This window comes from Shewanella sp. ZOR0012 (assembly GCF_000798835.1).
Lineage (GTDB): Bacteria > Pseudomonadota > Gammaproteobacteria > Enterobacterales > Shewanellaceae > Shewanella > Shewanella xiamenensis.
In genome coordinates this window covers 815194-865754 of record NZ_JTLE01000094.1, presented here as the reverse complement: position 1 = coordinate 865754, position 50561 = coordinate 815194, and the positions used below count along the sequence as shown (strand labels likewise).

Annotated in this window: 36 protein-coding genes, 1 tRNA gene, 4 pseudogenes and 1 riboswitch; of the genes and pseudogenes, 24 read left to right on the top strand and 17 right to left on the bottom strand. The window is 43.9% G+C overall.

Annotated elements, in window-relative coordinates:
* Nucleotides 1-821, bottom strand: an 821-nt coding sequence (locus tag L976_RS05640) for an alanine/glycine:cation symporter family protein (protein ID WP_047540171.1), incomplete at its 3' end; no start/stop codon positions are given.
* 153 nt (nucleotides 822-974) lie between these two features.
* Nucleotides 975-1097: riboswitch (glycine riboswitch) on the bottom strand.
* Between the two features lie 378 nt (nucleotides 1098-1475).
* Between L976_RS05640 and L976_RS05635 the strand changes: the two are divergent.
* The 8 genes and pseudogenes from L976_RS05635 to napB form a co-directional block, all read left to right on the top strand.
* Nucleotides 1476-1997: pseudogene (locus L976_RS05635) on the top strand (ABC transporter ATP-binding protein); the annotation flags it as partial.
* Nucleotides 1998-2151: 154 nt separating this feature from the next.
* On the top strand, nucleotides 2152-4842 hold the full coding sequence (locus L976_RS05630) for an ABC transporter permease (RefSeq protein ID WP_047535022.1): 2691 nt from the start codon (nucleotides 2152-2154) through the stop codon (nucleotides 4840-4842).
* Between the two features lie 50 nt (nucleotides 4843-4892).
* Complete coding sequence (locus L976_RS05625; protein WP_052184057.1) at nucleotides 4893-6116, top strand: lipocalin-like domain-containing protein; 1224 nt, start codon at nucleotides 4893-4895, stop codon at nucleotides 6114-6116.
* A gap of 268 nt (nucleotides 6117-6384) precedes the next feature.
* Nucleotides 6385-6669, top strand: a complete 285-nt coding sequence (locus L976_RS05620; protein ID WP_037414522.1) for a chaperone NapD — start codon at nucleotides 6385-6387, stop codon at nucleotides 6667-6669.
* Complete coding sequence (gene napA / locus L976_RS05615; RefSeq protein WP_037414520.1) at nucleotides 6666-9146, top strand: nitrate reductase catalytic subunit NapA; 2481 nt, start codon at nucleotides 6666-6668, stop codon at nucleotides 9144-9146. The genes L976_RS05620 and napA overlap by 4 nt, the downstream gene beginning before the upstream one ends.
* A gap of 51 nt (nucleotides 9147-9197) precedes the next feature.
* Nucleotides 9198-9932, top strand: coding sequence for a ferredoxin-type protein NapG (gene napG, locus L976_RS05610; RefSeq protein ID WP_047535020.1), 735 nt, complete (start codon nucleotides 9198-9200; stop codon nucleotides 9930-9932).
* A gap of 41 nt (nucleotides 9933-9973) precedes the next feature.
* Nucleotides 9974-10927 (top strand): quinol dehydrogenase ferredoxin subunit NapH, encoded by a 954-nt coding sequence (napH, locus tag L976_RS05605; protein WP_231570472.1) that lies wholly within the window; start codon nucleotides 9974-9976, stop codon nucleotides 10925-10927.
* Nucleotides 10924-11355, top strand: a complete 432-nt coding sequence (gene napB / locus L976_RS05600) for a nitrate reductase cytochrome c-type subunit NapB (protein WP_037429719.1) — start codon at nucleotides 10924-10926, stop codon at nucleotides 11353-11355. Before napH ends, napB begins: the two co-directional genes overlap by 4 nt.
* A 166-nt stretch (nucleotides 11356-11521) precedes the next feature.
* On the opposite strand, the gene L976_RS23150 is transcribed toward napB, so the two are convergent.
* Nucleotides 11522-11674: a hypothetical protein gene (locus L976_RS23150; RefSeq protein WP_037414512.1), complete on the bottom strand. Its 153-nt coding sequence runs from the start codon at nucleotides 11672-11674 to the stop codon at nucleotides 11522-11524.
* Nucleotides 11675-11768: 94 nt separating this feature from the next.
* On the opposite strand from L976_RS23150, the gene L976_RS05595 reads away from it, so the two are divergent.
* Nucleotides 11769-12650 carry a LysR family transcriptional regulator gene (locus L976_RS05595; protein ID WP_047535017.1) on the top strand — a complete coding sequence of 294 codons (882 nt, stop codon included), beginning with the start codon at nucleotides 11769-11771 and terminating at the stop codon, nucleotides 12648-12650.
* Nucleotides 12651-12781: 131 nt separating this feature from the next.
* On the opposite strand, the gene fusA is transcribed toward L976_RS05595, so the two are convergent.
* The 3 genes from fusA to L976_RS05580 all read right to left on the bottom strand — a co-directional run bounded on the left by fusA (nucleotide 12782) and on the right by L976_RS05580 (nucleotide 21509).
* Nucleotides 12782-14875 carry an elongation factor G gene (gene fusA / locus L976_RS05590; protein ID WP_047535016.1) on the bottom strand — a complete coding sequence of 698 codons (2094 nt, stop codon included), beginning with the start codon at nucleotides 14873-14875 and terminating at the stop codon, nucleotides 12782-12784.
* A 438-nt stretch (nucleotides 14876-15313) separates the two neighbouring features.
* Nucleotides 15314-16765: a diguanylate cyclase gene (locus tag L976_RS05585; protein ID WP_047535015.1), complete on the bottom strand. Its 1452-nt coding sequence runs from the start codon at nucleotides 16763-16765 to the stop codon at nucleotides 15314-15316.
* A 190-nt stretch (nucleotides 16766-16955) separates the two neighbouring features.
* Nucleotides 16956-21509, bottom strand: a complete 4554-nt coding sequence (locus L976_RS05580) for an ATP-binding protein (protein WP_047535014.1) — start codon at nucleotides 21507-21509, stop codon at nucleotides 16956-16958.
* 122 nt (nucleotides 21510-21631) lie between these two features.
* On the opposite strand from L976_RS05580, the gene L976_RS05575 reads away from it, so the two are divergent.
* Nucleotides 21632-22543, top strand: coding sequence for a LysR family transcriptional regulator (locus L976_RS05575; RefSeq protein ID WP_015586033.1), 912 nt, complete (start codon nucleotides 21632-21634; stop codon nucleotides 22541-22543).
* 301 nt (nucleotides 22544-22844) lie between these two features.
* On the opposite strand, the gene L976_RS05570 is transcribed toward L976_RS05575, so the two are convergent.
* Complete coding sequence (locus L976_RS05570; protein WP_037428895.1) at nucleotides 22845-23642, bottom strand: OXA-48 family carbapenem-hydrolyzing class D beta-lactamase OXA-252; 798 nt, start codon at nucleotides 23640-23642, stop codon at nucleotides 22845-22847.
* A gap of 369 nt (nucleotides 23643-24011) precedes the next feature.
* Here L976_RS05570 and L976_RS05565 point away from each other — a divergent pair, with 369 nt between their 5' ends.
* The 7 genes from L976_RS05565 to L976_RS05535 all read left to right on the top strand — a co-directional run bounded on the left by L976_RS05565 (nucleotide 24012) and on the right by L976_RS05535 (nucleotide 31308).
* Nucleotides 24012-25169: a hypothetical protein gene (locus L976_RS05565; protein ID WP_037428898.1), complete on the top strand. Its 1158-nt coding sequence runs from the start codon at nucleotides 24012-24014 to the stop codon at nucleotides 25167-25169.
* 145 nt (nucleotides 25170-25314) lie between these two features.
* A complete protein-coding gene (locus L976_RS05560) occupies nucleotides 25315-25929 on the top strand; it encodes a SprT family zinc-dependent metalloprotease (RefSeq protein ID WP_037428901.1) in 615 nt (204 codons plus the stop codon).
* Nucleotides 25930-26055: 126 nt separating this feature from the next.
* Nucleotides 26056-26832, top strand: coding sequence for an endonuclease EndA (gene endA / locus L976_RS05555; protein ID WP_156143157.1), 777 nt, complete (start codon nucleotides 26056-26058; stop codon nucleotides 26830-26832).
* Between the two features lie 8 nt (nucleotides 26833-26840).
* The gene (rsmE, locus tag L976_RS05550; protein ID WP_037414496.1) at nucleotides 26841-27572 is read left to right on the top strand and encodes a 16S rRNA (uracil(1498)-N(3))-methyltransferase; all 732 of its coding nucleotides are present in this window, start codon (nucleotides 26841-26843) and stop codon (nucleotides 27570-27572) included.
* Between the two features lie 85 nt (nucleotides 27573-27657).
* A complete protein-coding gene (gshB, locus tag L976_RS05545) occupies nucleotides 27658-28605 on the top strand; it encodes a glutathione synthase (RefSeq protein ID WP_047535007.1) in 948 nt (315 codons plus the stop codon).
* A 73-nt stretch (nucleotides 28606-28678) separates the two neighbouring features.
* Nucleotides 28679-30061, top strand: a complete 1383-nt coding sequence (locus L976_RS05540) for an alkaline phosphatase (protein ID WP_047535004.1) — start codon at nucleotides 28679-28681, stop codon at nucleotides 30059-30061.
* Nucleotides 30062-30279: 218 nt separating this feature from the next.
* The gene (locus L976_RS05535) at nucleotides 30280-31308 is read left to right on the top strand and encodes a methyltransferase (RefSeq protein ID WP_047540165.1); all 1029 of its coding nucleotides are present in this window, start codon (nucleotides 30280-30282) and stop codon (nucleotides 31306-31308) included.
* A 733-nt stretch (nucleotides 31309-32041) separates the two neighbouring features.
* Here the strand turns inward: L976_RS05535 and L976_RS05530 are convergent.
* The 5 genes and pseudogenes from L976_RS05530 to L976_RS05510 all read right to left on the bottom strand — a co-directional run bounded on the left by L976_RS05530 (nucleotide 32042) and on the right by L976_RS05510 (nucleotide 35590).
* Nucleotides 32042-33225 (bottom strand): IS3 family transposase gene (locus L976_RS05530; protein WP_156143122.1). Its coding sequence is split into 2 segments (ribosomal slippage): nucleotides 32042-32967 and nucleotides 32967-33225, totalling 1185 coding nucleotides; the frame shifts between segments, so codons are not numbered across the junction.
* 82 nt (nucleotides 33226-33307) lie between these two features.
* A pseudogene (locus L976_RS22695) lies at nucleotides 33308-33653 on the bottom strand (IS4 family transposase); the annotation flags it as partial.
* 167 nt (nucleotides 33654-33820) lie between these two features.
* Nucleotides 33821-34549: an energy transducer TonB gene (locus L976_RS05520; protein WP_047535002.1), complete on the bottom strand. Its 729-nt coding sequence runs from the start codon at nucleotides 34547-34549 to the stop codon at nucleotides 33821-33823.
* An 8-nt stretch (nucleotides 34550-34557) separates the two neighbouring features.
* Nucleotides 34558-34980, bottom strand: coding sequence for an ExbD/TolR family protein (locus L976_RS05515; RefSeq protein ID WP_047534999.1), 423 nt, complete (start codon nucleotides 34978-34980; stop codon nucleotides 34558-34560).
* Nucleotides 34973-35590 carry a MotA/TolQ/ExbB proton channel family protein gene (locus L976_RS05510; protein ID WP_047534996.1) on the bottom strand — a complete coding sequence of 206 codons (618 nt, stop codon included), beginning with the start codon at nucleotides 35588-35590 and terminating at the stop codon, nucleotides 34973-34975. The genes L976_RS05515 and L976_RS05510 overlap by 8 nt, the downstream gene beginning before the upstream one ends.
* Before the next feature lie 269 nt (nucleotides 35591-35859).
* Between L976_RS05510 and L976_RS05505 the strand changes: the two genes are divergently transcribed.
* The 5 genes and pseudogenes from L976_RS05505 (at nucleotide 35860) to L976_RS05485 (ending at nucleotide 43524) form a co-directional block, all read left to right on the top strand.
* Nucleotides 35860-38748 (top strand): M16 family metallopeptidase, encoded by a 2889-nt coding sequence (locus L976_RS05505; RefSeq protein ID WP_081990898.1) that lies wholly within the window; start codon nucleotides 35860-35862, stop codon nucleotides 38746-38748.
* Between the two features lie 73 nt (nucleotides 38749-38821).
* Nucleotides 38822-41320 carry a TonB-dependent receptor plug domain-containing protein gene (locus L976_RS05500; RefSeq protein WP_047534993.1) on the top strand — a complete coding sequence of 833 codons (2499 nt, stop codon included), beginning with the start codon at nucleotides 38822-38824 and terminating at the stop codon, nucleotides 41318-41320.
* A gap of 54 nt (nucleotides 41321-41374) precedes the next feature.
* Entirely contained in the window at nucleotides 41375-41842 is a 468-nt protein-coding gene (locus L976_RS05495) for a DUF4920 domain-containing protein (RefSeq protein WP_047534992.1), read from the top strand.
* Nucleotides 41835-42404, top strand: a complete 570-nt coding sequence (locus L976_RS05490; protein ID WP_047534990.1) for a PepSY-associated TM helix domain-containing protein — start codon at nucleotides 41835-41837, stop codon at nucleotides 42402-42404. The genes L976_RS05495 and L976_RS05490 overlap by 8 nt, the downstream gene beginning before the upstream one ends.
* Before the next feature lie 245 nt (nucleotides 42405-42649).
* Nucleotides 42650-43524 (top strand): annotated as a pseudogene (locus tag L976_RS05485) (IS5 family transposase).
* Nucleotides 43525-43857: 333 nt separating this feature from the next.
* Here L976_RS05485 and L976_RS05475 read toward each other — a convergent pair.
* The 6 genes from L976_RS05475 to L976_RS22250 all read right to left on the bottom strand — a co-directional run bounded on the left by L976_RS05475 (nucleotide 43858) and on the right by L976_RS22250 (nucleotide 48173).
* Nucleotides 43858-43934 (bottom strand) — tRNA-Val (locus tag L976_RS05475).
* A gap of 356 nt (nucleotides 43935-44290) precedes the next feature.
* The gene (locus tag L976_RS05470; protein WP_047534985.1) at nucleotides 44291-44521 is read right to left on the bottom strand and encodes a hypothetical protein; all 231 of its coding nucleotides are present in this window, start codon (nucleotides 44519-44521) and stop codon (nucleotides 44291-44293) included.
* 239 nt (nucleotides 44522-44760) lie between these two features.
* Nucleotides 44761-45372, bottom strand: coding sequence for an OprD family outer membrane porin (locus L976_RS23730; RefSeq protein ID WP_269430381.1), 612 nt, complete (start codon nucleotides 45370-45372; stop codon nucleotides 44761-44763).
* Nucleotides 45359-46027 (bottom strand): OprD family outer membrane porin, encoded by a 669-nt coding sequence (locus L976_RS23725; RefSeq protein WP_252977728.1) that lies wholly within the window; start codon nucleotides 46025-46027, stop codon nucleotides 45359-45361. The genes L976_RS23730 and L976_RS23725 overlap by 14 nt, the downstream gene beginning before the upstream one ends.
* A 33-nt stretch (nucleotides 46028-46060) precedes the next feature.
* Nucleotides 46061-47701, bottom strand: coding sequence for an FAD-dependent oxidoreductase (locus L976_RS05460; protein ID WP_047534983.1), 1641 nt, complete (start codon nucleotides 47699-47701; stop codon nucleotides 46061-46063).
* A 19-nt stretch (nucleotides 47702-47720) separates the two neighbouring features.
* Entirely contained in the window at nucleotides 47721-48173 is a 453-nt protein-coding gene (locus L976_RS22250; protein ID WP_052183966.1) for a cytochrome c3 family protein, read from the bottom strand.
* A gap of 485 nt (nucleotides 48174-48658) precedes the next feature.
* Here L976_RS22250 and L976_RS05450 point away from each other — a divergent pair, with 485 nt between their 5' ends.
* Both L976_RS05450 and L976_RS05445 read left to right on the top strand, forming a co-directional pair.
* Entirely contained in the window at nucleotides 48659-49507 is an 849-nt protein-coding gene (locus L976_RS05450; protein ID WP_047534980.1) for a helix-turn-helix domain-containing protein, read from the top strand.
* A 647-nt stretch (nucleotides 49508-50154) separates the two neighbouring features.
* Nucleotides 50155-50561 (top strand): annotated as a pseudogene (locus L976_RS05445) (transposase); the annotation flags it as partial.

Genomic DNA, 50561 nt, shown 5'->3' with positions numbered 1-50561 from the left:
TCATTAGAAAATACCCCGCGGGCAATCCCCATTTGAATCGCTTGCGCTACGGTCGCCCCTAAAAATCCCCCCGCAGCCGATACTGGGGTAAAGGCCGACTCCACCACTAATTGCAACGCGGGTAGAATGGCATCGGCAAAAACCACTAAAATCCACACACAGGCCAACACATAACCAATTGACATCGCCGGTACTAACTTTTGCGCCACATTGGAGATACGTTTGACACCACCTAAGGTGACAGCCGCCACCAGCAGGGTGAGCACCAGCGCAGTCGCCCATGTTGGTACATCAAAGGCGATAGTTAAGGCATCACTTATCGCATTCACTTGAGCAAAAGTCCCAATGCCGAAAAACGCTACCCCCACGCCAAACAGCGCAAATAACTTCGCCATCCAACGCAAACCGAGGCCACGCTCTATGTAATACATCGGGCCACCGGCAATCTGTCCACGCGCATCGGTGGTGCGGTATTTTACCGCCAACATACACTCGGCATACTTAGTCGCCATGCCAAAAAAGGCGGCAAGCCACATCCAAAATAACGCACCAGGACCGCCCATCTTAATCGCCGTTGCGACCCCAACAATATTGCCCGTACCTATGGTTGCAGACAATGCAGTACAAAGCGCGGCGAAGGACGATAGATCACCATGCCCCTTAGCGGGTTTGAACAATAGGCTCAGCGCCATTGGCAGACGAAATACTTGGATAAGCTTTAGTCGCGCAGTGAGATAAATCCCTGTGCCAACTAACAAACAAAGTGTGATAGGACCCCAGACAATACCGTTTAGGCTGCTGAGTAAGGCTTCAAAACTCATGATATTCCTCAATTATTAAACAACTAAATTAATAAAGGAGGAGGAAAAGAAATGGCTGTGACACATCGCTGCCAGCCTAAAGAAATACCATCTTCCCAGCCAATAACGGCAGGAAAATAGTCCACAAAGACAAACGACAGGGACTGTGCAGTCATCCTCTCCTCTGTCCTTTTGCCTGAGCGTTTCGCGTCGCTTAAAACACTGCGACACTTTCGCCTTCGGCGCCACCTATTATTGCAAGTTAATGCAATCGGTAGTCTCTCCAGAGGCTCGTCCAGTAACAGTCCACGCCTTGCGGCACCTGAAAGAGTGCTTTGTTTATGGAATGCTTCCAACAACAAAGTTGCCTCGTCGGTGTGGGGTTAATTCCCCACTCTCCTGCTACCTTCATCCGAACGGATTGTTAAAACGATAGCCAGCTATCGTTTTAACAGGGCGCACAGAATGCAACAAACACCACAATAGCTCAAGCCCATTTGCTCACAGAAATGAGAGCCAAGCCGTTAATCGCAGAAAATTCAAACAGACTCAATCCTAAGTCTTAATCAATGTGAATTGATCTAACTTGCCCAAATATCGGTATCTATAGGATTGTAAAATGCTTTATCTTTAGCCTAACGCCTAGGTTGGCTAAATCCCAATTGGAAGAGATAGATGAAAGAAGTCGCCAAGCTTATCCAAGTAAGTAAAAGTTTTCGCGACGGCGAGCAGCGCCACACTGTGCTGCAAGCGGTCGATTTAACTTTGCATCAAGGGGAGACTATCGCACTCACCGGCCCAAGTGGCAGCGGCAAAAGCACTTTACTGAATCTGATTGCGGGCTTTGAAACGGCAGACAGTGGCCAGATAGTGCTGAATCATCAATCCACCACCAAGTGGCAAGATAAGCAATGGAGTGAGTTTAGGCGTACCCATTTAGGCGTGGTATTCCAACAATTTAATTTACTCACTCCGCTGAATGTCAAAAATAATATCGGCTTTTCCCTGCACCTTAACGGTGATAGCTGGAATCCTTGGTGCGATTATTTGGTGGAAAAGCTCGGGTTAGCGGCATTGTTAAACCGGCAGGTTGAAGCGCTTTCCGGCGGACAACAACAACGGGTCGCGATAGCCAGGGCATTAGCCCACAATCCGAGTTTACTGCTGGCCGACGAACCCACGGGTAACTTAGATGACGAATCTGGTAAACAGGTGATGTCACTGCTATGCGAACTCGCCAAAGAGAGCCAAACCAGCATTTTGATGGTCACCCACAGCGAAGAGTGCGCCGCCTTTATGAACAAACGCTGGCATCTGTCCCACGCCGCAGTGTCGATCTCCGGCTAGCATGATGAATAACACACAACCAGAAAATAAAGCCAACCCATACAATAACTTAAATAAGAGTGGGCAATGGCTGCGTATCACTTGGGTACTCAAGGTATTTTTAGCCCATTATCGCCACGCGCCATTGCAGGCTGGGGCGATTTTACTCGGAATCGCCCTCGCCGTGACGCTGCTCATCGGGGTAAAAGCCACCAACGATAATGCGATTCGTAGCTATAGCGAAGCCACTGAGCTCTTAAGTCAGCGAGCCGATGTACTGCTGACCTCACCCGTTGGCCAAGATAATCTCTATGAATCGGTGTATTTCAGTTTAAGGCAAGCTGGGATTAGCCAAAGTCTTGCGGTAGTCAGTGGCAGAGTCGCAGGCCAAAACGGCCAGTATTGGCAAATTGAAGGCAGCGATATTGTCGCGGCATTGACTGCCACATTAACCTCAAAAAACGCTTCACCGTCCTCAAATAACAAGGCAACGGCTAATTCTACTGTCTCAATGGGAGATCTGCCCCTTGCCGACCTAATGAGCGGGGAGCCTATGGTGGTGATGAGTGATAGTCTAGCCAGTAAAATCGCGCCCAATGGCCAGCTCAGCCTAGCCCAATCCATAACACCATCGACCCTAAAAGTGATCCGTGTCGATGATAGTTGGGGACTTGGCAGCGCCATCTTGACCGATATTTCCCTCGCCCAAAACTTACTTGGCATGCCGGGCAAACTCAGTTATATCGCCCTATTTAACGATAGGGATAAACTAGCCGCGTTAAAACAACGGCTCGACACCTTAGGTATCACCCCAGATCTCGCCAGCTACAGTCAGCAGGATCAAGGGCAAGCCTTAATGGCGCTTACCCGCAGTTTTCATTTAAATCTCAATGCGATGAGTATGTTAGCCTTTGTGGTTGGGCTGTTTATTGCCTATAACGGCGTGCGTTACAGCCTAATGAAACGCCAACGTTTGCTGATCCAACTGCTGCAACAGGGGCTAGAACGACTCGACGTGATGCTTGCCCTGCTCGCCGAATTACTATTTTTGGTTATCTTAGGCTCGGTAATCGGGTTTATCTTAGGTTTACAACTCAGCCATTGGCTACAACCTATGGTTGCCATGACGTTAGAACAGCTCTATGGTGCCCACTTGCTGCCGGGCATTTGGCAATGGCATTGGTTAGCACAGGCGATCGCGCTCACCTTAGTGGCAGCGCTTGCTGCTTGCATGCCCTTGTATTTTGATCTTACGCGCCAATCCCTTGCCCAAGGCGCTAACCGTTATCAGCAAACCAAGGCCCACAACCAAACCCACCAGCGGCAATTTATCTTAGCCTGTGGGTTACTCGTACTCGCGGCGATACTGTTTCCCTTCAGCCAAAGTTACAACACCAGTTTGATATTACTAGGCATAGTGACGGTCGCGATTCCTCTGCTGTTGCCCCAAGTATTGCATTGGGGAGTAAGCTTACTGCTCCCCTTCACTCGCCCAGGGCTTAAACACTATTTGCTCGCCGAAACCCGCGAGCTTATCGCGCCACTTTCCCTTGCGATGATGGCCATTTTGCTGGCATTAAGCGCAAATGTGGCGATGAATACCCTAGTGGGCAGCTTTGAGCAGACCCTAAGAAGTTGGTTAGAAACCCGCTTACATGCCGATTTATACCTGCGCCCCAGTGCTAACCGTATGGCTGATGTACGGGATAAATTAAGCCAAGATCCTCGTGTCAGCGGCTTATATCAACAATGGCAAGTCGATGCAGAGATATCGATCCAAGGCCCAACGCCTCAAACGATCCCCGTGAATCTTATCAGCCGTGATGATGAGTCAATCAAGTACACAAGTACACTCAAAGACAGTTTACCTGACCTATGGCAACGCTATTTTGGCGGACAATTTGTCTTGGTGAGTGAGCCAATGGCGATTAAGTATCAGTTGATGCTAGGCGATAAAGTCACTTTAAACGTGCTCGATAAAATCACCAGTAACCAAGTAGTTATCGCAGGTATTTATTACGACCATGGTAATACCCGCAATGAGCTCATTATTAGCCATCAACTGTGGCAACAGGCACAACTGCCACAGTTACCCATCAGCCTTGCGGCCAGTTTTCATCCTCTGGAACAAGCTGATAAATCATCCTCATCAGTGCTAACGCAACCAATACCCACGAACGGCAAGCGCAGTGAGGCCGAACTGGATGAACTGCAAATGCAGCTCGCCACAGCGCTAGAGTTGGCTCAGGCACAAATTTATAGCCAAGCCAACATAAAGGCCCAAGCCATTGCCATGTTTAAACGCACTTTTTCAATCACGTTAGTGCTCAATAGTTTAACCTTGCTGGTGGCCGCCATTGGGCTATTTAGCGCCTGCTTAATGTTAACCCAAGCACGGCAAGCACCACTGGCACGGCTTTATTCCCTTGGGGTGAGTCGCAGCAAACTGCGTACTATGGTATTTAGCCAAATGCTGCTGGTTGTGGTAATCACTTGCCTGATTGCGATGCCTACGGGCGCTCTGCTGGGGTATTTATTAATCAATAAAATCACCCTGCAAGCCTTTGGTTGGACCATCCAAATGATCTGGGACTGGTTTGCTTATGCCAAAGCCATCCTCATCGCACTGGTGACTTGTACCTTAGCCGTGCTCTTACCGCTTTACTGGCAAACCCGCAGGCCGCTAATCGCCAGTTTGCAGCAGGAAACCCTATGAACAGTCGTCCATATACCATTACCCAATTGAAAGTGAATGGTTTACTCACAATGAACTGGCTTAAGTGCCGTACAAACGCACGCTTAATCAGTCAACTCATCATCGGTGGATTACTCTTTTTCACGATAAGCGGCTGCGATGATGCGCCCGCGAGCGTTTCAGAATCCAAATCCATGGGAGCTTTGCTAGGGCAAACAAAAGAAGGCGAAATAACCTCAACGCAACAAGCCTTTGCCAAGGTGACACCTGAGCATCAGTTTCACTTTCCCCAAGATCATCTTGCCCACAACGGCTTTCGGCAAGAATGGTGGTATCTCACCGCTAACTTAACCACCGAAAAAGGTGAGCAACTTGGCGCGCAATGGACCCAATTTAGGGTGGCACTAAAACCTCAATATACAGAATCGCAAAATGCGCAACCGACTACCCTTAACTCCGCTTGGGCAACTGAACAACTCTATTTTGCCCATAGCGCACTGACCTCTAGCGCGGCACATCTGGCCCATGAGAAATGGTCTCGCGGTCATCCAAAGCTTGCCGGCGTCAATGCCAATCCCTATCAAATTCATCTCGATAACTGGCAATGGCAGAGTGAATCGAGCGCGTTATTTCCGGCAATCTTAAGGGTTGAGACCGCAGACTTTAGTTACGCGCTAACGCTGACTAGCCAAGCACCGCTGCAATATCAAGGTGATAATGGCTATAGCATTAAAAACCGCGAGGGTAACGTCGCCTCCTACTATTACAGTCAACCTTTTATCACTATTAGCGGTGAGATCACCCGATATATCAACATCAATGGCCAAGCCGAGAGTCGGGTAGAGAAAGTCACAGGCCAAGGCTGGCTAGACAGAGAATGGAGCTCACAATTTTTAACTAAAAGCCAGCAGGGTTGGGATTGGTTTGCCCTGCGCCTCAATGATGGTTCGGCGCTAATGCTCTTTCAGTTAAGGGAACAATCCACCGATAAATCTCAAACTCCATTAGCCTTTTACAGCGCCAGACGAATGTTTGCCGATGGTACAGGCCGCAATATCAACTCCCGAGACACGCCAGATGGAATAAAAATGACGCCGCTTGAATGGCAAACAACCCGCACCGGCAAATACCCCGTAAGCTGGCAAGTCCAAATCCCGAGTGAGCAAATCGATATCCGTATCTCACCGTTAAATCCCAATAGCGCCATGGCGTTATCCACCTCCTATTGGGAAGGTCCGATTAAACTTAGCGGTAGTCACACCGGCATGGGTTATATGGAGCTGACGGGATATTAATCCACTCATAGTGATGTTTGACTGCCGGATCTTTCGCTAATCTAACCAATCTCGCCATTCCCTCTCCAAAGAGATAGCGATTGTTTAAATTTCAAACTGAGAGTTAGATCACGCGCAAAACTTTGATCCCGATCGACTATCCCCTGCAATACCTCTTGTGAGGTATACCCACATTTTTTATCAGGTCTAGACTCGCAGTTATCCACATTCAGTTGTACAGATGTTTATGCAAAGCAGCTGAGTGCATCTCAAGATAAAGGTCACCGCTATGAGTCAGGAATACCATGTCACCAGCCTCGTGGTACATGCAGCCCCTAATGCCTTGCAACAGGTTGAAGCCGATATTGCCGCGTTAAAAGGCTGCGATATCCACGCCATTTCACCCGAAGGCAAGTTGGTTATTACCCTCGAAGGGAATACCCAAAAAGCCATTCTCGACAATGTTGAAGCCATCAATGGCCTGTCCGGTGTGTTATCCGCCAGTTTGATTTACCACCAAGTAGAACCCCTAGAACAAGAACTGTTAGAAAAAGAGAGTGAGGAAACACTATGAGCATTAGCCGCCGCGAGTTTCTCAAGGCTAACGCAGCGGTTGCCGCTGCGACGGCCGTTGGCGTCACGCTTCCCGTGAAAATGGTTGAAGCCGCCGAGTCAGATAACATCAAGTGGGACAAAGCCCCCTGCCGTTTTTGCGGTGTGGGTTGTAGCGTATTAGTCGGTACTAAAGCGGGTAAAGTGGTTGCCACCAAAGGCGATCCTGAAAGCCCAGTTAACCGCGGGCTAAACTGTATTAAAGGTTACTTCCTGTCGAAAATCATGTACGGCAAGGACAGATTAACCACGCCATTACTACGCATGAAAGACGGCAAATATCATAAAGAAGGCGAGTTTACCCCAGTCAGTTGGGATGTCGCCTTCGATACTATGGCCGCTAAGTGGAAACACAGCATCGCCACTAAAGGCCCAACCTCTGTCGGTATGTTCGGTTCTGGTCAGTGGACGATTTGGGAAGGTTACGCAGCATCTAAACTGCATAAAGCTGGATTCTTAACCAACAACATCGACCCTAACGCCCGCCACTGTATGGCCTCAGCGGTCGTTGGGTTTATGCGTACCTTCGGTATTGATGAACCGATGGGCTGTTACGACGACTTAGAAGCCGCCGATCACTTTGTGCTCTGGGGCGCCAACATGGCCGAGATGCATCCGATCCTGTGGGCACGTTTATCTGATCGCCGTTTAAGCAGTAAAGACTGTCGCGTGCATGTGCTATCCACCTTCGAGAACCGTAGCTTCGATCTTGCGGATAACCCGATGGTTTTCCATCCACAATCTGATCTGGTGATCCTCAACTATATCGCCAACTACATCATTCAAAACAAAGCGGTAAATACCGACTTTGTGACTAAACACACTAAGTTTGCCCTCGGTGTAGATGATATCGGTTATGGACTGCGTCCAGATCATCCGTTAGAGAAGAAAGCCAAAAACCCTGGCAACGGTAAATCTAGCCCAATTAGCTTCGAAGAATACGCTAAGTTCGTCAGCACTTATACGCTGGAATACGCAGCAAAAATGAGTGGTGTAGAACCTGAAAAATTAGAAACCTTAGCCAAGGCCTATGCCGATCCTAAGGTGAAGGTTATGAGCCTGTGGACCATGGGGATTAACCAACACGTTCGTGGAGTGTGGGCAAACAACATGCTCTATAACATTCACTTACTGACGGGCAAAATCGCCACACCTGGCAACAGCCCATTCTCACTGACAGGCCAACCTTCAGCCTGTGGTACCGCCCGTGAAGTCGGCACCTTTGCCCATCGCCTCCCCGCAGATATGGTGGTGGATAACGATAAGCATCGCGCGATCACCGAAAAAATGTGGCAAGTGCCTGAAGGCACGATTCCACCTAAACCTGGCTACCATGCCGTGCTGCAAAGCCGGATGCTCAAAGACGGTAAGCTAAACTGTTATTGGACTATGTGTACCAATAACATGCAAGCCGGCCCGAATATCAACGATGAAATTTACCCGGGATTCCGTAATCCAGAGAACTTTATCGTGGTATCCGATCCTTACCCAACCGTCACCGCCATGGCAGCAGACCTTATTTTACCGACCGCCATGTGGGTTGAGAAAGAAGGCGCCTACGGTAACGCCGAGCGCCGCACCCATATGTGGCATCAACAGGTTAAAGCGCCTGAGGGAGCTAAATCGGATCTGTGGCAATTAGTCGAGTTTTCAAAACGCTTTAAAGTGTCTGAAGTCTGGCCAGCAGAGCTTATCGCTAAAAAGCCTGAATACGCTGACAAGACCCTTTATGAAGTATTGTTTGCCAATGGTGTCATCAACAAGTTCCCGACTACCGATTGTAAGGGCGACCTAAACGACGAAAGTGAACACTTTGGCTTCTATCTACAAAAAGGCATCTTCGAAGAATACGCCGCCTTCGGTCGCGGCCATGGCCATGACTTAGCCGACTTTGACCGTTACCACGAAACCCGCGGTCTACGCTGGCCAGTGGTTGAGGGGAAAGAAACCCTGCGCCGCTTCGTTGAAGGTAGCGATCCTTATGTTAAGGCAGGTGAAGGCTTTAAGTTCTACGGTAAACCCGATGGTAAAGCGGTAATTTTCGCCCTGCCTTACGAACCAGCAGCGGAAGAACCTAACTCAGAATACGATCTGTGGATGTCTACCGGCCGTGTGCTCGAACACTGGCATACAGGTTCGATGACCGCCCGTGTACCTGAGCTCTATCGCGCCTATCCTGATGCACAAATCTTTATGCATCCTGAAGACGCTAAGGCTCGCGGTCTACAACGTGGTGATGAAGTGATCGTGGCATCTCCCCGTGGTGAGGTCAAAACCCGTGTTGAAACCAAAGGCCGAAACAAACCGCCACGCGGCGTGGTGTTTATGCCCTTCTTCGATGCGCGTCAGTTAGTCAACAAGTTGATTCTGGATGCAACCGATCCACTGTCAAAAGAAACTGACTTTAAGAAGTGCCCAGTAAAAGTGATGAAGGCCTAAGCCCTCATTTGATAGCGATAAGCGTATTTGAAAGCGATTAAGGAGTCTAAGGTGAGTCAGCAAGTGAAGAGTCCATTCACAGTCAAACAAGTCAACCGTCGCCAGTTTTTGGCCACGACGGCTAAGGCTGGCTGTGTGATGGGGCTCGTGGGATTAGGCTTGACGGCCACGGCAAAAAGCCAAGGCCAGCTCGCCTCCCAAGCTTGCAGACCGCCGGGCGCCCTTGAAGAAAGCGATTTTCTCTCGGCCTGCGTGCGCTGCGGTTTGTGTGTTGAGGCTTGCCCTTACGACACGCTAACACTGGCACGTTGGTTCGATGGCGCCGCCACTGGCACGCCATTCTTTACCGCAAGACGCATTCCCTGCGAAATGTGTGAGGATATTCCCTGCATCAAAGCCTGCCCATCGGGTGCGCTTGATCCTCAACTTGAGCACATTAGCGATGCCAAAATGGGTATTGCGGTACTGATCGATGAGAAAAATTGCCTGAACTTTAAGGGATTACGCTGCGATGTTTGTTATCGGGTTTGTCCGTTAATCGACAACGCCATCACCTTAGAACGCCAACGCAATCAACATAGCGATCACCACGCCATGTTCTTACCCACAGTCAACAGTGATACCTGCACGGGTTGTGGCAAATGCGAGCACGCCTGCGTACTCGATACCGCCGCCATAAAAGTCTTACCGACGGCATTAGCACTCGGTAAGGCAGCGGAGCATGACACTTATCTCAACACCGAGGAAACCACCTTAGAGATGTTGAATAAGGGGCTGACGTTATGAGCAATGAGTCTATGAGTAACAAGTCTATAAGTCATAAGACAATGAACTCAAAAGCCCGCATGCAAGGCGAGCATGCCGCCGCCATTGCAGAACTCGGTTGGTTTGGCGCACACAAATATTTGCTACTACGCCGCGCAGTGCAATGCGGCTTGTTAGGGCTATTTGCACTGGGGCCGCTACTAGGGATTTGGTTATTTAAGGGTAATTTATCGGCCAGTTTACTGCTCGATACCATTCCCTTTGCCGATCCGCTAGTGAGCTTACAAATGCTCATTAGCGGGCATATTCCCGAGCTTAGCCTATTGATAGGTGCAACCTTGGTCATACTGTTTTATGCCCTCGCCGGTGGCCGGGTGTTTTGCAGTTGGGTGTGTCCCGTCAATCTGGTCACCGATACCGCAAGCTGGCTCAGACGTAAACTAAACCTCCCTCGCACCAGCGAGTTACCGCGTAATTTACGTTATTACCTGCTGGCACTCGTGCTGTTATTGCCACTGCTCACGGGCAACTTGATTTGGGAATGGATTAATCCCGTCCCCTTAGTCTATCGCGCCGTGCTATTTGGCAGTCTCAGTGGTTTATGGATCTTAGCGGCGATATTTCTGCTGGATCTGTTTATCGCCGAGCGCGCTTGGTGTGGCCACCTGTGTCCAACAGGCGCCCTATTTGGCTTAATCGGCAAATGGAGCCCCATCAAAATTGTTGCCAGCAAAGCCAGTGCCTGTGATAACTGCATGGACTGCTTTGCTGTTTGCCCTGAACGCCAGGTATTAAAGCCAGCGTTAAAAGGGCAAAACCCGGTGATCACTAGCCCAGACTGCACCCAATGCGGCCGCTGTATCGATGTCTGCGCACAACGCGTATTTCGCTATCAAACACGTTTTACGGCCACTCAGGCTCAACTTTGTTCAGGCGATTCGACCGATTGTCACTCGCCATCAACCACTTCACCAATTCGTCAACACATTGCCCCCAAGGCGGAGAATGACCAATGAAAAAAATACTCACCTTAGCCGCGATTGTATTAGCCATCGGCGGCTGCTCAGGCCAACAAGCAGACTCTCAAGCAACACCAGTCAATATCAAATCCCTCGCCGGCGATAGCGCGGTGACCGATATTCGCCCCGCTGATGCTATGCCCGTTTACCCAGCTCGCGGTAAGGCGTTGGAACGCAGTTTTACTGACCAACCGCCACTCATCCCCCATAAGGATGATTACAAAATAACCTTAGATAAAAATGGCTGTTTAACTTGCCATAGCTGGGATAAAGCCCCACGGATGAAAGCCACACCAGTGGCGAAATCCCACGTTATCGACGATAAGGGCACGCTCAATGGCCATAATTATTTCTGCACCCAGTGCCATGTTGCACAAGCAGAAAACAAAGCGCCTTTAGTTGATAATAAGTTCTCAACTCAGTAAAACAATCCTCCCCTGCCCGCACCAAAGCCACTGATCATCCAGTGGCTTTTTATTATCCATAACAAAATTAGAGATAAACTTAAAAACTCAGTGGGGGAGATGTTGGACGAACTGAAAAATAAGCAGACGGGACAATAGATAAAATACGGAAAAGTAAAAACCCAGCCTAGGCTGGGTTAACTTGTTGTTTTGCTTTATGCAAATCACCCGCCGGAGCCGTTACTCTTGTTTGCGCTGCCTTTGCTGTTTGCACATTCTTTGTTTCAGGCATCGCCGCCTGCCACAAAGCACCTACCCATAAACTTGACGTTGACTTCATGACCAAATCTCCTGTTCTGTTAACAAGTTCAAAGTAATACTTAGACCATCATCAGTAAAATGAATTAACGCCATACAATGGATTCCATTTGAGCATGAACATTCCAATCAAGACCTTACAATGTTTTCTGATCTTAGTTGAAACGGAAAACTTCACCCGTGCAGCACAAAAATGCTTTATCACTCAACCAACGCTCAGCAAAATCATCCAAAGGCTTGAAGAAAGCGTAGGAGAAACCCTGCTGATCCGTAACAATCAAAAGGTGGAGCTAACCCAAGCAGGGCAGCTGTTTGAACGCAGTGCGCGGGAGATCCTCGGGCAATGGCATAGATTGCAGGAGGATATGAGTAACTTAAGCGGCCTAAAATCGGGGCGGCTTAGACTCGGTGTCTGCCCCATGATGAGTAGCTTAATTATTGGATTACTGACGAGCTATCGTAAGCGTTATCCTGGGGTTGAACTACAAATGTATGAATACGGGGGATTTGGCTGCGAGCAGGCACTGCTAAATAACAGTTTAGATATTGCCTTTACTGCGTTACCCACAACCCATGAGACTGAGCTAGTCAACCAGCCGCTGACAAAATATCCTCTGTTAGCTTGCCTGCCTGATGGACACCCGCTTGCGGCTAAGTCATATCTCAACTGGCAAGATTTTGAAGCTTATCCGTTTATTCTCTATAATGAGGACTTCTCACTTGCCAAATTGATAACTCGCCTCAGCCGTAAGGCTGGCGTGCAATTAAATATCGCCTTTCGCAGTGGTCAATGGGACTTTCTTGCAACCATGGTTGAAGCCGACATGGGACTGGCCATATTACCCGAACCTATTTGCCAAAAACTCAGTCACAGCAAACTAGTCTTTAGACCAATGCAACCAGCATTAACTTGGGATTTAGCCCTGATTTGGCGGCAGAACTTACCGTTAACTCCCGCGGCAAATGCTCTACTGGAATTAAGTAAACAAAAAGCGTGAATGCTGAATGCTGAATGCTGAATGCTGAATGCTGACTCGTCAACCGTCTATCGTCAACTAGTGCATCGCCCATAAAAAAACCGCTGCTAGCCTAGGCTTAGCAGCGGTTTCTATTTAGAGGAAGTTAAGAATTACTTCTTAGCTTCAGCAGCTTTACGCTCTTTAACTTGCTCAACAACTTTGTCCGCAACACTGTTTGGACATGGGCTGTAGTGTGAGAACTCCATAGAGAACTGACCACGGCCTGAAGTCATTGTACGCAGAGTACCGATGTAACCGAACATTTCTGATAACGGTACGTCAGCCTTAACGCGAACACCAGTTACACCAGCAACTTGGTCTTTGATCATACCGCGGCGACGGTTTAAGTCACCGATCACGTCACCCACGTTGTCTTCTGGGCTGAACACGTCAACTTTCATGATTGGCTCAAGTAGTTGTGGTTTAGCTTTAGCCATAGATTGACGGAATGCCGCTTTAGCAGCGATTTCGAACGCGATAGCTGAAGAGTCAACTGCGTGGTAAGCACCGTCAGTCAGTTCAAACTCAACGTCTAACACTGGGAAGCCAGCGATAGTACCGGTGTTCATCATGCTCGCGAAGCCTTTTTCAACTGCTGGCCAGTATTCCTTAGGAACGTTACCACCAACAACTGAAGACTTGAACACGAAGCCAGAGTTTGGCTCACCTGGGCGAATGATGTATTCGATCTTACCGAATTGACCAGAACCACCAGATTGTTTCTTGTGGGTGTATTGGTCTTCAACCATTTGAGTAATGGTTTCACGGTAGGCCACTTGTGGCTCACCTACGATCAGCTCAACACCATAAGTACGCTTCAGGATGTCTACTTTAATATCTAAGTGCAGTTCACCCATACCTTTAAGGATGGTTTCGCCTGAATCTTCGTCAGTTTCTACGCGGAATGATGGATCTTCTGCGATCATCTTACCGATAGCGATAGCCATCTTCTCGCTGCCGCCTTTATCTTTTGGCGCTACTGCGATAGAGATAACTGGCTCTGGGAACACCATGGCTTCCAGAGTACATGGGTGCTTAACATCACACAGTGTGTGACCAGTTTGTACGTTCTTCATACCCACGATTGCGATAATGTCACCAGCTTCAGCTGATTCAATTTCGATACGATCGTTAGCATACATTTCGCACATACGGCCGATACGCTCAGTCTTACCAGTTGCACTGTTAAGAATGGTATCGCCTTTCTTCAGACGGCCAGCATAAATACGTACGAAAGTCAGGGCACCGAAACGGTCATCCATGATCTTGAACGCTAATGCTTTTAATGACTCATCAGCAGAAACGATAGCGTATTCGCCAGTTTCGTTACCTTCTTCGTCAGTTAAAGGTTGTGGATCAACTTCATCTGGCGCTGGCAGATAATCAACAACAGCATCCAGAACCAGTTGCATACCTTTGTTTTTGAAGGCTGAACCACAGAATGTTGGGAAGAATGCCATAGTACGAGTACCCTTACGGATACAACGTTTCAGGTCTTCAACAGATGGCTCTTCGCCTTCCATGTAAGCTTCTAGCAGATCGTCATCTTGCTCAACAGCAGTTTCGATCAGCATTTCACGGTATTCTTCAACTAAGTCAACCATGTCCGCTGGAACATCTTTAACTTCGAAGTTTTCTGGAATACCAGAATCGTCCCATACGTAGGCTTTACGAGTTAGCAGGTCAACAACACCACAGAACTCATCTTCAATACCGATTGGCAGAACCATAACCAGTGGGTTAGCAGCTAAAACGTCTTTAGTTTGCTTAACAACACGTAAGAAGTCAGCACCCATACGGTCTAACTTGTTTACGAAGATGATACGAGCAACTTCAGATTCGTTCGCATAGCGCCAGTTCGTTTCTGATTGAGGCTCAACACCACCAGAACCACAGAATACAGCGATACCGCCGTCAAGAACCTTCAGAGAACGGTAAACTTCAACAGTGAAGTCAACGTGCCCAGGGGTGTCAATAACGTTGAAACGGTGATCTTTCCAGAAGCAGCTTACTGCCGCTGACTGAATGGTAATACCGCGCTCAGCTTCCTGAACCATGAAGTCAGTTGTTGATTCACCATCGTGAACTTCACCGATTTTATGGATTTTACCGGTTAGCTTAAGAATACGCTCGGTGGTCGTGGTTTTACCCGCGTCAACGTGAGCGAAGATACCAATGTTTCTGTATTTGGATAATTCGGTCATGATTCAACTTTAATGATTAGTTTAAGAAGTAGACGGAGTATGCGACAAACCACCGACACACCGCACATCAGATTATTTTAGGCGCATATTGTAAATTGGAACCCCGCTATGCGCAAATGGCTCTTGCAATTTTTCACGATAAAGTCGCGGAAAAAATTAAAAAAAAATAAGAAAAATGCATTAAAACAATTAAATAAAAAAATTTAGCTCAGTTTTCAAACAATTAGTAAAAAGCCTAAAAATAAGCGTTTTTTTACCGATATTGCAGATTTCTCATACTTTAAGGACTCACAAATGGCAAAAGACCAGCCCAATGCAACCTCAATACAAACTTCAACTCAGGTTAAAACTCGGTTTAACCTAAAAGTTGATTAGCATAAATGTGAAATTGATCGAGTAAAGTGGCAATGGGCTTAGCAATGCATCTAATTTCGCAAACTAAGCATTGGATTCATCAATACAAATCTGATTTCTGCCCAAGGCTTTCGCTTGATACAGTGCTTTATCTGCTCGTTCAAAGCAGGACTGCATTGGTTCATTAATCGCTAATTTGGCAATCCCAAAACTACAGGTGAGCCGCACATCACCACTAAAGCGATAATCCTTAATCGCCGCAGCAATCCGCTGGCACAATGAGTTAACTAAAGTAATTGAAGTCTGATGGCAAAGGATCACGAACTCTTCACCTCCCCAACGGGCTACAACATCTGATTCACGCACACAATGCTGCAGCACTGTAGACAGCTCCATCAAAATATTATCTCCGACGGCATGACCTAAGGTGTCATTAATCTCTTTAAAGAAATCGATATCTAACATGACAAGACAGATGGTACTTTCTGTTGCGGTCTCAGAACGATGCTCATGCACAAACTGGCGGTTAAAGTAATGGCGATTATAGAGTTTGGTGAGCGGATCATGGGTAGATAAAAACTCGAGTTCAGTATTGGTTTGTTCTAATTGCCGACGAAGGGCTTCAAGCTGTGTATTTTTATCGGTTAAGCGTCGATTATAGCGACTGATAAAATAAGTCCGAGTCGCAAGTAAAAATATCACCAGCAGAGTACCTGCAATCACTTGATAGATAAGCCAATAGTTAGTCTCATCGATAACAGTAATATTGTTCCATTTCTGGTAAATCCTAATTCGCTCAAGCTCATCAACATCATCAAGTACTTGATTAAGTATCGGCAGCAGTGCTTCATGGCCTAAACTCACTCCCATGCGTAGTTCATCTTCTGGCCCGCCCCACCCCGCAATTTTAAGATGGTTAAAACCTGTCTGCTGAATATAAGCATTCACCGAAAACATTGACCCAACAAATAAATCAGCGCGCTTATCGAGCACAGCCTCGAGTCCCGCTGGTTCACTGGCCACTTCGATGATTTTGACTCTAGGGTAATATTGCTGAATATACTCAGCGAGACGATAGCCTTTAGGCACGGCTAATGTTCGTGAGCCTATGTTTTCAAATCCTTGTAAAAATGGCTGTTCTTTTAGCGAAACCAACACATTTGGCGAGTGAAAATACACATGGCTAAAATGTAAAAATTGCTCTCGGGTAGCGGTTTTGTTCAACATTGGAGTTAAATCACAGCGCCCAGTTTGTAAAAAATTAAGGGTTTCAGACCAAGATGTTGTGGGAACAAGAATGAATTTAAGGGGAGAATGGGACTCAATGTAACGAATATAGTCCGATGAGACCCCTACATGTTTTCCCTCTCGTATCGCTTCATAGGGCAACCAGTCGGGATCAACACAGTAACGGACTAACTGCCTACTGCTAGCACCGTCATCAGCGGTTTTGAGATAGCGCGAAGCCAAACGCTCTGCACTCACAGTTAAGGGTGAGCATAAACAGAAGAGTAAAAACCAAAATCGACAACCCATGTAGCTTCTCAAATACATTCAGTAATTCGCTGACGTAGATAAAAAGTGTATACATGATATTAAGATAATACCAATTCGCTCATCCTAAGCAGGAAAATGCACCGAACCTGAAAAACTTAATCTTGTTACCAATAAAAAAATACCCGCCAAATTGACGGGTATTTCGTTTACTTAATCTATTTTTTCAAGATTAATCTTCAACTGGTGACACAACAAAGAGTAGGTCACCTTGCGATACTTGCTGACCATTGCTGTTCAGAATACGCTCGATGCGGTACTTCTTATCCTCAGGATAGAGCACGGCGCCTTGGCGGTTAAAGCCAGCCAAGTTAACCTGCGAGAACATCTTCATTGCTTCAGTCAAGGCAAGGGTTTGCTCAACGGTTACAATATCACCTTCTTTAACGAAATCAGGTTCGCCTGGCGCTGGAGAGGTATAGAAGATACCTGCGCCTTGGGCTAATACTTTAAGCTCGTTACTTTCACCCACACGCAGCGACTCAGTATCCACACCTACGGTTTCAGCAGCGGCTTCCATTTCAGCAATCAGTGCTGGAATGTCTAGCTCAGCCATAAAGCGTGGCAGATAGTTAGTGTCGTATACGCCTTCTTTGAAGGTGCCATCGCTTAGGATTAACTTCAGCAATGGAATGTTAGTCGCGATACCTTTGAGCACTACGCTGTCGAGGTAAGCATGTAGCTTCGCAATAACGTCTTCACGGTTTTCACCGCGCATAATCACCTGGGCGATTAAGCTATCGTAATAAGGCGAAACTTCTTTGCCCGGTGCAGCAATCGAGATGATTTCTACATCTGGATGATCAGGGAATACACATTCGGTGATCTTGCCAGGGTTTGGAACCAGTTGCAGGATGCCGTGGCTGTCGAGTGCGGCTTTCTCAGCCGTTACACGCACTTCCATCGCATAACCGATTTCTTTCGGCTCTAAATGCTCGATTGAACGACCCGCAGCAATATCAAACTGCGCGCTTACGATATCGATACCAGAAGTCGCTTCGGTTACTGGATGCTCTACTTGCAGACGAGTGTTCATCTCCATGAAGTACACTTCGTTTGCGTCTAGGTTGTAGATGAACTCTACAGTACCTGCACCCATATAATCGGTCGCATCACCTAAGGCACGGGTGTAATCCAGCACTTGTTTCTTCAGTTCATCTGGCAACATGGTTGAGCCAGACTCTTCGACCACTTTCTGGTTGTTACGTTGTACTGAACAGTCACGTAAACCCAATACTTTAGCGTGACCAAATTGGTCGCGCAGTAATTGCACTTCGATATGACGTAGTGACGTAACATATTTCTCTAAGTACAGGTCGCCGTTACCGAAGGCGGCTGCCGCTTCGGTAGCGGTTTTTTGGAATAAACCAATCATATCCTCAGGACGTTTAACGACCTGAATACCTTTACCACCACCGCCTTGTACCGCTTTGAGCAGCACTGGGTAACCAATTTCATTGGCCACGTTTACCGCTTGCTCAGCGTTCGTCAGAATACCGTGTGAACCTGGTACCACAGGTACGTTTTGGCTTTGTGAAGTCTTAATCGCGTTCGACTTGTTACCCATAGTCGTCATTGAATGCACGCTAGGACCCACAAAGTTAACCCCATTATTCACACACAATGCCGCAAATTGTGGACTTTCAGACAGGAAGCCGATACCTGGGTGCAGTGCATCAACTTGCTCGTATTCGGCAACTTTCAACACTGAGTAAGCATTCAGGTAACTTTCGTCAGAGGTGTTACCCCCTAAACAGACTAACTTGTCAGAATCTTTCAGCATATCCGCAGGTACGGCAGTCATGTCAGGATCTGACGCCACTAATACCACGTTGATATCGTTATCGTGGGCCTTACGGATCAACTTAACAGCGGTACAACCACGGGCATGAACCAATACTTTGTTAATTGGTTTCATTAACTTACGAGGATCGTTTTGAACAATCACTTCTTCTTCAACAGGCGCTTCAACAACCAGAGTCGACAGAGCATTGATGATTACGTCATTAATCTTCGCCGTTGGCATTGGCATCAGAGGATCGATGCTCGCCAATTGGTTATCTAAGGTTTCGCTGAATGGGTTGTGGACTAAGCCCGCCATTGCACCTGGTACTTTCGACAAGTAGTTAGACAGTGTAGAAGTCGAAGGCAAGTAAGCTGGAACCACCATTTGACCAGCGAATGGCATGTTAGTACCAGACAGGTAGTAGGTTTGCACTAATGGGTGAGTCACGAAACTCGCTTGCGCACCACCGGTACAGTCACCAAAACCAAACATCAATACTGGCAATTCGTTATCACGGATAAAGCGTGTGATACGGTCGTTCACAACAGCCATTGAGAACAGTGCCGCAGCACCTTCTTTAGTCTGCATACCGCCTGAGCTGATAAAACAAACTACTGGCAATTTACGCTTAGCACATTCGATCAGCAGCGCAGAGAATTTCTCGGCACTCGCCATATCGAAGGCACCCGCTTGGAATGCAGTGTTAGATACCGCCAGACCCACACGGACTTTTTGTCCCTTTTCTTTAAAGTCAGCAATACCGGTGATCAGGCCGCAAGGACGAATACCTTTATCTAACGCATCTTCAATGGATAAACGGAAACCAGGGAAGTTGAGCAAGTTAGCCGACATTTTGTCGCCATTGATTTCGTCGAAATTAGTGAAAAATTGCTTAATCACATTTTCCCACGTCATCTTGCCAGTACGTTTTTCGTCACGTAATACTTTTTGGATCAGTAAGTCCTGATAACCCATGGTCAAGCGGTTCCAGAAGTCCTTACGACGACCGATACGCACAGGGTTAATCGCACCAGTGTATTTGCTGTGGTCGCTTTCACTGTCGAAGTATTCAGGCAATAAACGTTCGAAGAAGTAAGTCAGGATAACGAATAAACTGTCGTTAAGTTGTGGGAAGCCCACACTCTTCCACTGCTCTACACGCACCAAGAGATCGGCACGGTTAGATTGGCTCATAAAGTACTTAAGCCACTTGTAGAATTTAGCCTTGTCGTTTGCGGTATCCTGAGTAGACAGCGCATGGTCAATCGACTTGTGCAGTAGATTGTTCACAGAGTTGCGTGACAGACTCTTAGACATCATGGCTTCTTTCGCGATAGACGCTAAGCTACCCACAACGTTGTCGTAAAGTGAGTTAAAAATCAGGATGTTATGGCATTGCCAAATAAAGTCTTCACGCAGCTCATCGTTTACAACGACATCGAGCACAGTCAATTGATTAAGCTCAGGCCATTTTGCTTGAGTTACAGACTTAGGCAGATTTTCAAGATGCTGAATTAAGCCCTTAAAGTTGTTTGCCGCGTTGCTCTTCCAACGGTGATATAAAGACCAACCGATGTTAAATAACAGTGCCTTACGAGCTTTTTTATAGTTTTCTTTTGGTTCACCCAAAATAAAACGTGTCAGCATATTACGTTCGGTTGAAATTTCATCGCGCTTAGCAATAAAGTTCGCCCACAATTTGTTCAGATCTTCATCGTAAACCAGCTTATCAGGGCTAGATAGCCAAGCTTGGAATACACGATCTTGCTCTTGCTGGATACGCGCTAACAGATCGCCCTCGGGCACACTGACACGTGACAAACGTCCGTATTGCTCCTGAGAGATCGAATGAATACGGCTACGCAGCGTTAAATAACGCAGGTAACGGTAAGCGCTACCAAACAAGTTGTGGTGGTTGGTTGGGCTCGTTGCCACAGCCAATTCAGCGTTTAACTCTAATGCCATCAAGTTTTTAGATGGATTAAGGAAACGCGCTAAACTGCGATCATAATGCTCACGTAAATCCTTAGATTCACGTACAAAGTTCACTGCTGCGCGCTCAACCGCTTCGATACTACTGATAATCGCGCGGCGTAAATTGTGCTGACGCTCGTCACGGTCACCTGGAGAAAAATCGATAATGCCATCGATACAACCGGCGGTGTAAAGCTCTTCTGGAGATACACCCACAGATTTAGCACATTCCTGCCATGACAGGTTGTACTTACGCGCGATACTTTGTAGACCTTGTGGTTGAATGGTGTTGAAAATACCATCGCGCAGCGATAACAGAATGTTGGCTGCAGCTAAAGGAATCGCGCCACCCGAGTAACCCGCACCGATAACGATACCGACTGTCGGTACGTCAACGTTGGCACTCTCGGCAATCGCCTTAGAAATAGAATGTGCTTGGTTTTGGCTGTTGGCCACTTCGCCTGCATCGGCCCCTGGGGTATCGATTAAATAGACGATAGGCATAGACAATTCGGCAAAATGACGAATCGCTTTACAGGCGGCATAGTGATGCTCAGGCATCCATGCACCGTTAGCCGTTGTGCGCTCTTGAGCAATAAAGCCGATACGACGAGTGCGTGAACCGAAATTCAACTCGACCTCAGCACTGTAGAAAGAGCCCAAGTGAGTTTCGGTAATCAAGCGCCCCTTTAGGTCCGCAATGATACGTTTAGCACCAGGACGACCTTTGTCTTGGGTCGGTTGGATCACTTTTGCGACATAACCGTCAACATCTAACGATGCCAAGTCTTTTAAATTTGCCTGAATGGCATCTTCATTTAAAAGACCTTTAATTTCTTCTGATAAGCTCTGTTTACTGTGTTTTGGAAACAGAGAAAAATCCTTTGCCAAATGCTCGGCCTGTAAAAAAAGCGGATCGGGCGTTTGGGCTTGAGTCATGTGTTTGGGCTGATTATTGCTGGTCATCAAAAGATCCTCTGCTTTAGCCTCTGAAAATTTTTAGCCAATAAATATAACTTTGTTATCCCGCCAAATGCCATTAAACTGCATAAGACGCTATGTTCCAAATATGAGACAGTGGGAAAAACATGCCAGATTTAAACGGTATGATGCTATTTGCAGCCGTAGTGAGAGCAAAGGGATTCTCCCAAGCTGCACGTGAAACCGGCCACCCAAAATCCACCATAAGTCGCAAAATCGCGCAGCTTGAAGAACAACTAGGCGTGCGATTGTTACAACGCGACACCCGTAACCTGAGTCTTACCCAAGTCGGGGCACTCTTTTATCAACACTGTGATTCCATTCGCAATGAGGTGGAAGCGGCCAAGGCTGTTATCGAGAGTACCCATGATGATGTATCAGGATCATTACGGATAGCCATTCCGGTCTCTTTTAGCCAAGAATTAATTGCTAACCTCTGTAGCGGATTCATGCGTTTATATCCCAATGTGGAATTAGATGTCCAGTTTACCGACAACGATATCGGTTTGGTGGGTGAAGGATATGACATAGCTATCAAATATGGACCACTGCAATCCTCTGATCTTGTTGCAAGATTACTGTTCGAGCGTCAACCAATTCTGGTAGCAAGCCCTGGCTATTTAAAAGCACGCGGCACCCCCGCAACACCTAAGGAGCTGAGCGACCATAGTGGTATTCTGCTAGGGACATCCCGCTCAGCACCCATATGGCCCTTAGGCAAAGGTGCTCGCAAAACCATGGTAAACTTTCAGCGTAAAGTCAGGGTCAATAGCCCGATAATGGTTAAGCAGTTAGCCCTCGATGACTTTGGGATTGCAATGCTATCAAACTCCGCCTGCAAAACCGAACTCGCCAACGGCCAGCTAGTGCCAATCTTACAGGAATGGCCGATTGAACCCTTTAAGGTCTACGGGGTGTATTCGAGCCGCAGACAATTAGCCACCAATATCAGCGCCTTCTTGGACTTTTTCGTCAAACGCTTTAGCAGCCAAGAAAGCCTACAATCCTTGATGGGCTAGGCACTTTATCGCAGCGGCATTCACCTTTACTGACATCGCCATTCCTTTATACACATCCCAATGTTGAGTGACCATGACCATTTAGATAACAAAAAAGCCTAGCAAATTGGCTAGGCTTTTTACGTTTAGGAATGTGATGCTAATGCTCAGGCTAAAAGTTAACGCGCGGAGCTTAAGTCGATTTGGCCTAACCGATTAAGTATGAGCCATTAACTACAAGTGCATCGAGCATCAGCATTTTGTCCATATATCTTTACAGCTTATATGACGGCTATTTCACACAAATACGCGCTAACCACTTCTAGGGAATAATTTTTTCCTGTTTGAGCACTTCTTTTGTGATGGCTTGGCGCAGCCCTAAACCATCCGATGTGGGCATATCCATATTCATCGCAAAAAACCACACATTATCATCAAGTTCAACCCAACCGACCCACCAGCCAATCTTAGGTTCGATTCTAGTCGAGTATCCCGTTTTAGCCCGAATAATATAGTCGCCATTGGCTTCGGTCAGCATGGCTTGTTTAACGATACGCTGGCTGCGCTCCGATACGTGTAACTTATTGTGATACAGCTTTCTTAAAAAGCTGATTTGCTCAGTGGCCGAAATTCGAATACCACCGTCGAGCCAGAAACTGTCTACATTGCCCGAAATGTCCTCATTACCATAATCGAAAGCATGTAGCATCTTGCTCATACGTGCCTCGCCAATTTGGCGGGCAAATTCTTGATAAACAGGCACAACTGAATATTTCATCGCGGTGATTAGATTATGATCGCGATTCCAAGTGGCGATATCGCGCGTCTGTCCATCCCACTTAAAGACTTGGTGTTCATCCTTAACCACGCCCAAATCGAGGGCGATCAAGCTATTGGGAATTTTAAAGGTAGATGCGGGTAAAAATGCTTGGTTCGCCCGTTTAAGATTATTGGTAAATCCTTGCTGCTTATTCTCATTCCAGAGCGCAACTACGCCCTGTGATTTATGTTCAGTAAAGTGAGCATTCCAACTTTTGTTTTCTTGCCATTCCTTTGCTACCGCAGGCATTCCGATAATCGATGCCACCAAAAACACAGCCGATAAGGCTAATACACGCATAACGTCCCCTTGCTTAATGCAATATATCCATACAAATTAAGTGCTAAGCTTATCATTCTCTGCCCTCTCATTCCCTAGCAAACTGCTGACCAATTGTGGCAACAATCAGGCACAAGCTTTACAAGATTTAACTATTAGCTATCCCAACTAAACGCCAGTTCAAAATCATAGCAACTCGTCAGTATCGATCTGATATGCAAAATAGGAATAAGATCCTCGAATCACTATAGGTAAACTCTTATACTCAAAACAATCATTGTGGCTTTTTGGCATAAGTTTCATTATTTCTAAGATGAAGTAAGCCTTAACGCCCTAGAAACATCGTCTATTTCCAGCAAAATAAGTGATTAAAATAAAAAGGAAACGCCAATGTTAAAGCCCTGCCTCGCTTTTATCCTCGCTAGCACAGTGGCGCAAACCGCTGGTGCCGTACAACTCCTCGGCGATGTGGAAGTGTCTCGCATTCCTACCGCTGAAAAAGTCATGGCTGAAGTGGTAAACCGTTATCAAGCATTGGATGAAGGCTTAGCGAATCAATTATCCACACAGAAAAATGAACGCGACGCTACCCAACTTGCCGCCCGCCAAGGACATAGATTATGGCAACAGGCTGTGCGTGATGTGCAGTCAGGACACTTTGATGACAGATCCCTGTATTGGGCGCGACTGTCAATGTTAAATAGCCTTAAAAACAACAGTGCTAACTTTAAAATGGCTGATTGGCAGCAACAGATTTTAGCCAGCGCCGTAGAAAAGGCATCGCGAGGATTCAGTGATATCCAATACGATGATGATGTGCAGATAAAAATCTTCCTGACGGGATTCGACCCCTTCTTCCTCGACAAAGACATCAGTCAGAGCAATCCTTCGGGCTTAGTCGCCCTCGCCCTCGATGGTTTTAAATTTGATATCAATGGCAAAAAGGCCCAAATCGAAACCGCCATGATCCCAGTACGCTTCGAGGATTTCGACCAAGGTATTATCGAATCCTTACTCAGCCCCATTTATCGCGACCCTAAAACCCAGTTTATCTTTACCGTCAGCATGGGGCGCAGCGACTTTGATATTGAACGCTTCCCAGGCCGTAACCGTAGTGCAGCAGCGCCCGATAACCAAAATCTATACACAGGCGCAAGCAAAACCGCGCCTATCGCCCCCAAACTCAACGGTAAAAACTTTATCGGCCCTGAATTTGTTGAATTTTCATTACCCGTCGCAGCGATGCAAGTGCAAGATGGTCAGTGGAAAGTCAACGATAACCATACTGTGACCACCCTAGCGCGCGGTGAATTTAATGCCAGTTCCCTAAGCGAGCTGCAAAATGAAACCTCGGTCGAAGGTTCTGGTGGTGGGTATCTCTCAAACGAGATTTCTTATCGCGCCATTGTGTTACAGCAAAAGTTCAATAGCCGCGCTAAGGTGGGCCATATCCACACCCCGAGGGTGAAGGGCTACGACAATGCCACCGAACAAGCCATTGTCGAGCAAGTGCGTACTATGGTGATGCAGGCCGCGGCGAGCCTGTAACCGCCGCAATACTGGCATTGTCAGCAAGCGTTGGTTATGATGCAAACGCTTGCTTTATGCGCCTTATCGGGTCGCATCATGGTATCCATCTGACACACCTAGCCACACTTGATGCTTTGCAAAATAAGAGTTAACGCCTAAGTCTATGTTTAACACGAGATCCCTACTCAATAGCCTGCGCCGTAAAGCTATCTCATCCGCGAGTATCACCACGCTGACTGCGACCAAGATGGCGAAAAACAACATGCCACAACGCCAGCCAAAGCCACTGACACCAGTGCAGCAGCAAATCCTTACGCGTATCGAAGACTGTTATCAGCAGGCAGAAATCTACTTTAAGCGTCCATTTGCGCGGCCGTTGACCCAATTTACCCTGCGGGGACGGAGTGCGGGCACAGCCCATTTACAACAGAATCGCCTACGCTTTAATCCCGTATTACTCAGGGAAAATAGCGAAGCCTTCTTATCCGAAGTAGTGCCCCACGAAATAAGCCATTTACTCTGCTTCCAACTCTTTGGCAAAACCAAACCCCATGGCCGCGAGTGGCAATCCATCATGCTCAAGTTGTTTAAGGTGAGCCCCAATACCACCCACAGTTTCGATACTCAGTCGGTTAAAGGGAAAGACTTTGAGTACCGCTGTGCCTGCGGCCCAGTTCGGCTAAGTATTCGCCGCCATAATAAAGTGTTGCGTGGTGAAACCCGTTATCTGTGTAAACGCTGCCATACCCACCTCACCTTTACCGAAGCAACCGAATAACCCACATAGCGTAAAAATCCTCGGCCAAAAGTACGAGCGATTTGCATAGGACGCGGTATTTCCCTTACCATTCAGACATAAAAGACGAGCCACAGGCTTGCGTAGTATTGATTATTTTTGGGATAAATATTGAACAACTCCAAGATAGCCTTAAGGTCTCGGCAAACCTTGCTGTGCCTATTCAGTTGGCTGGCGGTGTTGGCCTCAGCCAATGCCTCTCCTTCGCACCCCAATAGTTTTAGCCAAGCCAAGGTCTTGTCTCAATCCTTATACCAAGGCAGTCGCCAAGGCACCTTGCCCGCTGTCAGTTTTTACTGTGGCTGCACTATCCAAATTAAGGGCAAATCCTGGAAGCCCGATCTCAATAGCTGCGGTTATCAAGTGCGTAAACAAGAAACCCGCGCCAACCGTATCGAGTGGGAGCATATAGTCCCTGCATGGGAGTTTGGTCACCAATTACAATGCTGGCAAAAGGGTGGCCGTAAAAACTGCGCCGATAACAGCCAAGAATTCAATAAGATGGAAGCGGACATGCACAATCTGGTGCCCGCCATTGGTGAAGTGAACGGCGATCGCAGCAACTTCCGTTTTAGCCAATGGAACGGTAAGGCCGACCAATATGGTCAATGCACTATGGTCATCGACTTTAAGAATCGCCAAGCCCAGCCGCCCGCTAACGCCCGCGGCAAAATAGCCCGCACTTACCTGTATATGCAGCAGACCTATGGCCTTAAAATCGCCTCACAGCAATTAAAATTGTTCAAAGCATGGGATAAAAGCTATCCAGTTGATACTATTGAATGCAAACGCGATAACGCCATAGCGCAGATCCAAGGTAATCATAATCCCTTTGTGCAGAATGCCTGCAATGCACCACCACTGCGCCAACAATTAGCCGAATAAGGTCGACAATGAGAGTTCCAAGAATTTATCAACCTCAGCCATTAGCCGTAAATCAACAGCTGAATCTAGACGAAGATGGCGCAGCACATATCGGCAAAGTGCTGCGTATGGGCAGTGGCGAGCAAATTAGCCTGTTTAATGGCGATGGTAATGATTATCTTGCCGAAATTGTCGATGCGGGTAAAAAATCGGTCACGGTAAAAGTGCTGTCCTGTGAGGCCAATCCATCGGAGTCGCCCCTCAACCTGCATTTAGGCCAAGTGATTTCCCGCGGCGATCGGATGGAGTTCACCATTCAAAAATCCGTTGAGCTAGGGGTAAATACCATTACGCCGCTATTTTCTGACCGCTGCGGCGTCAAGCTCACTGGTGAACGTCTCGAAAAGAAAATCCAGCAATGGCAAAAGATTGTGATCAGCGCCTGTGAGCAATCTGGCCGTAGCCAAGTGCCCATCGTTCGCCCCGCCATGGAATTACAGCAATGGTGCAGCGAACCGACCAGCGCACTCAAACTCAACTTGCATCCAAGGGCAGCGCACGGTATCAATGGCTTAGATTTATCCCATACCCGCGTACGCCTACTGATCGGTCCCGAAGGGGGATTATCGGCGGAAGAAATCGCTATGACGGAAACCTATCAGTTTACCGACGTGTTACTCGGCCCCCGAGTGCTGCGCACTGAAACCGCCTCACTCACGGCGATTACCGCGCTGCAACTTAGATTCGGTGATTTAGGTTAAAGGTTAACCGCTAACTAGCGAATCGGTTACTGGCTAATCCATAAATGCTTTTTGCCTGCGACGGCAATCAATAAGGAACAGATTAATGATAAAACTCGGCATAGTGATGGACCCCATCAGTGAGATCAACATTAAGAAAGACTCAAGTTTTGCCATGCTGATGGCGGCGCAGGAAAGGGGTTACCAGCTGTTTTATATGGAAATGGCCGACCTTGCTATGGTCAACGGCGTAGCCATGGGCAATATGCGTCCATTAAAAGTCATCAACGATGCCAATAAATGGTTTGAACTGGGCGATGCCCAAGACACGCCACTGAGCGATCTGAACGTGGTGTTAATGCGTAAAGACCCGCCGTTCGATACCGAATATATCTACGCCACTTACATGTTAGAGCGCGCCGAAGAACAAGGTGTATTAATCGTCAACAAGCCACAAAGCTTGCGCGATGCCAACGAAAAACTATTCACCGCATGGTTTAGCGAATTTACTCCAGAGACCATTGTGACTCGCGATGCCAACCGGATCCGCGCGTTCCACCAAGCCAAGGGCGATATTATCCTCAAGCCACTAGATGGCATGGGCGGCACCTCGATTTTCCGCATCAAGCAGGACGACCCTAACCTTGGGGTGATCATCGAAACCTTAACCCAATATGGCAACCAATACGCAATGGCGCAGGCCTTTATTCCTGAAATCACCAAGGGCGACAAGCGCATTCTGGTGGTGGATGGCGAGCCCGTGCCCTACGCCTTGGCGCGGATTCCGAAAAAAGGCGAAACCCGCGGTAACTTGGCCGCAGGCGGCAGCGGTGTTGCCCAGCCGCTATCAGACTCAGATTGGAAAATCGCCCGCGCCATTGGCCCAGAGCTTAAAAAACGCGGGCTGATTTTTGTGGGTCTGGATGTGATTGGTGACAAGCTGACCGAGATTAACGTCACTAGCCCGACTTGTATCCGCGAAATCCAAGCGGCATTTGATGTGGACATTACTGGCATGCTGTTCGATGCCATAGAAGCCCGTCTCGCCCAGTAAGCTTGTATACCTACAAGATAATAATATTCATTGAAGGCGCCTTAAGAGCGCCTACGACTTCTAGGGATCTGATATGAGTTTCACCAAAGCGCCACTGTTACTGCTTGGTATGAGTTTATGGCTCTCAAGCCCCGTATTTGCAGCGGAAGCTGGGGCGAATGAGACGGGCCCAGCCAAGGCGCCATCACGCCCCAAAAATATTGTGATTATGATTGGCGACGGCATGGGGCCTTCCTATACCAGTGCCTATCGCTATTACAAGGACAATCCAGATACCGAAGAAGTCGAACAAACCGTCTTTGACCGTTTATTGGTTGGCATGGCAAGTACGTATCCCGCCAGTGTCAGTGGTTATGTGACCGACTCGGCCGCCGCCGCAACCGCACTCGCGACAGGAGTCAAATCCTATAATGGCGCCATCTCGGTTGATACCCAAAAACAGCCTCTGCCCACCATTCTTGAAAAAGCCAAATCCTTAGGCTTGAGCACTGGGGTTGCCGTTACCTCACAAATCAACCATGCCACGCCAGCGGCCTTTTTATCCCATAACGAAAGCCGTAAAAATTACGATGCACTGGCATTAAGTTATCTCGACACCAACGCCGATGTGTTTTTAGGTGGCGGGCAAAAGTACTTTCCACCCGAGCTGTTGGCCCAATTTACCGCCAAGGGCTATCAACATATTACCCGCTTTGATGATCTGGCCAGCATTACCCAGCCTAAGGTCTTAGGTTTGTTTGCCGAAGTACAACTGCCTTGGGCTATCGATGAAAAAGATGCTAAAAAACTTAGCACCTTGACCCAAAAAGCCCTCAGTTTACTGTCGCAAAATGATCAAGGCTTTGTACTGCTGGTCGAGGGTAGCCTTATCGACTGGGCAGGACATAACAATGATATCGCCGCCGCTATGGGCGAAATGGATGAGTTTGCTAACACCATTGAAGTCGTTGAGCAATTTGTGCGGCAAAATCCCGATACCTTAATGGTGATCACCGCCGACCATAATACCGGCGGTTTATCGATTGGTGTCGATGGAAACTACAACTGGAATCCTGAGATCCTGCGCAATATTTCCGCCAGTTCAGATACCTTAGCGCAAGCCGCTATCGGTGGCGAGACCTGGCAAGCCGACTTATCCCGTGGTTTAGGCTTTGAATTAACGGAAGAAGAACAGGCTAAACTCAATGTAGCCAGAATGCAGGGCTTAGAAACCATGGCAATGGCTATTCGTCATGTGATTGATAAACGTACAGATACGGGTTGGACAACGGACGGACACACAGGCACCGATGTGCAAGTGTTTGCCGCAGGTCCCGCAGCAGGGCTGTTTAACGGTCATCAGGACAATACTGATATCGCCAATAAGATTTTTAGCCTGCTACCTAAGCCTAAAAAGCCAAAAGCCCCCGCACCTGTATCAACTCCAGCTCCAGCACCAGTGCAGCCACAAGGCTAATTTGCTGCGATTAGCTAAAAATAAGCCAATCGAATATCGCGCCAGCTAACAGATAAAAGGCAACCGTATTAACACAGTTGCCTTTTTTATTGGCTTTCAGTCCGCACCGTTCGAGTGAGCGCTGTTTTGCTGCACCCCTTAAGTCAGCGGCATGCAGGCTGGCTCGCAGCCGAATAAGGGGTATAATGCCCGCACTTATTTTTTACGGTAGCCATGCAGTGTTAACGAATCCATCGCAAGTCATTATCCGCAATCAGGAAACCCTGAGCCAACATAAAGTCTTAGTGCTAAACCATGAGGCAGATTCACTGCCCAAAGCGCTGCTCGATGTCGCCCAGTCCGTCGATGCCCTCGCCTTGGATTACCACCATTATCTGCATTTAGCGCCGCAGGCCAATGGCAAACTGCGTTGTTATTTTGGCCATCAACTACCACATCAAGATAAGTACGACACTGTGATTGTGTACTTTCCTAAGGCTAAACCGTTAGCACCCTACTTGTTTAATCTGGCCGCTCAGCATTTAGTGGCCGATGGCCAGCTCTTAGTCGTGGGAGAAAACAAAGGCGGGGTAAAATCCTTAGTCAAACTGCTGCCGAAATACTTTGCCACTGGGGTCAAACTCGATAATGCGCGTCATTGCCTACTCTTTGGCAGCAGCCTAATCGATACTGCGCCCGAGATTAAACTCAGCGATTGGACCAGCCAGTATCAACTTGCCACTCCGCAGGGCAATATCACCATCTGCAACTTAGTCGGTGTGTTCAGTGAAAAGCATTTAGACCAAGGCACAGAGCTATTGCTGTCGCATCTGCCAACCCTTTCTGGCCGAGTACTGGATTTTGGCTGCGGCGCTGGCGTCATTGCCGCGGCGCTGTTAAAGGCGCAGCCGACACTGTCGCTAGAATGTATTGATATCAATGCTATGGCGCTAGCCTCCTGCGAACTTACGCTGGCAGCAAACGGCATGACGGCCAAGGTCTATCCCTCCGATGGATTGGCGCAAACCAGTGGAAAATTCGACGGTATTATCTCCAATCCTCCCTTCCACGATGGCCTTGCCAGTACGACCAGCATTGCCCAACGCTTTGTCGCCGATAGCGCCAAGCAATTACAATCTAAAGGGATTTGGCAAATCGTCGCTAACCGCCACCTGCCCTATTCGGACACCATCGCCGCCGAGTTCGGCCAATTAACCGTGCCAGCAGAGAACAACAAGTACAAACTCTATTCCTTCCAACAGGCCTAATCTTTCGCCCCGCTCGATTGCGAGTGGGGCATCCTTAATTTGACTCTAGGATGCTCCAAGGAATAAAGACTCGTTAAGAATTACGAGGATAACGCCGTCCCTATCAAATACGCCCATTTTGAAATCAAAAATCCCCCAACAAACAAGTTAACGCTGCCATCTCTTAAATAGCATTTATTGCCATTGAACTTTTCATCTGACTAAAAAGCTAATGCTCCATTCCGCGCTTCGGCTCGTTAGCTCAATCGAAAATTCCCACTCCTGTTGCCATACAATTCTTATCTATTTGCCTATGTTTGGCCCTGCTATAAATCGACTAACAATATAACGGTATACAGTCATATTTAAATTTAGGTATTTTTGAATGATTTGAAGACAATATCAGTGCGCATTAACTCCATTTACAACAAATAAAACGCTATAAAATCAATTGACTATGCTAGCTGACTTTTAGTTAATAGGTTTTGAAAACGCGCATGTGCGTTTTTCCAGATGGATTACTTATATGAAAAGCGGCAAAAAGCTGATAAGTTCTTTTTATACAGATAGTTAACTGTGCGCGTTTTCACTGCTCCAACGAGGTAAACGCGCATCTGCATGAATAAAATGTTACATTTTCGGAGGCTTTATTTGAGAATCTTTTTGTCGATACTGGGGCTTGTTATCTTTTTAGCTAGTGCCAAGTTTGGTTACTGTCTTCTAATGGCAGAGAAGCTAAGTGGCTCTGTAGTGGTCAACTAAATTTGGCCACAGCTTTAGAATCTTCCCAAAATCTTCGCTCTGATTCATTTGGGCTCAATCCTGCATTGTAATGATGTGGCCTGACTTCACAGTAATAACCAATGATGTAGTCAGTCACATCTTGTTTGGCTTCCCTAAAACTCATATAGCCTTGTGTCGGGAGCCATTCCGTTTTTAAACTTCTGAAAAACCGCTCCATTGGCGCATTATCCCAGCAGTTACCACGACGACTCATACTCTGGGTGATTTGATATTTCCACAGCCGCTGACGGTATTTCAGGCTGGTATAATGGCAGCCTTGATCTGAATGAAATATCAGGTTTTTAGGCTTACCACGAGATTCAAAGGCCATATCTAAGGCCTTCACCGTTAACTCAGTATCCGGTGAAAATGACATCGCCCAACCAATGGCTTTTCTCGAAAATAAATCCAGCACAACCGCTAAATAACACCAACGATTACCAGCCCAAATATACGTCACATCGCCACACCAAACGGTGTTTGGTTCGACAACTGCAAATTGTCTCTTGAGTAAATTAGGGATGGTCACATGCTCATTTTCAGCCCTTTTATAGCGGTGCTTGGGTTGTTGGCAGCTCACTAACCCAAGCTTTTTCATTAACCGAGTAGCCCTATAACGACTTAACGTAAAGCCTCGTTCAGAGGCGATTGTGGCAATACTTCTCGCACCCGCAGACTGTTTGCTTTCAGCATGTATCGCTTTGATTTCACATTCTAAAAATCGCTGCTCTGGTGTTACACAAAGCTCGCGGCTTATCCAATAACGGTAACTGCTCCGGTTCACGTTGAATACATGGCATAACACTGAAATAGGGTATTTGTTGCTCTGATTGAGTTTCTCGATTATCGAGAATTGTTCAGCGAGTCCGACATCAATAGAGCGGTAGCCTTTTTTAGGATTTCTTTCTCGAGATTAATTCGTTCAATTTCGCGTTTTAGCGCCCTGATTTCAATCTGCTCAGGTGTCATGGGGGAGGCTTTAGGAGCAAGCCCTTGGCGCTCAACCTGAAGCTGTGTTACCCACTTACTGACCGTCGATTTCCCCACGTTCATGGCTTTTGCAGCCGCTTCTTGTGTGTAACCTTGATCAACGACTAATTGAGCTGTTTCGAGCTTAATGGCTGCGCTATATCGAGCACGTTTACTTTTATTCATGTTATCACCTAAATGGGTTATGAGTGAGATCATAACATTTCTTATTAGGTGGCCAAATTCAGTGTGCCACTACAGATGGAAGGCCATTGATACTAATAGAGGCGCGTAGTGCAATCAGTTCACATATCAGACCAATCCACCAATATTGTCGGCATTGTATGAGTAGTTAGCAGCCACTTTGCATGCCACTGATAAACCGCCAGTCTTTCATGGTGAAGATGTGAGTTACCCAACAATCTATCCATCCGTTTTATCGAGTGTTTAATCTGTGTGCTGGAGCCATCAATATGCCGTCCTAAATGGGTTAGGGTGAGGCAATCCGCATTGATGAGGGCTTTGCAGGCAACCATGAGAGTATTGAGTCGCTTTTGATGGATTTCTGGACAATGTTGATAGAGAGATTGATGTAAGATAGTTAACACTTGCACCTTGATGTCATGTGATTGATGTTTGTTCGTACTTCCATCTGATCACACGTTAAGGTGCAAGCTCACTCTAATTTAATGATTTATTTGAAATTCATCAGGGGATTCTTCAGGGCTCAGTGACAACCGCTTTAGTTTAAACGATTGAGGAAACAATACCATTAATTGACTCACTGAGTTTGGTAGTTAATATCTATTTTGTATTCACGGCTTTGCCAGTCTATTATCTCTGGTGGGCGCGGAAAGGGTTCTGCATTTTTTAACATTGCGAGGGCTTCATGTCGAAAACCTTGACGACCTTGTAGAACAGTTGCTTCTTGCTGTAAAACTTTCCCAGAACGATCAATACGAAAAGACAAATTAACAACACCTTTGATATTTCGAAGAGATAAGCGCTGAGGGGGTGTTTTAAATGATAAAAGATGACGGCGAATTTCTAAATCATACTGATGGTTAATTTCAGCTCCCCCGATTTGTTGTCCTGTTCCTGTTTCAAGCTGTTTATGATCGTTAGCAATGCTTCCTTGTTGTCCTAATGCACCGATTTTGGTATCTGATTTGGCTATTTGACTTTCTTTATTCTTAACTATTTCTTTATCCGTAGATTCATTTTTCTGTTTTGGTACTGATTGTTTTTTAGGAGATGCTTTGATTGGGGCTTTTTTTTCAGGTAGTGGCTGCTTTTCTTGAACTTCAGCATCGCTAGACGGAGTCGTTACTGCTGAAACCTGCTGCTGGGAAATGCTACCAGCCATTGCAGTCATTAGCCCTAAGCTGACTATTTTACTATCACTTTGAGCCAGAATTACGGGTAAAGATGAGGGATTCCAAATAAAAAAAGCACCACCAAGTATATGGACGAAAATCGATCCAATAATAAACAGATTGAAGCGGCTCATTAATCGACCTATAGACCACTTCTATCGCTAAGAGCGATTTGCGCGTCAGTGATTTTTAGCCTATTTAGCAATGCAAGCGTATCGACCATGCGTTGCACAGGTGTTGCACTATCAGTCTTTATCATCAACTTTAACTCACCTTGCAATTTTAATTGTACAAGACTTCCTTCTAATTCACTGGTATTTAAAGGCTTTTCATTTAGAGTGTAGCTATTTTCTGTGGCAAGTATTCCAAGACTAACGAACTCACTGTTAGTGTAGGTTCGCTGATTTTGTTCTGGAGCTTGAGGTAATGACATATCCATTTTTAATAGTGGCGCATTAATCATCAGCATCATAAAAGCGATGAGTGAAAATATTACATCAATCATCGGTGTCATTGTATCTGGAGCCGGCACCTCCAGAGTTGTATCCTCATTTAAATCAATCATTTTCATTCCTTGCTTGGCCTAATGCATAGGAGAATCGATTAAGGATATCTGTGCTTTCAACTAACGCATATCTCACTTTTGCGGCTAGTAACGCATGTGCAAGTATGCATATAACAGCGATAACAAGTCCTACAGCAGTAGTGGAAAGTGCTTGCCATAAGCCATCAGCAACAATAGCAGGCTCCACAGGTCCTTTATGTTCGCCTATATCATGAAATGCACGCATTAAACCAATAATTGTGCCAAGTAATCCCAGCATAGGAGCAAGGGTTGCAATCGTAATAAGTCCCGAAAGACGTTGCTTAATCTTTTTCTGTAATTCACGAAGATGGAAACTTACTTGCTCATCTCTGATGTCCCGTTTTAACTCTTTAAGAGAGAGGAGCAAAGACAAAGTTTCTACATAAAATGGATCACCATTCATCACTATTTTGAATGCATTATCCACATCCCCAGATTGTAATTGCTGTTTTACCTGTTGTTGACGCTGAGTTGACAATCTTGGTAGTCGTACAATGGACAGCGTACGTTCAGCGACTAACGCAAGCGTAATGATAGAGCACAAGAGAAGAGGAATAGCTGTACCGATGCTCCAAACATTATCAAACATAGGAACCCCGTAGATTTGTAATTAATAGGCGAAGTAGTTTATGTAAATAGTAATTATTTGCAATAGGCAAAGGTCATCGGTATGACATATTTACATTTCAGTGTTGAAATTGGGAGGAAGTTCAAAATTTATGCATTTGTAAGTCTAAAAGATGAGAGTGAGGGCAATAGATTTTGCTAGTTTTCACTTTAAATTTCAGATTGATAGGATTTTAAGTCTTTATTGTTAAATGTATCAGCTACATGAAGCATTTGTAAATCCGCTTGTTTATGAGAACTGTTATCAATAGCATTTGTGCTAATTTAACGCCACTTCAATTGACCATAATGCACTCAATTTTTTTTTGTAGCCTCCCTCTTAAACTCAAGTCTCCGTTCAGCATTGTTTTACGTTCGCTGAAAATCGCTATTTTATCCATACTAATTATTAGTTGCAGTTCACTACCTAAAAATGTGTTGCAGTGGGACAAGTCTGTTACTCATGGACAATTGGAGAATGGTTTAACTTACTTTTTATATGATAGTGATAACGCTAACGAGCCATTCAATATCAGATTAATCGTCAATGCCGGTTCAGTTGATGAGACAGGCTATAGCGGTGTTGCGCATATGGTTGAGCATATGGTTTTCCGTAAAACTTCTGCTCATCCTGAGTCATTACATAGCTATTTTAGTTCTTTAGGTTGGAGTACAGGAAAACAAATCAATGCTATGACAAGAGAGACTGAAACTCAGTATATGTTGCGCACTCGAGTCAATGACAGTTTAGATTTGTTGGGTTCAGTAGCATTAATGGGTGATATCGCATTTGGTGCTATTTTTGATGAAGAAGACTGGAAACAAGAACAAAAAGTGATTCTTGAAGAGTGGCGACGTGGCGAAAGTACAGTAAATAGAGTTGAACGTTTAAAAAAAGAACAACTTCGTCATGACTCTCGTTATGTTAATCGTCCCACAATTGGCACTCAAGATAGCATTCTCAGTACACCAGTTTCTGAAATCAAAGCGTTTTATCATCGATTTTATGTCCCATCTAATATGACTTTAATCATCTCCGGAAATATTGATAAGCAAGATGCTTTAAAAGCAATTGAACAATATTTTGGACAAGAGAAGACATCCCCTATACCAAACCGTGATTATGTTGAGTTGCCTTTGGCTGAGCAGTTTCACATTGGTAGTGTACAAGATTCACAGGGAACAACCTCTGCGGTTGTATACGGTTTTCGTAGTGTTTTAGCGCCTGCAGCCACTAATGAACGCGAGTTTGATGACCTAGTACGATATTTTTTACGTAAGTTGATGCGAAACCAAGTTATTAGAGATCGTTCTTTGATTGATGATCAAGCAATTAGTATACGCTTAGAGGAACCTTCAAATCATCGCGTTGTTGCAGCGATGATTATGCGAACCGGCAACCATGATGCGGGACTAAAACTATTATTAACTGAAGTTGAACGTCTTAAGCAGTTTGGTATTGATGCCACAGAGTTCAATGAGCTTAAAGACGATGCTCGAAAAGTTCTTCAGCGCCAAAAAATGAAGGGTGAAATCAATCGCGATTACCAAGCTTGGGAAGACAAGATCACAAATGCTGTTATGGCAGGAAAAGTACTACCTAATAGCCAAGAAAAAGCAGCACATCAATTAAGCCTTCTTGAGCAAATAACGCTAGATACAGTCAACCATCGGCTTAAACAGTTGCTGAGTGCGCCAGACCAATTCTTGTACTACCAACTTCCTGGAAACGTAAAAGTTTCATTACCTTTGGCATCTACTGTACAACAGATACAAAATGAGGCTAGACAACTACTGACGCCGACGGTTCCGTATCTGGTCAATGATGTTAAACCCATTGATACAACAGAAGTTATTACATTACCACCAATCACGCTTTACCCTGAAGGGGATATTCAACGCTTTAAGCGAACTCCGCCTATCGGTGATGCACCAGCGATAAGCCAATGGTGGCTAACTAATGGCGATAGAATCATATGGCTAGAGCGCCCTACAAGCGATGGAAAAGTTTATGTGAACGCAGTAACTGATGTAGGCTTTGATAACCAAACTCAATCACCACAATTAAGCCAAATTGCAGTGCAGTTATGGCAACAGACGCCACCTAGAGGTTGGTCAGAGGAGCAGTGGAAACTGATGCCCCAGTGGAATTGGGTCTATAAGTCGCAGCAGTTAAGCCAAGCTGCAGTTATTGCACCGGCACAATTAGCACAATTATTCGATGCATATAGCTTACAGTTGCATGAAGGACAAATTTCAGCGGATGGACTTAACACTGTAAAAGCAGATTTACGGAACCATATTGCAAGACAAAATAAAAATGTTATCGATGTAAATAGCTTGATGATAGAGGAAAAATACTTAACGAAATTACAAACTCTCGATGAATCAATGCTGGCAGAAGTTAATGTAGAAATGTTAGAAACTATAGCTAAAGAAGTATTATCTCAACCTGTAACATTTTATGTTGTTGGAGTATTACCTAGTGACGTTGAAGAACTTTGGCAACAAAAGGTTTCTACAATTACACGTAATAAGACGTTGATCTCTGCTCCATTATTGCAAAAAACAGGACATCATAAAAGAGAGAGTACACTACAAGGTACTCCTAAAACACAAGTAAAGCTTGAAGGTTATAGTCAACTAGAGTGGTCTCCCGAGCGTGCATTTTTGACATCAAGCTTATCGGAACTCACTCATATTGCATTAAAACAACGCTTACGTCAGCAATTGGCAGGTGTCTATAGTGTTAGCTTTGATCTGACCTTTAATCCACAATCAGATCGCGCAGAAATAGTATTGTCATTTTCTTGTGCTCCTGAACGTCGCGAAGAATTGCTTAATGCTGCGAAAAACGTGCTCGAAACAATGCCCCAATGGCTAAAACAGCAAGATTTAGGACCACTTATTGCGAATATTCGTTATGCAGAGAAGCAACGATTATCAATTGATTCCACTTGGCTGAAGAGACTTGAATTAAGTGATCATCGTTACGGTGATGGTCGATATCTTGAAAATATTTATAGCTTACCATCACTTGTTACTAATCAGGGGTTAGCAACATTGGCGGCACAAATTTTTCCAATACAGCACAGTGTTACTGTAATTACTGAACATAAAAAAGAAACGGCTAATAATTAAAGTAGGTAAAAATAATATAATTGTTCGATTTCTAATTCAATTATCAATATGTGGGTAAGTAGGATCCAATCTGATGAAATTATTATCAAAAAGCTGTTTAATCGGCAGCAGTTTTATCTCAATGGTAGCTGGTGCTGCAGAAACTCCTGTAGATTTAGGGGAAGTCGATATTGCGAATAAATCAGCAACTGAGACTTCTACAAGCGATAATAACAGTAAAGCTGCAGTAGCATATGAAACATTTGATCCTGATAATTCTGGTCTTAGTGTAATAAATGCTAAGGGCATAAATAAGGTTTCTGCTGGAGGAATTGATACATCAGAATTGTTGAAAGTTTTACCTTTTGTGCAGATGGATGTAGGAAGTCATCAGGTTAATCAAGCTAATGAACAATCTATTCGTCCATCCAATTTCTCCATTGCAGGAGGTAATTATTATGATAATAACATCATGATAGATGGAATTGGGTCAAATTCTGTGATGGATGTGGTTAATACAAATCCTGACAGTGTTTATAATGTAGCTGGTCAAACAGCACAAACGTTATATGTTGATCCATCACTATTGGATAGTATCGAAGTTTTTGATTCAAACGTTTCTGCAAAATATGGCAATTTTGTGGGCGGAGCAGTGAATATGAAGCTGCGCAAGCCTAAAGATGAGTTTGCAGTAAGTTTTTCTGCTGGGTTGCAAAATGACAGCATGAAAAATTATATTCATGCTGATGAATTTGAGGATGATACAAAAAATAATCCACCGCCTGAATTTGTTAAATACAACACTTCTGTCGCAGTGGATATACCAATATCAGAAAAATTAAAAACATTGTTCAGCTATAGTCGTTCTGAATCTGAAGTAGACTATGATATGGATGAAGCCTATGGCGGTAGACAATTCACTAATAGCGATCTCTCTGAGAACTTCTTACTAAAAAGCACCTATCAGTTTTCTGAAAATTTAGACGCAGAAGCACAAATTGTCTATAGCCCTTATACCAGTGGTTATGACCGAACTAATGCGACTAACTCTCATGTTGATAGTGAATCAACAGGTTTATCGAGTTATTTTAAATTAAATGGTATAAATGGAATATTTGATTGGGAAACTAAGTTTGCTTATACACTATCAGATACAAGTCGAAAAGCGGGAGCATATAATTACGTTTGGCCGAGTAGCTATGCGGATTGGTGCTCCAGAACCACTTGTACAGATGGGAGTTATGGCAATTTAGACCAAAAGCAAGAAGATTATACTGCTAGTTTTACAGGTCATCTCCCACTGTGGAATGGGGATTTTAATTTTGGTTCAGATCTGACTCGTATTGAGGCAAGCAAAGTACGTGATGAAGATGGCTACAGCTATAATTATTTAAAAAGTGTCCCTGGTGGAGCTAACAAATTTATATGCAGCGAAGGGGATGATGCATGTAAAGAGGGTGTGGCAATTTTGAATCGCCGCTCTGTTTATGAAGCTTATGATGCTGAAGTTGATCTTAACACCTTGGCTGTTTGGACCGAGTATCAACGTCAGTTTGGTAGTGTCAATTTACGTGGTGGATTACGGTATGATTATGAAGACTTTTTGAAAAATCATAATATTTCGCCACGTTTTACTGCTAATTGGGAGTTTTATGATCAGATGTTTTTAACCTTTGGAGCTAATCGTTATTACAGTAATAATATGCTTGCTTACGCTATTCGCTCTCAAATGCCTGATGATATTATGCAATATCGGAAAATTGATGCTAACGGTACAGTTGGTGACTGGTATGAAAATAGCCGTACTCGAAGTACTGATTATGGTGAATCTAATTTAAACACTCCTCACAGCGATGAATTAACCAGCGCGATTACATTACCTACACCATTAGATGGTAGCGTTCGTCTAAAAGCCGTCTATCGTTGGAATCGTGATATATTTACCCGAGAAAAAATTACGGCTCCAGAACCTATTGATGGAGCACCTAAAGTGAGCAGTTACTATGTTCTTAGTAATAAAGGAGAAACTAATTATCGTGGTATAGCACTTGAGTGGAGTGGTCGTTATCAAGATCACTATTTCAATGCTAATATTAATTGGTCAGAAACAAAAACGCTCGGCAATGCAACAAGCTATGACAGTATTGTAGATCCAAGTAAAGAAAGTACGAGTTATCTATACTATCAAGGACAGATCATCACTGAGACTGAGTTAAATGATATTGAGGGTGCACAAAATTATGCAGCACCAATTAAGGGATTTATTTCTTGGTCAACAGATTGGATCGATGAGCGTCTTAGTACTTCAATTAAACTTAATTATCGAGGTAAATACACGTCAATATCCGATACTGGAGAAAATATCACCATAGATGCGAATACCTATGATATTTATGAACGTGCAGATCGTAAAGCTTTCACTTCGATAGATTTTAATACCAGTATACGTTTAATGCAGATTGCGGGTAATTGGGCAAGAGTTGACGTGAAATTTATTAATTTACTCAATGACTTACCTCATACTAATTCTTCTTCAACAGCACCTTATCAAGAGGGGCGCAGTTATTGGGTTTATCTAAAATATGATTATTAAGAACAAGAAATATTAATATTTGTACATGACTAATAACAATGAAAGAGATAAAAAATGCTAAAAAAACTATTTATCGGCACATTACTAACCATTATCTTGTCAAATACTGTGCAAGCTAAACCAATGACCTTTGGATCAGCAATTGATGAAAAAAATGTGTCCAAAGTTTCAACTATCTTAGCAAAGCCGGAATCATATCTTGGTAAGCAAGTAACGATCAGAGGAATGGTCACATATGTTTGTGAAAAGCGCGGGTGCTGGATGACCGTTGCCTCCGATCAAAAATTCCAAGAGCTTTATATTAAGGTTCCCGATGGTGAAATGGTTTTCCCTATTAGCGCTCGAGGTAGCAATGCTATTGTTACTGGGTCTTTAAAGGCAGTTCCATTGACGCTAGAAGAGACCCGAGGCTGGCTTGCTGAGCAGGCAAAAGTTGAAGGGAAATCATTTGATCCTGCATCTGTGACTGAACCAATTAATTTTTACGAATTGACACCAGCAGGAGTGAAGATCCTTGAATAGCTCAGGTTTCAATTGGTTTAAGTTGAACCGAGCTTTACATCGTGACATTGGTTATTTTTGTGTCGGTTTAACTATTGTATTTGCGGTCTCTGGCATTGCTGTTAACCATATACATGAATGGAATTCAAATTACAGTATCGAACGCAATGTAATCAAGGTTCCGGACTTTCAATGGTCAACTTTTAATGACATAGAACTTAATACCAAACTAGTTGAGCAAGCTAAGCTAGAACAACCTTTTAAAAGTGGATATTGGAGCTCGTCGCAACAATATCGACTTTTTCTTAAAGATGGTTCAAACCTTACTTTAGATATAGCTAGTAACGAATTAACTGTAGAGCAAATTTCACCTCGATATGTACTGCAAGCATTCAATAAGTTGCATTTAAATCAAGGGAATAAGTATTGGGTGATATTCTCAGATATCTACGCAGCGATGCTATTATTTTTAGCTTTGTCGTCATTGTTTATGGTTAAGGGTAAGAATAGTCCATGGCGAAGTAAATCTATATGGTTGCTGTTAGGTTTATTGCTGCCATGTTTATTTATTTTTATATTATAAAAATAGGTATCTTTAATTGACCTCTTAATCTCAGCAGACTGATTATTTTATGTTCTGTATTTTGAGTGGACTCATAAATGTTTGGTTTGTAATTGTCTAAAAATTGGTCATAGAAGTGATTTGCACTTTAATAATAGTTAAAGTGCAATTTTCGAGTGTTTTAGCGGCTTTGTTTCCTAAATTGGTTGAACTAAAACCGTAGCCGCTGATCTGATCGGCATTGCCTATCAACTTACCCCTTAACCGTGTCAAAGCCTCGCTATAAAACAACCAACTGGAAGCAATACAACCAAGCCTTAATCAACCGCGGTTCACTTACCTTCTGGATTGATGAGGATTCAATTGCTAAGTGGAAAGCCAAGGTTGAGCAGCCCATGAAAGGTCGTCCTCGTGTGTTTAGCGACTTAGCCATTACCACAGTATTGATGTTAAGCGTGTATTCTCTATGCCACTAAGAGCCTTACGGGGCTTCATCAATTCGGTATTTAAACTGGGTGACATCATTATCTTGCCCGCATTACACCTGCATCAGTAAACGCACGAAAACGGTCAATATTGCTTTTAAAACCAAGACTCATATTAGCTATCGACTCGATAGGCTTGAAGGTCTATTGCGAAGGTGAGTTGAAAGTGAAGAAACATGGCATAGATGGGAAGCGCCGAGTGTGGCGTAAACTGCATATTGCCGCAGAACTCAGTTTATCAGGTGTCACAGATGCTGAAGTGATGCCTAATTTACTTAAGCAAAACCATCGAAAATCCGCAATATTTTAGGTGATTGTGCCTGTGACACAATAGCTTGTCATTATGCCGATCGTATAAAACGCGCTTAAGTACTCATCCCTCCTCGGGAAGGTGCTGCGCTATGGCAACATGGACATCCACGTAACTTAGCCGTCAGTTGGCAACAACTTCATGGCTCAAATAAGCAGTGGAAAAACGGTATGGTTATCATCGCCGCTCAATCTCAGAAACCGCGATGTACAGGATAAAACAACTGCTAGGAGGCACGTTGAGCATGCGGAATTATAACGCTCAGGTGGGAGAAGCTTACGCGATGATTAGGGCTTTGAACAAACTTACTGGGCTAGGTATGCCTGAAAACCACTATATAGCTTGATATTTGAACAATGATGAGAGTTTTGTTAGCTGACTCGATTTAAGAAACAAAGCCGTGGAGGTCAACAAAAAATCGTCGAACGTATCTTGTGCCAGCATGTTTGGCTCGAAATAGGCACAAATTTAGAAAACGGCAAATTGTGGGGAACAGCGGTAAATGTGGACCAAACAATAGAGGCAAAATCAGACAGAGCCGAAGTGTGGGGTATGTTTGAATGTTTTTGGGAAAACCTAGAACAGGCTCGAAGATTTAATCTTAGGCACAAACAACAATTAAGCATTTTTACGGATGATTATATTAAACTGAGGTTTTACAGGGAGTTAAAGTAATAAATGGCACACCCGAGTGGACTCGAACCACCGCCCCCTACCATGTCAAGGTAGTGTTCTAACCAACTGAGCTACGGGTGCATTGTTTACTCTTTAATAATAAGTCACTTTTTAGACTCTGTGAAGAGAGTGGTACACCCGAGTGGACTGATTTGGTCGAGTTTATTGAGCCTGCTGGTGAAACGGTACCAGTGTCGTGCCGCTACGACGAAAGCAATGCTACGGCTATCGTTAATTAAAATGGCCAAAACCCCAGCAGGATGGATTGAGCTAATCATGAAATCACTGGCACTTAAAACGATGGCATAATTAGAAGCAGATGTGGCTTAGGCAATAAAATTCATTGCCCACACATGCCAACGCAGTCCACAGTCGAAGTCGAAGAAAGACAACTGCTTGGATGGGACACTTCAGCATTCAAATGCTTAAAGTACAGGCTATGTTGAGGGCTTTAAGTTTTGTGGCACCAGTTCCTTAAATAAAGTTAAGCACTCTTCAATTAGTTCAAGCGAAACTGGTTGCTCAAATACACTCAACATCTTAGTGTGATCGTTATCATTACGAAAAATTTCAACTATGAGCTTATCATCAATATAAACTTCAACACCAATTCCATTACGTATAACATCATCACTTATAATCAGTGCTTTTAAATTTTTACTAGACATTTTAACGACATTCCTTTACTTTATTATTGGTGAATATTAACTAGCTGCATAATAAAAGAACAAAAAATATTACAACACAACCAAAACAAAAATCCATTTTAAAATTAAGATACAGAATACTGGAAATGAGAATTTACATCAAGATAATTAACTAAAAACTTAACATTAAAGTTAGCCCGAATCCAATACTATCGGAAAAAGTTAACGATTATTTAAAATTCGGGCTAGAACTTCATGTATTATCTGCGAGGTTTATTAGCTGGTTTACCAAGTGAAAAATTGTACTTAATAAAAAGTCGAGTATCTGTATAATCTTCACCATTCTCTTTATCTACAATTGCATATCTCGCTCTAACGCTTAATCCTTTAAGCCATTTATCAAGAGAGTATCCCAAAGAGAAATCTGTTTCATTAATTTTGCTACCAGGAATATCAGGCACATCAAATTCACCATAATAAACAAAACCTTGTAAACCTTTAATAGCTAATCCACCGAAGTTATAACTTAACTTTATGGCTTTAGCAGTTTCGTTCGCTCGGCTACCAGCTTGGACTCCTTGCATAATAACCACTTTTTCATCTCCCCAAGGTGCTAAAAGAGCATCATCACCTGTTTCACCATATTTCAGCATAAGGTCCATGCCAGCGAATTTGGCACCCAAGTCGATACCATACTGATAAGTATCAAATACTCCACCAGTTTCCTCTCCAACAGACTTTTGAATGGCATAGGATGGAACAAGGTAAATATTTGTTTTACCAATATCTGATGAAAAATCTAACTTAGCGTAGGCAAAGTTAAACACATCCTCCATATTATAATCCCACAGGCTTAGTTTAGTTTGAATCACATCTGTAGGTAATTTGTAGTCTGCACCTAATATATACTGGATTATCAGCAACTTCAGTGTTAGCTGTAATACGGTGATCTCGAACTAGATCTGCTTTTACTGCTTCGTTAATTTTTAAAAAGTTACTGTCATTCCATCCCATCGAATCCGTTATATAGAAAGCTGACAATGACAAGTCTTTAATACTTTTATTAACCACAGAAAAACCACGAAATGTTCTAGGAAGCGCACGAATATCATGGGTATTCATAAATGGTGTATCAAATTCTTGTGCACCAACTCTAAACCGGGTATTCCACCACTCACCCTGTGCAAAATATTCTTGCATCCGATTAACATTCTCATGTTCACCATTTGCCCCCGTTCCAAGTAAACTATAGACAGCCTTGGAATCATCAATCCATAACTTATTTGCCGAGGCAAAAGATGTACCAAAACTAATCCCATTTACAGAAGCTGTATTATAGCGGAACAGTCCTCCAATAGAGGTATCATGTCTATCTTTGCTAGCGCCATCAAAGTCTCGACTAAAATCAAATAAGCGCAATTGAACATCCATTCCACCTTCTGAAAACATGTTGTCAATCGTAGTGTCAGCAATAGCTGGTACTGATAATACAGTTAAAATAACTGCTGATAGGTATGACTTTTTCATTTTTTATTCCAAATATAAATTGAGTGTAAAGTCTTAAACTTTGCTATTTGCTACATATTGGCCAGCAAGACGACCAAATGTTATGGCTCGGCCAACGCTGATACCTATGATTGGGAATGGATAATCATTCGCGCCTCCAAAGAACCCTCCAGACACGTTGCCAGCAGCATAGAGCCCTTCAATAACATCTTCTTTTTCATCAAGGACCTGCATATCCGTGTTAATGTTAAGTCCGCCTAAAATCGTTGACACACACGGAAGCCTTGGAATGCAGTAGAACGGTGGTTTTTTTATGGGAGACAAATCAATTGCAATTTTGCCAAAATCTTCATCCTCGCCTTTCTCAAATAATTCGTTATATCTTTTAACAGTCAGGATTAAATTACTTGAATCAATACCAGAAAGACGTGCTAACTCTTCAATTGTGTCAGCTTTAATAATGGTCCCTAATTTGAGCGCCTGAGCAAACAGTTCAGGATTGATTGGGCTTGTCACCCTTGGAGGGAATTGTTTAAGGTTCGATTCCCAGTCAGCATCTAAAATATTGTAATAGTAGCCATCCGCCTTAGCCCCTTTAGTTGTTTGATTACCCATCAAATAGAATGGAATATCTTCATTAGTAAATCGCAAACCATCATTGCGAACTGATAACCAAGGTTGACCGCGTCCAGGGGCATCACCTTTACCTATATCAAGACTTGAATGAACATGCGCCATTTTTGTGTGAGGAGCATCTTCTAAATCGGCACCAACCCACATACCCATTAGATGACCATCACCCGTATTAAATGCAGGAGTGTAATAGCTACTAAAACCCACTGCGGAAGGACAATATTTTGATACCATATCTAAATTTCCGCCGTAATCTCCCGTACATAAGATCACGCCTTTTTGGGCATTAAATTGGGTATATTTACCAGTAAGTTCAGACTTGCTGATAACACCAGTTATACGGCCATTTTTATCTCGAATAAGTTGAACAGCTGGAGAGTGAAAACGGAAATCAACACCTTTTGCAATAGCAACTTTAGCGACAACATTCATTGCTTTCATTAACCCACCTTTCCAAGTGTGAGCTGTTGAAAATGAATTGAACCAATATTTTTTGCCACTTTCTCCCGATGCTGTACCTGCTTTGTCTAGAAATTTAGCAGGTAGACCTTCTTTAGTAGTAATGTCATTAACCCAATCAAATGCTTCACCACTATGATCAGCCCATTTTTTTACTAATCTAAAATTAGGTGTATTTAAGCTTTGAAATATAAACTCATTAATAGCATCCATTTTATTTATTTTTACGCCCTTTTCGAGTTGTAATTTAGTATCAATAGCCCCCATAACGGTACCATGGCACATTACAACAGGTCCCTTTTGGAGGACTATCGTTTTTGCTCCCGCTTCAAATGCAGATAAACTAGCGGTTACACCTGATATACCGGCACCAACGACAACAACATCTGTTGTTACAATTTCACTTATCTGAGATGCAGAAATTGGTGCAGGAGGTGTTTCAATTCCTAAGGAGCAATCAGATTCCGGATAGGGCTTTGCTTCTGCTTGAGATGTAATACTAGGAAGTAAACTTGTAGATGCGATGCCAAATGCAGAGAAAGCACTTTTCTTCATGAAATCTCTACGTGTAGCATCGATTAATTTATTATATTTCGCGCTCATAGTTTCCTCTCAATATAAATTATTTTATTTGTTTCCAGCGTGCAGGAAGGTTTTTCATCCATGGTTGAACATGACATTCTGCGCACATCAAAATTGATTCTTGGTGCATACTATGACAATCAGTGCACTGTATATCGCCAACATGTTCTGAATGCGGAAGTACATCGTGTCCTTGAAATTTAAAAATAACTTTACTATTTACACTCTCTGGATCGTGACAATTAAGACATAACTTATCACCTATATTAATCTTTTCCGTACCGTTTGCTATTTTCGGAGTACCGTTAACATGGCAATCTTTACAAGTAAGACCTGCATCACCATGAGATTTTCCAAGAAGCTCACCAGACTTCATTGAGTTTGAAAAATATTTCAAGTCCTTAACTTCTTTCTCTGCAGCCATAGCAACATTAAAACTTAAAAATAAAATGGCAGTCACTAAAGATAAAGTGACATTTTCTTTAATTAACATTCACATTTCCTTCCTTATTTATTAAGTAGAGACTTTTATGACTTTTTGCATAATTAAATAAATAAGTGCCAATAAATTGTAATTAGAATCTAATGGCAACTTTTAATTAACATTGGAAGGTTAAAGGTTAAAGCAGCTTTAAGGTCAATAAAGAAATAACTTAAAAAGTATTTATGTGATAAAAATCATATTTATTAATAAAATCATGTTAATGCCTCAACCTAGACGGTTGCACGCAGTAGATCACATTCTTAAAGTATTTTGTTTACAAACAAATATTGTTAAAAGAATAGAATAATTATCGTATGATTACAAAAGTTGGTGACTCAGTTCACGTTTTTTATTTAAAGTCATTGTTTCAGCGTATAATTATTGATAGCGAATGCTTTATAATTAATCTCAATACTTAAATGATAGCGCTGTATTCAATAAATCGTTAGGTTGTAAATTTAACCTGTAAAATTAACCTTAGGATGTTATTAACCATGAAATTGAAAATTAATGACGTAGCAAAATTATTTAACTTTACAACTGAAGCTGTAAGGTTTTATGAGAAAGAAAATATTATTCATGTTGCCAGGGAGTCAGAAAACAATTATCGTTATTATGGTGTTCAACATATTAAAATTTTATCAAAGTGTAGGTTTCTTAGGAATGCTGGGTTTTCGATAAAAGAAAGTATTGATATTTTATCTGATGGGAATATAAACAACATTTCTGAAATTCTAATAAAAAAAGAATTAGAGTTAAAAAAAGAAGCAGAAAGATTATCTGCTATATCTGAAAGAATTTATAATTACCGTCAAAAAATCGAAAAAATAATTTTTGAGGAAAATAATTTTTCTATAGTTAACAGTCCCGAAATTCTATTTTTTATGAATCAACATAATGATGAGCTTTTAGAAGAGGTAGACGTTATCGAAAAAACATCAAAATTATTAAAGATGATGCCATTTTTAAATATTTCAATTTTAGTAAAAAAAAATGATCTACTTAAAGAAAGCATTGAAAGCTCCTGGTCTAGATATCATGGTTATAGTATTGATTTTTCAAGCTTACCAAAAATTAATATTGAAAATGAAACTTTTAGCTCATGTAATTCTATGATTAAAATGTCGTCAAGGAAGTGTATTTATACTATACAATCATTCAATCTTACAAAAGAAAGTAAACTAAACTCCATTAAATTAATTAAAAACTATCTCGAGAAAAATTGTTATATTGTTGATGGTGATATGTTTGGTAATCAATTGTTTGTAGATAATGAAATGCATCTTTCTCGTAAATTTCCGATAGGTAAAGTATATTATGAATACTGGATACCTATACAATAACGTAATAAATATTATCTAGTTAGTCTATATCTTAATTATATGATCCAATATTGGACTTGGTAAATTATGTTGTAAACACAAAAATATATCAATATTTTAGGTTGCATCTAGTTTAGCTAGATTAATATCCGAATTTGTTGAAACTTTATTTTAAAATAAGAGAATATTTATTACTTTTAAGTATGGAGATGTATCATGACTGAATAGGAGAGCTGTGAGTATGATAATTTAAGTATTACTCTATAAACAACATCTCTGTCCGTGGATATGCTGTTTGTAAAGCATTAAAGCATTAAAGCATTAAAGCATTAAAGCATTAAAGCATTAAAGCATTAAAGCATTTTATAAATGGCTATAAACTGTAAGGTGCACTGATTAGTTTAAAAAATAATTTTTGATTACCAAGAAATAAAATTCTTCACATCATTCAACATCATTCAATCTTTATGAGCTTTCACTCTCAAACATTGGTTAAAACAAAAATTTTATACTTTTAGGATAATTCCTATGAAATTTCAAGCAGATTTGAATTTTAAGCCCCTGTCGTGTGTCAACTAGGTGGGGGGCGGCTTTGTTTCCTAAATTGGTAGAACTAAAACCGTAGCCGCTGATCTGTTCGGCATTGCCTATCAACTTACCCATCAACCGTGTCAAAATCTCGCTATAAAACAACCAACTGGAAGCAATACAACCAAGCCTTAATCAACCGCGGTTCATTTACCTTCTGGATTGATGAGGATTCAATTGCTAAGTGGAAAGCCAAGGCTGAGCAGCCCATGAAAGCTCGTCCTCGTGTGTTTAGTGACTTAGTCATTACCACTGCGCTGATGGTTAAACGTGTTGTGTCTATGCCTTGCGAGCGCTGCAAGGCTTCATTTACTCGGTGTTTAAATTGGGTGGCATTCCACTAATGTGCCCACATTACACTTGCATCAGCAAACGCGCAAAAACGGTCAATATTGCTTTTAAAACCAAGACTCGTGGCCCATTAAGAACTTAGCTATCGACTCGATAGGCTTGAAGGTTTACGGCGAAGGTGAGTGGAAAGTGAATG

What these genes read in the sequence shown, in the direction of transcription:
- L976_RS05630 (WP_047535022.1), top strand. Translation starts at nt 2,152, where the DNA reads ATGAATAACACACAACCAGAAAATAAAGCCAACCCATACAATAACTTA.
- L976_RS05625 (WP_052184057.1), top strand. Translation starts at nt 4,893, where the DNA reads ATGAACTGGCTTAAGTGCCGTACAAACGCACGCTTAATCAGTCAACTC.
- L976_RS05620 (WP_037414522.1), top strand. Translation starts at nt 6,385, where the DNA reads ATGAGTCAGGAATACCATGTCACCAGCCTCGTGGTACATGCAGCCCCT.
- napA (WP_037414520.1), top strand. Translation starts at nt 6,666, where the DNA reads ATGAGCATTAGCCGCCGCGAGTTTCTCAAGGCTAACGCAGCGGTTGCC.
- napH (WP_231570472.1), top strand. Translation starts at nt 9,974, where the DNA reads ATGAACTCAAAAGCCCGCATGCAAGGCGAGCATGCCGCCGCCATTGCA.
- napB (WP_037429719.1), top strand. Translation starts at nt 10,924, where the DNA reads ATGAAAAAAATACTCACCTTAGCCGCGATTGTATTAGCCATCGGCGGC.
- L976_RS23150 (WP_037414512.1), bottom strand. Translation starts at nt 11,674, where the DNA reads ATGAAGTCAACGTCAAGTTTATGGGTAGGTGCTTTGTGGCAGGCGGCG.
- L976_RS05595 (WP_047535017.1), top strand. Translation starts at nt 11,769, where the DNA reads ATGAACATTCCAATCAAGACCTTACAATGTTTTCTGATCTTAGTTGAA.
- fusA (WP_047535016.1), bottom strand. Translation starts at nt 14,875, where the DNA reads ATGACCGAATTATCCAAATACAGAAACATTGGTATCTTCGCTCACGTT.
- L976_RS05585 (WP_047535015.1), bottom strand. Translation starts at nt 16,765, where the DNA reads ATGGGTTGTCGATTTTGGTTTTTACTCTTCTGTTTATGCTCACCCTTA.
- L976_RS05580 (WP_047535014.1), bottom strand. Translation starts at nt 21,509, where the DNA reads ATGACCAGCAATAATCAGCCCAAACACATGACTCAAGCCCAAACGCCC.
- L976_RS05575 (WP_015586033.1), top strand. Translation starts at nt 21,632, where the DNA reads ATGCCAGATTTAAACGGTATGATGCTATTTGCAGCCGTAGTGAGAGCA.
- L976_RS05570 (WP_037428895.1), bottom strand. Translation starts at nt 23,642, where the DNA reads ATGCGTGTATTAGCCTTATCGGCTGTGTTTTTGGTGGCATCGATTATC.
- L976_RS05565 (WP_037428898.1), top strand. Translation starts at nt 24,012, where the DNA reads ATGTTAAAGCCCTGCCTCGCTTTTATCCTCGCTAGCACAGTGGCGCAA.
- L976_RS05560 (WP_037428901.1), top strand. Translation starts at nt 25,315, where the DNA reads ATGTTTAACACGAGATCCCTACTCAATAGCCTGCGCCGTAAAGCTATC.
- rsmE (WP_037414496.1), top strand. Translation starts at nt 26,841, where the DNA reads ATGAGAGTTCCAAGAATTTATCAACCTCAGCCATTAGCCGTAAATCAA.
- gshB (WP_047535007.1), top strand. Translation starts at nt 27,658, where the DNA reads ATGATAAAACTCGGCATAGTGATGGACCCCATCAGTGAGATCAACATT.
- L976_RS05540 (WP_047535004.1), top strand. Translation starts at nt 28,679, where the DNA reads ATGAGTTTCACCAAAGCGCCACTGTTACTGCTTGGTATGAGTTTATGG.
- L976_RS05520 (WP_047535002.1), bottom strand. Translation starts at nt 34,549, where the DNA reads ATGAGCCGCTTCAATCTGTTTATTATTGGATCGATTTTCGTCCATATA.
- L976_RS05515 (WP_047534999.1), bottom strand. Translation starts at nt 34,980, where the DNA reads ATGATTGATTTAAATGAGGATACAACTCTGGAGGTGCCGGCTCCAGAT.
- L976_RS05510 (WP_047534996.1), bottom strand. Translation starts at nt 35,590, where the DNA reads ATGTTTGATAATGTTTGGAGCATCGGTACAGCTATTCCTCTTCTCTTG.
- L976_RS05505 (WP_081990898.1), top strand. Translation starts at nt 35,860, where the DNA reads ATGAGAACTGTTATCAATAGCATTTGTGCTAATTTAACGCCACTTCAA.
- L976_RS05500 (WP_047534993.1), top strand. Translation starts at nt 38,822, where the DNA reads ATGAAATTATTATCAAAAAGCTGTTTAATCGGCAGCAGTTTTATCTCA.
- L976_RS05495 (WP_047534992.1), top strand. Translation starts at nt 41,375, where the DNA reads ATGCTAAAAAAACTATTTATCGGCACATTACTAACCATTATCTTGTCA.
- L976_RS05470 (WP_047534985.1), bottom strand. Translation starts at nt 44,521, where the DNA reads ATGTCTAGTAAAAATTTAAAAGCACTGATTATAAGTGATGATGTTATA.
- L976_RS23725 (WP_252977728.1), bottom strand. Translation starts at nt 46,027, where the DNA reads ATGAAAAAGTCATACCTATCAGCAGTTATTTTAACTGTATTATCAGTA.
- L976_RS05460 (WP_047534983.1), bottom strand. Translation starts at nt 47,701, where the DNA reads ATGAGCGCGAAATATAATAAATTAATCGATGCTACACGTAGAGATTTC.
- L976_RS22250 (WP_052183966.1), bottom strand. Translation starts at nt 48,173, where the DNA reads ATGTTAATTAAAGAAAATGTCACTTTATCTTTAGTGACTGCCATTTTA.
- L976_RS05450 (WP_047534980.1), top strand. Translation starts at nt 48,659, where the DNA reads ATGAAATTGAAAATTAATGACGTAGCAAAATTATTTAACTTTACAACT.